The sequence below is a fragment of the Carnobacterium funditum DSM 5970 genome, from assembly GCF_000744185.1.
Taxonomy (GTDB): Bacteria; Bacillota; Bacilli; order Lactobacillales; family Carnobacteriaceae; genus Carnobacterium_A; species Carnobacterium_A funditum.
The window spans coordinates 2,145,701-2,203,371 of sequence record NZ_JQLL01000001.1; the positions used below are offsets into that span (position 1 = coordinate 2,145,701).

At 35.2% G+C, this 57,671-nt stretch carries 54 protein-coding genes and 1 pseudogene (1 of these 55 cut by a window edge); 38 read left to right on the top strand and 17 right to left on the bottom strand.

Annotation, left to right across the window (positions count from 1 at the left end; all coding sequences use genetic code 11):
* From BR44_RS10030 to BR44_RS10080, 10 genes are all read left to right on the top strand, one after another.
* Positions 1-472: the 3' portion of an ASCH domain-containing protein gene (locus BR44_RS10030; RefSeq protein WP_156954957.1), read on the top strand. 44 nt of this gene lie to the left of the window's left edge; 472 of the gene's 516 nt are visible here — the last part of the coding sequence; the start codon falls outside the window, past its left edge; it ends in the stop codon at positions 470-472.
* Positions 473-733: 261 nt separating this feature from the next.
* Entirely contained in the window at positions 734-2,005 is a 1,272-nt protein-coding gene (gene codB, locus BR44_RS10035) for a cytosine permease (RefSeq protein WP_034552411.1), read from the top strand.
* Positions 2,006-2,022: 17 nt separating this feature from the next.
* A complete protein-coding gene (gene codA / locus BR44_RS10040) occupies positions 2,023-3,294 on the top strand; it encodes a cytosine deaminase (RefSeq protein WP_034552414.1) in 1,272 nt (423 codons plus the stop codon).
* A 1,008-nt stretch (positions 3,295-4,302) separates the two neighbouring features.
* Complete coding sequence (rpiA, locus tag BR44_RS10045) at positions 4,303-4,974, top strand: ribose-5-phosphate isomerase RpiA (protein ID WP_034552416.1); 672 nt, start codon at positions 4,303-4,305, stop codon at positions 4,972-4,974.
* Between the two features lie 122 nt (positions 4,975-5,096).
* Positions 5,097-6,398 (top strand): pyrimidine-nucleoside phosphorylase, encoded by a 1,302-nt coding sequence (locus BR44_RS10050; RefSeq protein WP_034552418.1) that lies wholly within the window; start codon positions 5,097-5,099, stop codon positions 6,396-6,398.
* Between the two features lie 471 nt (positions 6,399-6,869).
* The gene (locus tag BR44_RS11960; RefSeq protein WP_245592966.1) at positions 6,870-7,172 is read left to right on the top strand and encodes an AzlC family ABC transporter permease; all 303 of its coding nucleotides are present in this window, start codon (positions 6,870-6,872) and stop codon (positions 7,170-7,172) included.
* Between the two features lie 119 nt (positions 7,173-7,291).
* Positions 7,292-7,573, top strand: coding sequence for a hypothetical protein (locus BR44_RS11965; protein ID WP_245592967.1), 282 nt, complete (start codon positions 7,292-7,294; stop codon positions 7,571-7,573).
* Positions 7,574-7,750, top strand: coding sequence for an AzlD domain-containing protein (locus tag BR44_RS11970; protein ID WP_245592968.1), 177 nt, complete (start codon positions 7,574-7,576; stop codon positions 7,748-7,750). It abuts the gene before it with no gap.
* Positions 7,751-7,975: 225 nt separating this feature from the next.
* Positions 7,976-8,512: an acyl-CoA thioesterase gene (locus tag BR44_RS10075; protein WP_034552423.1), complete on the top strand. Its 537-nt coding sequence runs from the start codon at positions 7,976-7,978 to the stop codon at positions 8,510-8,512.
* 37 nt (positions 8,513-8,549) lie between these two features.
* Entirely contained in the window at positions 8,550-9,377 is an 828-nt protein-coding gene (locus BR44_RS10080) for a GNAT family N-acetyltransferase (RefSeq protein WP_051912689.1), read from the top strand.
* Positions 9,378-9,457: 80 nt separating this feature from the next.
* On the opposite strand, the gene BR44_RS10085 is transcribed toward BR44_RS10080, so the two are convergent.
* The 5 genes from BR44_RS10085 to mvk form a co-directional block, all read right to left on the bottom strand.
* A complete protein-coding gene (locus BR44_RS10085) occupies positions 9,458-10,453 on the bottom strand; it encodes an acrylyl-CoA reductase family protein (RefSeq protein WP_034552426.1) in 996 nt (331 codons plus the stop codon).
* Between the two features lie 109 nt (positions 10,454-10,562).
* On the bottom strand, positions 10,563-11,642 hold the full coding sequence (fni, locus tag BR44_RS10090; RefSeq protein WP_034552428.1) for a type 2 isopentenyl-diphosphate Delta-isomerase: 1,080 nt from the start codon (positions 11,640-11,642) through the stop codon (positions 10,563-10,565).
* Positions 11,643-11,669: 27 nt separating this feature from the next.
* On the bottom strand, positions 11,670-12,746 hold the full coding sequence (locus tag BR44_RS10095; RefSeq protein ID WP_034552430.1) for a phosphomevalonate kinase: 1,077 nt from the start codon (positions 12,744-12,746) through the stop codon (positions 11,670-11,672).
* 34 nt (positions 12,747-12,780) lie between these two features.
* A complete protein-coding gene (mvaD, locus tag BR44_RS10100) occupies positions 12,781-13,755 on the bottom strand; it encodes a diphosphomevalonate decarboxylase (RefSeq protein ID WP_034552432.1) in 975 nt (324 codons plus the stop codon).
* A 1-nt stretch (position 13,756) separates the two neighbouring features.
* A complete protein-coding gene (gene mvk / locus BR44_RS10105; protein WP_034552435.1) occupies positions 13,757-14,689 on the bottom strand; it encodes a mevalonate kinase in 933 nt (310 codons plus the stop codon).
* Positions 14,690-15,206: 517 nt separating this feature from the next.
* Here mvk and BR44_RS11575 point away from each other — a divergent pair.
* The 4 genes and pseudogenes from BR44_RS11575 to BR44_RS11975 all read left to right on the top strand — a co-directional run.
* Complete coding sequence (locus BR44_RS11575; protein ID WP_156954959.1) at positions 15,207-15,485, top strand: hypothetical protein; 279 nt, start codon at positions 15,207-15,209, stop codon at positions 15,483-15,485.
* A 330-nt stretch (positions 15,486-15,815) separates the two neighbouring features.
* On the top strand, positions 15,816-16,739 hold the full coding sequence (coaA, locus tag BR44_RS10115; RefSeq protein ID WP_034552441.1) for a type I pantothenate kinase: 924 nt from the start codon (positions 15,816-15,818) through the stop codon (positions 16,737-16,739).
* A 131-nt stretch (positions 16,740-16,870) separates the two neighbouring features.
* Positions 16,871-18,427: a glutamine-hydrolyzing GMP synthase gene (guaA, locus tag BR44_RS10120; protein WP_245592969.1), complete on the top strand. Its 1,557-nt coding sequence runs from the start codon at positions 16,871-16,873 to the stop codon at positions 18,425-18,427.
* Between the two features lie 288 nt (positions 18,428-18,715).
* Positions 18,716-19,414, top strand: a pseudogene (locus BR44_RS11975) (IS1380 family transposase); the annotation flags it as partial.
* A 323-nt stretch (positions 19,415-19,737) separates the two neighbouring features.
* Here the strand turns inward: BR44_RS11975 and BR44_RS12230 are convergent.
* Both BR44_RS12230 and BR44_RS10135 read right to left on the bottom strand, forming a co-directional pair.
* Positions 19,738-20,160: a cytochrome b5 domain-containing protein gene (locus BR44_RS12230; RefSeq protein WP_425393563.1), complete on the bottom strand. Its 423-nt coding sequence runs from the start codon at positions 20,158-20,160 to the stop codon at positions 19,738-19,740.
* A gap of 34 nt (positions 20,161-20,194) precedes the next feature.
* Positions 20,195-21,526: a ferredoxin reductase family protein gene (locus BR44_RS10135; RefSeq protein WP_034552443.1), complete on the bottom strand. Its 1,332-nt coding sequence runs from the start codon at positions 21,524-21,526 to the stop codon at positions 20,195-20,197.
* Between the two features lie 149 nt (positions 21,527-21,675).
* Between BR44_RS10135 and BR44_RS10140 the strand changes: the two genes are divergently transcribed.
* On the top strand, positions 21,676-22,359 hold the full coding sequence (locus BR44_RS10140; protein WP_034552445.1) for a response regulator transcription factor: 684 nt from the start codon (positions 21,676-21,678) through the stop codon (positions 22,357-22,359).
* Entirely contained in the window at positions 22,356-23,696 is a 1,341-nt protein-coding gene (locus BR44_RS10145; RefSeq protein ID WP_034552447.1) for a sensor histidine kinase, read from the top strand. Before BR44_RS10140 ends, BR44_RS10145 begins: the two co-directional genes overlap by 4 nt.
* An 803-nt stretch (positions 23,697-24,499) precedes the next feature.
* Here BR44_RS10145 and BR44_RS10150 read toward each other — a convergent pair.
* Positions 24,500-25,051, bottom strand: a complete 552-nt coding sequence (locus BR44_RS10150) for a hypothetical protein (RefSeq protein ID WP_034552450.1) — start codon at positions 25,049-25,051, stop codon at positions 24,500-24,502.
* Between the two features lie 984 nt (positions 25,052-26,035).
* Here BR44_RS10150 and BR44_RS10160 point away from each other — a divergent pair.
* The 4 genes from BR44_RS10160 to BR44_RS10175 are packed head-to-tail and all read left to right on the top strand — an operon-like array spanning position 26,036 to position 28,690.
* Positions 26,036-27,034: a ring-cleaving dioxygenase gene (locus BR44_RS10160; protein WP_034552455.1), complete on the top strand. Its 999-nt coding sequence runs from the start codon at positions 26,036-26,038 to the stop codon at positions 27,032-27,034.
* Positions 27,034-27,462: a MarR family winged helix-turn-helix transcriptional regulator gene (locus tag BR44_RS10165; protein WP_034552457.1), complete on the top strand. Its 429-nt coding sequence runs from the start codon at positions 27,034-27,036 to the stop codon at positions 27,460-27,462. The genes BR44_RS10160 and BR44_RS10165 overlap by 1 nt, the downstream gene beginning before the upstream one ends.
* Positions 27,462-28,076 carry an alpha/beta hydrolase gene (locus BR44_RS10170; RefSeq protein ID WP_034552460.1) on the top strand — a complete coding sequence of 205 codons (615 nt, stop codon included), beginning with the start codon at positions 27,462-27,464 and terminating at the stop codon, positions 28,074-28,076. Before BR44_RS10165 ends, BR44_RS10170 begins: the two co-directional genes overlap by 1 nt.
* Entirely contained in the window at positions 28,073-28,690 is a 618-nt protein-coding gene (locus BR44_RS10175; protein WP_034552463.1) for a flavin reductase family protein, read from the top strand. The genes BR44_RS10170 and BR44_RS10175 overlap by 4 nt, the downstream gene beginning before the upstream one ends.
* Before the next feature lie 65 nt (positions 28,691-28,755).
* On the opposite strand, the gene BR44_RS11580 is transcribed toward BR44_RS10175, so the two are convergent.
* The 3 genes from BR44_RS11580 to ndk all read right to left on the bottom strand — a co-directional run bounded on the left by BR44_RS11580 (position 28,756) and on the right by ndk (position 30,879).
* Complete coding sequence (locus tag BR44_RS11580) at positions 28,756-28,911, bottom strand: hypothetical protein (protein WP_156954963.1); 156 nt, start codon at positions 28,909-28,911, stop codon at positions 28,756-28,758.
* 107 nt (positions 28,912-29,018) lie between these two features.
* Positions 29,019-30,269: a UV DNA damage repair endonuclease UvsE gene (gene uvsE, locus BR44_RS10180; RefSeq protein ID WP_034552465.1), complete on the bottom strand. Its 1,251-nt coding sequence runs from the start codon at positions 30,267-30,269 to the stop codon at positions 29,019-29,021.
* Between the two features lie 208 nt (positions 30,270-30,477).
* On the bottom strand, positions 30,478-30,879 hold the full coding sequence (ndk, locus tag BR44_RS10185) for a nucleoside-diphosphate kinase (protein ID WP_034552467.1): 402 nt from the start codon (positions 30,877-30,879) through the stop codon (positions 30,478-30,480).
* 177 nt (positions 30,880-31,056) lie between these two features.
* Between ndk and BR44_RS10190 the strand changes: the two genes are divergently transcribed.
* The 3 genes from BR44_RS10190 to BR44_RS10200 all read left to right on the top strand — a co-directional run bounded on the left by BR44_RS10190 (position 31,057) and on the right by BR44_RS10200 (position 33,858).
* Positions 31,057-32,394 (top strand): dihydrolipoyl dehydrogenase family protein, encoded by a 1,338-nt coding sequence (locus BR44_RS10190; RefSeq protein ID WP_034552469.1) that lies wholly within the window; start codon positions 31,057-31,059, stop codon positions 32,392-32,394.
* Between the two features lie 141 nt (positions 32,395-32,535).
* Entirely contained in the window at positions 32,536-33,222 is a 687-nt protein-coding gene (gpmA, locus tag BR44_RS10195; protein ID WP_034552471.1) for a 2,3-diphosphoglycerate-dependent phosphoglycerate mutase, read from the top strand.
* Between the two features lie 228 nt (positions 33,223-33,450).
* On the top strand, positions 33,451-33,858 hold the full coding sequence (locus BR44_RS10200) for a GtrA family protein (RefSeq protein ID WP_034553284.1): 408 nt from the start codon (positions 33,451-33,453) through the stop codon (positions 33,856-33,858).
* Between the two features lie 94 nt (positions 33,859-33,952).
* Here the strand turns inward: BR44_RS10200 and BR44_RS10205 are convergent, their stop codons facing one another.
* Positions 33,953-34,660: an MgtC/SapB family protein gene (locus tag BR44_RS10205; protein WP_034552473.1), complete on the bottom strand. Its 708-nt coding sequence runs from the start codon at positions 34,658-34,660 to the stop codon at positions 33,953-33,955.
* Between the two features lie 159 nt (positions 34,661-34,819).
* Entirely contained in the window at positions 34,820-35,248 is a 429-nt protein-coding gene (locus tag BR44_RS10210) for a GNAT family N-acetyltransferase (RefSeq protein WP_034552476.1), read from the bottom strand.
* A gap of 202 nt (positions 35,249-35,450) precedes the next feature.
* Between BR44_RS10210 and BR44_RS10215 the strand changes: the two genes are divergently transcribed.
* Positions 35,451-35,987, top strand: coding sequence for a DUF421 domain-containing protein (locus tag BR44_RS10215; protein WP_034552478.1), 537 nt, complete (start codon positions 35,451-35,453; stop codon positions 35,985-35,987).
* A gap of 46 nt (positions 35,988-36,033) precedes the next feature.
* Here the strand turns inward: BR44_RS10215 and BR44_RS10220 are convergent, their stop codons facing one another.
* Both BR44_RS10220 and BR44_RS10225 read right to left on the bottom strand, forming a co-directional pair.
* Positions 36,034-36,606, bottom strand: coding sequence for a chromate transporter (locus BR44_RS10220; protein WP_034552481.1), 573 nt, complete (start codon positions 36,604-36,606; stop codon positions 36,034-36,036).
* Between the two features lies 1 nt (position 36,607).
* A complete protein-coding gene (locus BR44_RS10225) occupies positions 36,608-37,183 on the bottom strand; it encodes a chromate transporter (protein ID WP_034552483.1) in 576 nt (191 codons plus the stop codon).
* A 230-nt stretch (positions 37,184-37,413) separates the two neighbouring features.
* On the opposite strand from BR44_RS10225, the gene BR44_RS10230 reads away from it, so the two are divergent.
* The 10 genes from BR44_RS10230 (at position 37,414) to gorA (ending at position 49,176) form a co-directional block, all read left to right on the top strand.
* Positions 37,414-38,043: a trimeric intracellular cation channel family protein gene (locus BR44_RS10230; RefSeq protein ID WP_211249876.1), complete on the top strand. Its 630-nt coding sequence runs from the start codon at positions 37,414-37,416 to the stop codon at positions 38,041-38,043.
* A gap of 242 nt (positions 38,044-38,285) precedes the next feature.
* Positions 38,286-39,149 (top strand): LicD family protein, encoded by an 864-nt coding sequence (locus tag BR44_RS10235; protein WP_034552486.1) that lies wholly within the window; start codon positions 38,286-38,288, stop codon positions 39,147-39,149.
* Positions 39,150-39,195: 46 nt separating this feature from the next.
* Positions 39,196-40,128 carry a choline/ethanolamine kinase family protein gene (locus tag BR44_RS10240; protein ID WP_051912691.1) on the top strand — a complete coding sequence of 311 codons (933 nt, stop codon included), beginning with the start codon at positions 39,196-39,198 and terminating at the stop codon, positions 40,126-40,128.
* A gap of 37 nt (positions 40,129-40,165) precedes the next feature.
* Complete coding sequence (locus tag BR44_RS10245) at positions 40,166-41,056, top strand: NTP transferase domain-containing protein (RefSeq protein ID WP_051912692.1); 891 nt, start codon at positions 40,166-40,168, stop codon at positions 41,054-41,056.
* 27 nt (positions 41,057-41,083) lie between these two features.
* Positions 41,084-42,028 (top strand): DMT family transporter, encoded by a 945-nt coding sequence (locus BR44_RS10250; protein WP_034552488.1) that lies wholly within the window; start codon positions 41,084-41,086, stop codon positions 42,026-42,028.
* Between the two features lie 136 nt (positions 42,029-42,164).
* Complete coding sequence (locus BR44_RS10255) at positions 42,165-42,626, top strand: nucleoside deaminase (protein ID WP_034552489.1); 462 nt, start codon at positions 42,165-42,167, stop codon at positions 42,624-42,626.
* Between the two features lie 277 nt (positions 42,627-42,903).
* Positions 42,904-44,949: a glycosyltransferase family 4 protein gene (locus tag BR44_RS10260; RefSeq protein WP_034552491.1), complete on the top strand. Its 2,046-nt coding sequence runs from the start codon at positions 42,904-42,906 to the stop codon at positions 44,947-44,949.
* Positions 44,939-46,243: a glycosyltransferase gene (locus BR44_RS10265; RefSeq protein ID WP_034552494.1), complete on the top strand. Its 1,305-nt coding sequence runs from the start codon at positions 44,939-44,941 to the stop codon at positions 46,241-46,243. Before BR44_RS10260 ends, BR44_RS10265 begins: the two co-directional genes overlap by 11 nt.
* A gap of 91 nt (positions 46,244-46,334) precedes the next feature.
* The gene (locus BR44_RS10270; protein ID WP_034553293.1) at positions 46,335-47,678 is read left to right on the top strand and encodes a uracil-xanthine permease family protein; all 1,344 of its coding nucleotides are present in this window, start codon (positions 46,335-46,337) and stop codon (positions 47,676-47,678) included.
* Between the two features lie 145 nt (positions 47,679-47,823).
* A complete protein-coding gene (gene gorA, locus BR44_RS10275; RefSeq protein WP_034552497.1) occupies positions 47,824-49,176 on the top strand; it encodes a glutathione-disulfide reductase in 1,353 nt (450 codons plus the stop codon).
* 78 nt (positions 49,177-49,254) lie between these two features.
* Here gorA and BR44_RS10280 read toward each other — a convergent pair whose 3' ends face one another.
* Together BR44_RS10280 and BR44_RS10285 are read right to left on the bottom strand one after the other, a co-directional pair.
* Positions 49,255-50,088 (bottom strand): endonuclease/exonuclease/phosphatase family protein, encoded by an 834-nt coding sequence (locus BR44_RS10280; protein WP_034552500.1) that lies wholly within the window; start codon positions 50,086-50,088, stop codon positions 49,255-49,257.
* A gap of 4 nt (positions 50,089-50,092) precedes the next feature.
* Positions 50,093-51,760, bottom strand: coding sequence for a PTS transporter subunit IIBC (locus tag BR44_RS10285; protein ID WP_034552503.1), 1,668 nt, complete (start codon positions 51,758-51,760; stop codon positions 50,093-50,095).
* Between the two features lie 286 nt (positions 51,761-52,046).
* Here BR44_RS10285 and BR44_RS10290 point away from each other — a divergent pair, with 286 nt between their 5' ends.
* Genes BR44_RS10290 through BR44_RS10305 form a run of 4 tightly spaced genes read left to right on the top strand, consistent with a single transcriptional unit; the run spans position 52,047 to position 57,117 of the window.
* Positions 52,047-54,326, top strand: coding sequence for a glycoside hydrolase family 65 protein (locus BR44_RS10290; RefSeq protein ID WP_034552505.1), 2,280 nt, complete (start codon positions 52,047-52,049; stop codon positions 54,324-54,326).
* 17 nt (positions 54,327-54,343) lie between these two features.
* Positions 54,344-55,015 carry a beta-phosphoglucomutase gene (gene pgmB / locus BR44_RS10295; RefSeq protein WP_034552506.1) on the top strand — a complete coding sequence of 224 codons (672 nt, stop codon included), beginning with the start codon at positions 54,344-54,346 and terminating at the stop codon, positions 55,013-55,015.
* Positions 55,002-56,033, top strand: a complete 1,032-nt coding sequence (locus BR44_RS10300; protein WP_034553295.1) for an aldose epimerase family protein — start codon at positions 55,002-55,004, stop codon at positions 56,031-56,033. The genes pgmB and BR44_RS10300 overlap by 14 nt, the downstream gene beginning before the upstream one ends.
* A 46-nt stretch (positions 56,034-56,079) precedes the next feature.
* Positions 56,080-57,117, top strand: coding sequence for a LacI family DNA-binding transcriptional regulator (locus tag BR44_RS10305; RefSeq protein WP_034552508.1), 1,038 nt, complete (start codon positions 56,080-56,082; stop codon positions 57,115-57,117).
* Positions 57,118-57,671: the final 554 nt, after the last annotated feature.

Sequence of the window (57,671 nt, forward strand, 5' to 3'; positions counted from 1 at the left end):
TAAAGGTGAAGAAATGATAAATGAGTCGGTAGAAAAATTATGGGAGAATTTTAAACTTCAAAATCCTACATTACCAGATTGTTATGAGTTGATGACTTTTGGAGATACTCAAGATAGAGCCGATCAATCTGCAGCACTAGTTTTAGAAGGCTTAAAAACTGTGAAGACGACGTTGTTATTAGAATATCAAAGAAAAGAGAAATATTTGCCTCAAGAAGGAAGCTACTCGATTATTTTAGATGTCAACAATCAAGCCATTGGAATAGTACAACTATTAAAAGTATTTATTGTGCCATTTGATGAAGTGACAGATGAGTTGGCTTATCAAGAAGGCGAAGGAGACCGGACACTATCTGGTTGGCGAGAAATATACCAAACTTATTTTCAAGAACAATGTAAAAAGCAACATTGGAATTTTTCTGTGAAAACTGAAGTGGTGTGTATTCAATTTGAGTTAGTTTATGCAGCGTAAACATCTGGTTAAAGAGTAAGAGGATTTGAAAAAAATTTAAAATAAGAAAAAGGTTTAAGTTGACAGAGCTGGCTTAAACTGATAGTATTAAAAACAATAAAATATCGGTACCTTTAAAATCAGTCCAGAGAGGCTGACAAGGTTTGCACTGTCTTTAGAGACAGTGTTGTACTGCTGTACGTATGCGCAGACTCCTTGTCGTTTTTTGACAAGGGGTCTTTTTGTATGTACAGGTACTGGTGAATAATAAGGAGGAGTACAATGGAAAACACTCAGCAAGATAAGGATTATTCAATGGCAATAGTAAAGGATGAGGATAAAAAAGGTTTTTGGTCCATGCTTTTTATTATGTTAGGCTTCACATTTTTTTCTGCTAGTATGCTAACAGGTGGAGCTCTTGGAGCCGGATTATCATTTAAAGATTTTGCTATAGCTGTATTAATCGGAAATCTTATCCTAGGTATTTACACAGGTTTTCTTGCTTTCATCAGTTCAGGTACAGGATTATCAACACATTTGCTTGCAAAATATTCTTTTGGAGAAAAAGGTTCTTACCTGGTTTCCTTTCTTTTAGGAGTCACACAAGTTGGCTGGTTTGGAGTAGGGATTGCTATGATTGCTCTTCCAGTCCATAAAGTGACAGGCATTAGCATACCTCTTTTAGTTGTTATTGCTGGGATCGCTATGACAACCTCAGCCTTTTTTGGAATGAAAACTCTTGCGATGATTAGTTTCATTTCCGTACCAGCCATCGCTTTATTAGGTGGAAAATCCGTCTTAGAGGCCATTCAATCTGCAGGTGGGATGAAAGAAATTTTAGCTCTTACACCAACCGCTCCGATAACAATGGGAACAGCTATATCACTAACAATTGGGTCATTTATTAGTGGGGGCTCAACAACAGCAGATTTCACTCGTTTTGCAAAATCTCAAAAAATCAGTGTTTTTACAACGGTCTTAGCTTTCTTTGTCGGAAACTCACTCATGTTTTTATTCGGTGCAGTTGGAGCAATGGTTACAGGTTTATCAGATATTTCAGAAGTGATGTTTTCACAAGGGTTGATTATCCCAGCCATTGCTGTATTAGGATTAAACATCTGGACAACAAATGATAATGCCATATACACAGCAAGTCTTGGTTTTTCTAATATCACAAAGCACCCTAAGAAGAAAATTGTTCTTATCTTAGGTCTTCTTGGAACTCTATCTTCTCTATTCTTGTACAACAACTTTCAAGTTTTTCTAGGGTCTCTTGGAACTTTTATTCCGCCAGTTGGAGGTATTTTAATTGCAGACTACTTCCTTTATGATAAAGAGAGATACAAGCACTTCGATACACAAAAATTTAAAAGCATAAATATTCATGCATTGCTTGCAACTGCTATGGGTTCATTAGCAGCTCTTTATGTACCCGGTATTGCAGCTATTAACGGAATTATCATAGCAATAGCGAGCTATACAGTCTTAGTTAAAGTTATGAAACCATCTCAGGTTGTATTGAAAATGGACAATTTAACAAATGAAACGATTTAAAAAAAGGAGAATAACTAGTGTTAATAAAAAATGGATTACTTTACGATCAAAAGAAACAGCAAGATATTTTAATTGAAGAAGGAATGATTACACGTATCGAAGATAGTATTGATGATAGCCAAGCTGAAGGGCACGATGTAGTGGATGCCAAAGGCAAACTTATTTCAGCTCCATTTATTGAACCACACATTCATTTAGATTCAGTTTTAACAGCGGGAGAGCCTCGTTGGAATGAAAGTGGAACATTATTTGAGGGCATCCAAACGTGGTCAGAAAGAAAACAATTTCTTACGATTGAAGACGTGAAAACCAGAGCACGTAAAGCATTAAAGATGCAAATTGCCAACGGGATTCAATTCGTACGAACGCATGTAGATGTAACCGATCCTTCGTTGACAGCACTGAAAGCACTGATTGAACTCCGTGAAGAAATGAAAGAATATGTGACAATCCAGCTTGTAGCCTTTCCACAAGAAGGAATTTTATCTTATCCTAATGGACTTGGTTTACTAGAAGAAGCATTAAAATTAGGAGCTGACGTCGTAGGTGGGATCCCACATTATGAATTTACCCGTGAATATGGTGTCGAGTCTATCAATCAAATTTTTGTACTAGCTAAAAAATATAATGTCTTAATCGATGTTCACTGTGATGAAATTGATGACGAGCAATCTCGTTTTCTTGAAGTTCTAGCTACACGAGCCTATGAATATGGTATTGGAGATAAAGTTACTGCTAGCCATACAACTGCGATGGGCTCTTATAATGATGCGTATACCTCAAAGTTATTTCATATTTTGAAACTATCCGGTATCCATTTCATCTCAAATCCACTAGTGAACATTCATCTTCAAGGACGATTTGATAGTTATCCGAAAAGAAGAGGACTAACTCGTGTGAAAGAATTACTAGCTGCTGGAATGAATGTCGCTTTTGGACATGATGATATTTTTGACCCTTGGTATCCTTTAGGAACTGGCAATATGTTACAAGTAGTGCACATGGGTCTGCATGTAGGTCAAATGATGGGGTATGATGAAATTAATGACTCGCTCAATTTGATTAGTACAAATAGTGCCAAAGCCATGCATATACAAGATAAGTACGGTATTGAAGTTGGCAAACCAGGAAATTTAATTATTTTAGATGCAGATAGTGGTTATGAAGCAGTAAGAAGACAGGCTGTTGTCTTGCATTCTATTCGTAACGGAAATAGTATTTCCCAGACTACACCAGCTGTTTCTGTTGTGGATATTGAAGGACTAGAAGAAATCACTTTTTCAAAATAAAAAGAAAACAACTAGATTAGCAATACTAAAGATAAAGCAATAGAAGCTCTACTTATTCTGATGGGTAAGAAGGTTTGCTAATGCTATAGCCAGAAATCAAAAGAATAAAACCTACAAGAAAACGACTTCAGTTTTTTTCTTGTAGGTTTTTTAAATTTTAACTTGAATGATTGATAGATTGTATCGGAATCTAGGAACAATCAATTAGGACCTTACTTTTCAGTTTCTCAATGGAGAAACTTGTTAATCACGGTACGCCCTTCTTTTAAATGGACAAGTCAGAGCGAAGAAAAAAAGAGTGGTTAACCATCTATTTTATGAATTTGCACGCTAAAATTTTGTTTCCTCACAGTGATAGAAATGCTTCTAAAAAAAATACTATGAAAAATTCAGGTTTATAATAAAAGGATAAATAGTAATAATGAGGAAGATCAGTTCAAAGAAAATAAACGGATGACATTGCATTCTAACTAAAAAAAATGGTAAAATAACATAGAAGGTTTTTCTATAAATACTATTTCTCTAATTAAAATGCCTCTTTTCAAAAACAAAGTTGGACACAGTATTTTAAAAAAAATTGAGGCAGAAAAGTGAAAAAAGTGAAAAAAAAAGAGAGTAAAAAAAGGTTTACTGTTCGTAGGAATCGATGCAACTGCCGGTTTAGCTACCCAATATGTCTGGCAACAGAATAGGCGCTTAATAGCCATCTTAATTGGAACGATGATCTTTACCGTATGTTTATCTTTAGGAATTTTATCTACAAAAAATAAAACGCATAGAAAAGAGTATAATGTTGAACTCGCTAAAAGATGATTGCTAGCGTGAGTATTTATAAGGGACTATTAGCTAGGTCATCTAGTATAGTTTCTATTGAAAGCAATTGAAAGCAATTGAAAGCAATTGAAAGCAATTGAAAGCAATAATTTTGAATAAATAAAGAGTCTACCTATTTTTCAGATTAGTTTATTTTTTTGCAGAAAGAAATGACGAAATTGAGGAGGAAATAGAATGAATGTTAAACAAATGGTTGGAGAAAAAGCTGCAGAGTATGTTAAAGACGGAATGGTTGTTGGGTTGGGGACAGGATCGACAGCTTACTATCTAGTTGAAGCACTTGGCAAAAGAGTTGAAAAAGGATTGACTATCACAGGAGTGACCACATCTACTCGTACTAAAGAGCAAGCAGAGACATTAAATATTCCGTTGGTCGACTTAAATGACGTAGCTAAAATTGATTTGACGATTGATGGTTCAGATGAAGTAAGTGAAAATTACCAAGGTATCAAAGGTGGCGGTGGAGCCTTATTATTCGAAAAGTTAGTCGCAAATAATAGCGAAAAAGTTATCTGGATTGTTGATGATAGTAAAATGGTGAAAACACTTGGCACCTTTCCTTTACCGGTTGAAATTGTAGCGTTTGGTTACAAGCAACTTTTTCGTTTGTTTGAATCAAAAAATCTTCATCCAGAATTGCGTTTGAACGAATCAAAAAAAAATTATGTAACAGACGGTGGACATTACATTATTGACTTACATTTAGAGAGCATTGAAAATCCCCATGAGTTAGCTACATGGTTAGATGGACTGACAGGCGTTGTTGAACACGGTTTATTTTTAGATATGGTCAATACAGTCATTGTAGGACATGAAAATGCTGTAGAAGTTTTAGATGTTAGGTAAGGATTATAAGGATTTGATGGTAAATTCCTGAGTGAGTTTGTCATTTTAGATTATTGAAACCGTTAACAAGGTAAAGTGTGGTAAAATAATAGAATAAAACGAATTAAAGGAGACAGACAGATATGCGGATAGTGGATTTAATCGCTAAGAAACAACATGGTAAATCATTAACAACAGAAGAAATTAACTTTATGATAGAAGGATTCACAACGGGTGAAATTCCTGATTACCAAATGAGTGCTATGGCTATGGCCATTTATTTCCAAGGAATGGATGATCATGAACGAAGTGATTTAACGATGAGTATGGTAAATTCAGGTGAAAAAATTGATTTATCTGCTATTCATGGTGTAAAAGTTGATAAGCATTCAACAGGCGGAGTGGGTGATACAACAACGTTAGTATTAGCACCGTTAGTAGCTAGTTTAGGAGTACCTATTGCGAAAATGAGTGGGCGCGGGTTAGGACATACTGGTGGAACAATTGATAAATTAGAAGCTATTCCAGGGTTTACTGTTGAATTGACACAAGAGAAATTTATTGATTTAGTAAACAAAAATAAAGTAGCAGTAGTGGGTCAATCTGGCAATTTAACCCCAGCTGATAAAAAATTATATGCTTTACGTGATGTTACAGGAACGGTGGAATCTATTCCGTTGATAGCAAGTTCAATTATGAGTAAAAAAATAGCAGCCGGAGCAGATGCGATTGTTTTAGACGTGAAAATCGGTGCTGGTGCATTTATGAAGACAGAAGAAGATGCAAGAGAATTAGCGCATGCCATGGTAAAAATCGGAAATTTAGTTGGGCGTCAAACGATGGCTGTTATTTCTGATATGAGCCAACCTTTAGGATACGCTATCGGGAATGCATTAGAGGTAAAAGAAGCTATTGAAACATTAGAAGGACATGGACCAGAAGATTTAATTGACTTGTGTTTGACATTAGGAAGCCAAATGGTTCATTTAGCAGGAATAGGAAATAACTTGGCTGAAGCAAGATTATTATTAGAAGAAAACTTAAATAATGGTAAAGCATTGGAGAAATTCAAACTTTTTGTTGCTTCACAAGGTGGAGATACTTCAGTCATTGATCACCCTGAACGCCTTCCGCAAGCGGCTTATCAGAAAGAAGTAACAGCTAGCCGTGATGGTGTTGTTTCTCAGATCAATGCAGATGAAATTGGGATAGCAGCGATGATGTTAGGAGCTGGCAGAGCAAACAAAGAAAGCAAAATTGATTTAGCCGTTGGTCTAATGTTGCGCAAGAAAGTTGGAGAAAAAGTTAAAAAAGGAGACACATTAGTCACCATTTACAGTAATCAATCAGAAACGACCCCAGTAGAAAATAAAATCCAAGAAAATATTACAATTTCAGATAAAGCTGAACCTATTCAACTGATTCATGAAGTCATTCTTGATTAGAACGTTGACTGTAATAGGATGTTAAATAAAAGACCAGTTGGTTAAACCATTTTTAAATGGTTTAACCAACTGGTCTTTTTACCTTCTATTCAACAAATAAGTACCGAAGAACTAAAACAGTAAATAAAAATAAACCTGTAAATAAAATAATGCTCATGAAAACATGAAAGTAGGCCCAAATTCCACCACTTAAAACAACTAAACGAAACGTAGACGAAACAAGATAAATTATAAAATAAAGACAACTAGTAAAAAAAACACCAAATGTAAACCGTTTTATCATGATTGGGTCTAACCCTCTTTTTAGTTTGACTGTTTTATTACACTAAGCATAGCAAAATAGATTTAACAGTACAATATAATCTGTCAGATAACAAAAAAATTTTATCGTTAAATTAAAAATAGAGGATAGAACGATGAGGTCTTATGGTATAATGCCCTTTACTATTTTTGACTTAAGGGGGATAAATAATGAGAAGAAAAGATTGGCAAGATGGATTCAAAATCATTTTTCTTGTTATGTTAGGATACATACCTTTAGGATTAGCTTGTGGCATACTATTATTTGATTCAGGTTTTAGCATTCCAGCTCTAGTGTTAATAAGTTTGGTCGTATTTGCAGGTGCCGCTCAATTCATGGCAGCTTCAATGATGGTAAGGGGTGCAACAGCATCAACATTCATCATAATGGTTTTTTTCTTGAACTTGAGACACTTATTAATGAGCTCTAGCTTAGCTAATTTTTTAATAAAAGTTCCATTCCTTTTATTTTGATTTTTAGTCATACCTTAGCAGATGAAGCATAGGCTATAAATTATAATCAATTTAAAAATCATGAGTAGTCAGAGTATCAAGCACTAGCAACAAATGTATTAGCTTACTTAACATGGCGTATGAGTACCCTCATTGGAGGATGGCTAGGTAGCACCTTAGCAATCGATACAACGATTATGAATGATGTATTAATTGCACTATTTATAGCTTTGTTAATGAATCAATTTGTCTCAAAACTTTTTATTTTTGTCGGATTAGTAGCTGGAATTTTATCCGTGGTTTTAATGGGAATTTTGCACCACAATAGTGCATTAGTCATTGCTGCCATAATAGCATCATTTTTTGGTTACCGGGTAGATAATTATAGGGATGGACGAAAAATAAAGGAGGCGGTAGAATAAATGAAATTAAATCCGTGGATGTTAATTTTTGGGATGGCCGTTGTGACTTACATACCGAGAATGCTGCCAATGCTTGTTTTAAGTAAACGAACTATTCCAGAAAAACTTGCCAAATGGATGTCATTTATCCCTGTCTCTATTTTCTCAGCTTTAATTCTTTCTGGAATGGGAACTTAAACCCTAATCCCTTATCAAGTTTAAAATTAGTACCATCTATTCTAACAGCACTTGTTGCCTATTATACTAAAAGCTTGCTATTGTCGATGATCATAGGAATTTTAAGCCTGACTTTTTTTATCTATCTTAGCTAAATTATTCTGCATGTTTCACCTAAAAGAAACATGTTATAATGAGATGCAATGGAGTCTAAAATAAATAAAACAGGTTTATTGGAGGAAAGATATGTCTGAATTTAAAAATCGTGTAACTAAAAAATGCATTGAATCAAAAGTAATCCAAACACATCGGGTATTGCCATCTGACTTGAATCATCATCAAACCTTATTTGGGGGGAATCTGATGAGTTGGATTGATAATACAGCTTCTATTTCAGCTGCTCGTCATTCACGAGGGATAACAGTGACAGCATCAGTTGATTCCCTAGATTTTTTGCATCCACTGCCAAGCAATCATTCTGTTTGCATTGAAAGCTATGTATCAGGTGTAGGGAAATCATCTATGGAGGTTTTTTGTAAAATTATGGGAGAAGATCTTATGACCGGTGAACGATATTTAGCAGCAACAAGTTTTAGTACGTTTGTTTCAATGAAAAGTGAAACAAACCCTACTGTTGTGGTTCCAATAATCGAACCAACAACTAAAGAAGAAAAATTGGTATGTAGTGGATACGAAAAGCGTCATGAAAAACGTCTTTTAAATCGTGAATTCAACGAACAATTTGCAAATGTCATTTCCTATTCAGCAGTATGGGAAGAATAAAATAGTAAGTGAAAAGATTTCATTAGGAGGCAGAATCTTGATATATAAATGTACTGAAAACCAGAGGGGCTTGATTCTCGATTTTCTAGCGGAGGACCCAATAACAAATTTATTTGTTGTTGCAGATATAGAAAAATACGGATTTGATTCTTTAGATCAAGATATTTGGGCGTATACGAATGAGCTTGAAGGAATTGAAGGAGTATTATTACGGTATAAAGATATTGCTATACCGGTTCATGGTGAAGAATTTTCTGGGTTTGATACATTCTTGCCCTTGTTACAAAGTTTAGACGAAATTAAAGTAATCAGTGGTGGGAAAATAGTAGTTGATCAATATATTGATTATTTCCCAGAATTAGAAGTGACTGAAACGGTTATCTCTGTCTGTAGAGAGTTACTAGGGCAACCGCAATCTATGACTCTTGTAGAGGAGTTAGAAAAAGCTGATATTCCAGCTTATGTTATCTGGCAAAATCAATGTTTTGAAGAACCTTCGGAATCAGAAATGGTGTTATCCGAAATGTTAGCAAGTAAAGATGTAATCATAAAAATAATTAAAAATGAACACAATCAAATTATTTCTTCAGGAAGAGTATCAGCAGAAAGTTCCCAAGCTGCAATGCTTACTCGCATAGGTACGGTGAAAACTGAAGAGGGCAAGGGATATGCTACAATAATCACAGCTTATCTTACGCAACATTGTTTAGAAAATGATAAAAAAGCTTGTTTATTTTACCATAATCCTACAGCTGGAAGCATTTATCACCGGTTAGGTTACCATGATACAACCAAAAATTGGAGTATGCTAAAAGCAAAGAAAGAAGAGACTAAAAAAAATATTTTTCAAGAACTCATTAGCTAAAGGAATAGATAGGGATTTAATTAATTTGTGTGAATGTAAAAAAGATTGAGATATTTTTTTCTCAATCTTTTTTACGTTTTTTATTTTATTTTTACTAGAGTACGACCATTCATTTCACCGGCTAAAATTTTAGAAAAAGCTGCAGGTAAGTCAGTTAAATTAATTTGTTGATCAACCATATTAGCCAAACCATCAGGCTTCATATCTGTTGCAAGTCTTTGCCATAGCTGTTTTCTTAACTCGGCAGGGCATTCAACAGAATCTATCCCAATTAATTTTACGCCACGTAAGATAAAAGGTAAAACAGTTGCTGCAAAATTTAGTCCCCCTGCATTGCCACTTAATGCAATAGCACCACTATAGTTCAATTGAGCTAATAAAGTGGCTAATTGAGGCCCACCAACTGGGTCAATAATGGCTGACCAACGTGGTTTGGCTAATGGTTTTGGCTTTGGTAACTGAATATCAGCGACAGATAAAACGGATTTTGCACCCAGTTCATGTAAATAATTCGCTGATTTTTCTTTTTTACGAGAAACAGCGGCGACAGAATAACCAAGTTTAGTCAGCATAGAAATAGCCATACTTCCTAAACCACCAGTAGCTCCAGTAACTAAGACATCTCCTTGTCCAAGACAAAGACCCGCAGATTCTAATGCGTCAATAGACTGAGCAGCTGTGAAACCAGCAGTTCCGATAATCATCGCTTCTTTTAAGGTCAATCCATCTGGCAAAGGAATAACCCAATCACTTGGAACTCGAGCATACTCACTATATCCGCCATCATGTGCGACTCCTAATTTATAGCTTGTGACAATAACAGGATCGCCTATTTTAAATTCCGGCACAGCTGATTCAACGACTATTCCGCTTAAATCGATACCTAAAGTAAGGGGATACTGTCTTACAACGCCGCTACCCATTTTTGCTGCCAATGCATCTTTATAATTGACACCGGAATAATGAACTTCAATTAGAACATCTCCTGCAGGTAAATCTTCTTTATTAATCATTTGAATATCAGAAACAATCGTGTTGTTTTCTTCTTTTGCAATAAAAGCTGGAAAAGATTTCATAGATTAAACCTCATTTCATTTATTTAGATACTTACATGTTACAGGACTTCCAGTGGAAATCCAAATAAAAAAAGCAAAAAACTTGATACAAAGAATCAAAATGATTGTATCAAGTTTTTTGATTCTTTGTTGTCGAACGAACAGCAAAGCGAGTGTAATCTATCCCACGTGCCAAACACCAGTCTTTTGCTTCTCCAGTGATAATTAGATCACTTTGTTGTAAATCAGAAATACTATTTTTTCCTAACATAGTCATAATAGACTTTAGGTTATCTTTCCAGTCATTGATTTGGTTGATTGTCCCCCCAACACCCTCTTTAATGACCATATTTAAGATCAATGAAGAGATACCAACCGCTTTAGATCCTAGAGAAAGAGCCTTTATGATATCTAACGGATGACGAATTCCACCTGAAGCCAGAATGTTGGCTTTTGCCAAGTAATCTTGTGCTTCAAGTAATGAGATAACAGAGGATTGACCCCAATTTTCTAAGTAATCAATTTTATTTGTTGTACGACGGTAATTTTCAATTTGAGCAAAATTTGTTCCGCCTTTACCACTGATATCAATCGTTTTCACACCAGTGGACAAAATTAATTCGATGGTTTCACGACTCATACCAAAGCCGACTTCTTTAGCAATAATTGGAACATCTAAAGCAGAAGAGATGGCAGACAACTGGTCTAACCAATTAGAAAAATCACGGTCGCCCTCAGGCATAATCAATTCTTGTGGAGCATTAATATGGATTTGTAAGGCATCGGCATTTAATAAGTCTACAGCTTTTTTTGCATTCTCAACTGATTGACCGGTTCCTAGATTAGCAAATACAAGACCAGATGGGTTAGCTTCTCTTATAATCGTGAAGCTATCTTTAACAGTAGGATCTTTTAAAGCTGCACTGACTGAACCTGTAGACATAGCAATTCCGGTTTCGTGGGCAACGGTAGCTAGCTTTTTATTGATTTTTTTTGTCCAATCACTGCCACCGGTCATGGCATTGATGTAAAAAGGGAAATCTAGTTGGAATGTTGCAAAAGAGGTTGAAAGATCAACTTCTTCAACAGACATTTGAGGGAAAGAATGATGAACATAATGGAGTGCATCAAAATCTGATTTAGCGGATTCTTGAAAAAAATTCATTGCTAACGAAACATGTTCATTTTTTCGGTTATTTGCAGGTTTCATGAGGATCATCCTTTCTTTTTTCACTAGTTATTTATTGTTGTAAACGTGTAATGGCAAATTGGTGATGCCTTCTTCCTCCCAAGCGGTCATCAATGGCAATAGACCTTCTTTGCGATTAAATAACACAATGCCACAATCGCCTCCACCTGCACCAGAAGATTTTGCCGCCCCGTGGTACAATTCGGCAACAGTGCATAATCGAGTTAAGGCAGGCGTTTCAATGACTACACCAGTGTCTTTACTCATTTTGATCAATAGTTCACGATTTGTTCTGATTTGTTCTTGGATAAGGCCAATGTTATTATTTTGGAATCCTTGAACCATTAGATTAACACACTGTTTACTTTCTTTTAAAAACTGTTCATATGCGTTTTGATCTCGGCTTCTTTGATTAGTCACTTCATCGACTAAATCTGAAGTAGAAGCGGGAGAACCTGTCCAACCAATGACTAAACGTAGGTCACGAGGAGGGGTTAAAGGTGTAATAGAAAGCAGTGGCCAATCTTTATCAATTAACTCTTTGATAGAAGACTTTCGCTCGTTTTGTTGGGCTGTAACCCACTCACGATCAAAAGTAGTGAAAGCTATCCAACCTCCATAAACACTTGCAGCCACATCGCCACAAGAACCGTTACTTTTAACAGAAAGATGAGCTAATGCTGCAAGTTTAAAAACCAATTCGTCTGTATCTTCTAATTCATAAAATTGACACAACGCTTTAACGGTAGCAACGGTTACAGCTGCACTCGAACCCAGTCCGTACTTTCGACCGTTGGAACTATCCAACTCGCTATCAATAGTCAAACTAAATAAAGAAAGTTCTTTATTTAGTTCTTTAGCATATTTTTCTGTTACTGTGATAGCGGCTAAAATATAATGAAAAGGATTTTCTCGTTTATCTAATACCAATTGGTCATGATGTCTTCTCCACAAAATAGGGAGGTTTCCATATTGAAAGGACGTAATACTGCCAACGTTTTTTGTTTGTTCAAGTGAGACAGTAATAAATTGATCAACTGCTACGATGATAGCTGGATGACCAGGTTCGACCACTGCATATTCACCCGCAATATAAAGCTTACCAGGTGCTGAAACTTCTATCATTTAGTCTTCCTCCTTTGAAAGTTAATACTCATCATTACTCTGATAGAATTTTAAGTCCTTCACCAGGCTTAGCAACAATTAATTGATTAGGGTTAAAAAAATCTGCAAATCTTTTTTTTATTTTCTCACTATCTGTTAAGCGACAAAGAACTTTCACATTAGGACCAGCATCCATTGTAAAGTAACAAGGCATACCCTCTTGACGTAACTGACGGACTAACTGCATCGCAACCACACTATCTGGTTCCCAATAAGAAAGAGGAGGGTTAGCGCCTAACATCGTCCCATGCATTTTCATGCCATTACTTTCGGTTATTTCGCCCATTTTTTGGAAATCACGTGAGCGGATGGCTTCTTTTATTTCACTTAAATCTTTGGTTGTACTCTCTAACCATCCTGAATAAAAAGGAGAGGTTTCTACTGTACTTTTCATTCCTTCGCGACTAGATAGTTCTTTTTGTCTGCTATTAACAACAACGACTAGCATTCCAATATCCCAATCAGCGTCATCAATTGGAACTGCATACGAGTCAGCTGAAGAAGTGCCCATCTGCCACTCAACAAATCCTCCATAAATACTGCGGGTAGCTGATCCAGACCCTCTACGTGCATACAGAGATAATTCGCGATTAGTTAAATGGAGACCACTCGCTAAGTTAGCAGCTCCAGCTAAAGCAGCCATACCGGATGCTGAAGAAGCTAAACCAGCGGCTGTAGGGACAAAATTAGTACTTTTAATCAACGCAGGAGAATGGATGCCGGCAGTTTCTCTAAATAAATCTAAAAATTGACTAACTTTTTTTGTGGCTATTTCATTTTGCAAGACATCATTTAAGTAGAAAGTATCTTTTTGACAAGCATCATCAAATACAACCGAAGTATCTGTGTAAAAAGCATCCAACGTCAGAGAAAGGCTGCTGCTAGCTGGCAAAATAAGCTTTTCATCACGTTTTCCCCAATATTTTATTAAAGCAATATTCGTATGTGCTCGAACTTTTTTTTCAGTCATCTCACTCGTCCTTTCTCATGTTATAAATCCATGTATGGTTAGCTCCTGCTTGTAACAAAGCTTTGGATAACTGAATAGCATTATCTTCATTTTTGGCTAAGGCAATCATACAACCACCACGTCCACCGCCTGTTAATTTTGCACCTATAGCTCCTGAATCTAGTGCAGTATGAACAAGGTGGTTTAATTCTTGATTGCTGATGCCTAAAGAGTCGAGTTGTTCATGAGCTTGGGTCATAAACGTTCCTAATTCAATTGGTTGGTCTTGTTCAATAGCCCATTTAGCTTGATTAGCTAATAGCCCTAATTTTTTTATAGCTAAATCTGTTTCTCTGGGAGCAGATTGATACAATTCTGCAATGTTTTCGACAGCTTCTTTTGTTTGACTGGTAATACCAGTATCGGCTACGACTAAGTAAGCTGTGACTCTAAGTGGGAAAAACTGAAAATCTTGCCCCTTAATGTAATAAAGAGGGGATTGACCACTAGTCATGGCAGCATCCAAACCGCTCGGATTATTATGTGCGATTGTTTCAGAGATATTCGTTAGTTGTAGCAATACTGAATTAGATAATGACTCGTCAAAGTAATGAAACAAGGCACGTATTGTCGCGACAGCAACTGCGGCACTAGATCCCATTCCTCTTTCAGCAGGGATTGTACTCGTGATAGTAATATCAAAGTTTTCGAGGGGTTTATTTAACTTTTTAACCGTTTCAACAATCACAGTCACCAAATTTAATAAGCGCTCAGGAGCTGTAGATAGCGGTCCTTTATAAAAAAAACAATCTAACGTAACCGGTCCATTCGTCGTTTCAATCGTCGTTTCAATCGCTGTAGCAAGAAACGGGATCGCTATAGCAGGTTCACCATAAACTACAGAATGTTCTCCCATTAAAATAATTTTTCCGTTCGATATACCAGTTGCTCTCATAAGACACCTCCTTTTCTGATATTTTTTTAGTTTTTTCATTTTTATCGATAAGTTCGCTAATTTTTCAATAATCTATGGTGCAGTATCCTATAGAGGCATACCTTGTATACCATAACGAACAGCTAACTTATGTAATGAACCACAGATGATTCCAATTAATAAAATCCTGGAAATATGGATAAGACTTTCATCCACATAAGCCAATAATAAAATAAATGAGATGAATAGTCCAAGAACAGCTTCGTGAGATACTTTAGTTCACACAAAATGAGAAATTGCGTTAGCGTAATTGGAATAATAAAGTCAAAAGGATAATACTTAACAAAGCTAAACGTTCATTTTTACCAATTAAAGATAAAAATAGAGCGTCAACAATAAATAATAGAGCAGCATAAGGCTGGACAATAGCAGCAAAATTTGCCTAGCAAGTAGCAAGTAGCAAGTAGCAATCAAAAGTAATCTAGGGCTAGAGATAGCCGTTCTGATTAAGGAACCAGCCGCCATTTTTTTGGTAGTCATGACAGATAGGCCTCTGTTCTTCAAGAAAAGAGCATGCTCAATCATTGGATTAGATAAAACACTACCTGGCAAACCAACTAATGCAGTTGGCATAGCAGTCTTTAAATTTAAGGTTATAATAGTTGAAACGAAAAAAGTTGAAATAATGATAAGCTGTGTCCCTATTAAAACTAGTGCTAACGACACAGGGAAAAGAACCGGCGTTTCATTCGTTCCGGGAATAAATTCAATAAAAGGACACAACAAAAAGACTAATCAGGAAGCAAGAACCATTTGAGCTAATAAAAAAGCAACCACTGTTTTGAACTTTGAGAATAAAATGGCTAAAACTAAACTGCGTATAGCTGTGATATCTCCCCAGATTTCAATCAGTTTTTTTCTCCTACTCGGTTAAACCTCCAATTGATACTAATAAATGAATCTTTTGAAAAATAAAAAGAATAAGACTCCTAACAATCTCATATTACACTAAATAAGTTTGCATTGACTAGTTAAGATTCCTTAAAGATAACATGTTCAATAAAAAGGATTTAAGAGATTGCTATAATTAGTACAGATTATTTGTTATAATCATACAGAAGTTTAAAAGAACTTGGAGGTCCACTGCATGAAAGAATCAGCAACATTTCATATTATCGAACGGGATGAATGGAAAGAATTAAATAAGAATACTGCTGCGCCATTGAGTCATCAAGAATTAGCAGAGTTAACGGGTCTAAATGACCGCATTTCTTTATTAGATGTCGAAGAAGTTTATGTACCAATCATCCAATTACTGGATGTCTATATTCGTCAATATGAGCATTTACAAGCAAAAAAGAACGATTTTTTAGGGCAAAAGATTGTAAAAAAACCTTATATTATTGGGATAGCAGGAAGTGTTGCAGTTGGAAAGAGTACCGTTGCACGCTTGCTACAGACGTTGCTTTCTCGTGTATATAAAAATAAAACCGTCGACATGATTACTACAGATGGGTTCCTTTATCCCAATGAACGATTACGAAAAGACAATATACTAAATCGCAAAGGCTTTCCTGAAAGCTATGATATGGCTCGATTGATCACCTTTTTAGGGGATGTGAAAAACGGAAAAGAAAATGTTTTTTCTCCGGTTTATTCACATCAAATATACGATATCATTGAAAATAAGTTTCATGTATTAAATCAACCGGATATTCTAATAGTAGAAGGCATCAACATACTTCAATTGCCAGCGAATGAGCAAATTTACATCAGTGATTTTTTTGATTTCTCTATCTATGTTGATGCTGAGCCTGCACAGATTGAAAAATGGTATTTAGAGCGATTTGGTACATTAATGGATACTGCATTTACAGATCCAAGCAACTATTATTACCCTTATGCTCAAGGTGATCGAGAAGATGCGTTTGTAATGGCTCGAGGCATCTGGGAAAAAGTGAATTTAAAAAATTTAACTGAATTTATTATGCCAACCCGAAATCGGGCAGATTTAATCTTGCATAAAAGTGGAAATCATTTTATTGACCGTTTATTACTTCGGAAATATTAAAAAAAGTCAGAAAAGCGTTTTCGACATATTGATTTGTCTACTCAGAGTCGATACAATGAAGCGTAACAGAGAATTATACTTAAAATAGATAACGAACTGTAAAAAAAAGAAAAATAGATGGGGTGAACTGCGTGGCAATAACGACTGATTTAACAAATGTTGAAAAGATTGTAGTGCTTGATTTTGGAAGTCAATACAATCAATTAATTACACGTCGTATTAGAGAATTCGGTGTGTTTTCTGAACTGATTTCTCACAAAGTAACAGCAAAAGAGCTAAGCAATATGAATGCAAAAGGCATTATTTTCTCAGGTGGACCGATGAGTGTATACGATGACGGTGCTTATTCTGTTGATCCTGCTATCTTTGAACTGGGAATTCCTATCTTAGGCATTTGTTATGGCATGCAGCTGATGACAACTGCACTAGGTGGAAAAGTAGAAGCCAGTTCAAATCGTGAATATGGAAAAGCTGGTATTCAAATAACGAATGCTCAGGCCCCTTTATTTAAAGGTTTAGCAAAAGAAGAGACCGTTTGGATGAGTCATGGCGATTTAGTCACTCAAGTTCCGACAGGTTTTGAAGTTGCAGCAACGAGTCCACATTGCCCAATTGCATCGATGGTTGATTCGAAAAGGAATTTTCATGCGGTTCAATTCCATCCAGAAGTACGTCACACGGAACAAGGAAATGCAATGCTAAAAAACTTTGCTTTTTCTGTTTGTGATTGCAAAGGAACGTGGAGCATCAGTAACTTTATCGATATTGAAATTGCAAAAATTCGTGAAACAGTTGGGACTAAAAATGTCTTATTAGCCTTATCTGGCGGAGTAGACTCAAGTGTTGTAGGAGTCTTATTGCAAAAAGCTATTGGAGAGCAATTGACGTGTATTTTTGTTGATCACGGCCTATTGCGTAAAAATGAAGGCGATCAAGTTATGGATAGTTTAGAAGGTAAATTTGGTTTAAATGTCATCAGAGTAGACGCTAAAAAACGCTTCATGGATAAACTAATTGGTGTTAGTGACCCAGAACAAAAACGTAAAATTATCGGAAATGAATTTATTTATGTTTTTGATGATGAAGCAACAAAACTAAAAGGGATTGAATTCTTAGCGCAAGGCACCCTTTATACGGATGTGATTGAAAGTGGAACAGATACAGCTCAAACCATCAAATCACACCATAACGTTGGCGGACTTCCTGAAGACATGCAATTCAAATTAATTGAACCATTGAACACGTTATTTAAAGATGAAGTACGTGAATTAGGAATTGAATTAGGTATGCCAGAAAGCTTAGTATGGCGTCAACCATTCCCAGGTCCTGGATTAGGTATTCGTGTACTTGGCGAACTAACTGAAGAAAAAATAGAAATCGTACGTGAAAGTGATGCTATTCTACGTGAAGAAATCGCATTAGCTGGACTTGATCGTGACGTGTGGCAATACTTTACCGTTTTACCTGGTATCCGTAGTGTTGGTGTGATGGGCGACGGACGGACGTATGATTACACTGTTGGTGTTCGTGCGGTTACTTCAATCGACGGTATGACAAGTGATTTTGCTCGTATCCCATGGGATGTCTTGCAAAAAATATCTGTCCGTATCGTAAACGAAGTTGCTCACGTTAACCGTATCGTGTACGACATAACGAGCAAACCACCTTCTACTATCGAGTGGGAATGAAAATAGAAAACCTGTTAGACGTTGGTAATTCAACGTTCTAACAGGTTTTTTTATTGCACTGGACTTAAATGGGACGTAATTTGTAAATCGTTTAATTGTTTGGCCATATCTTGTTTTTTTATAGATAACTATATCCTGAATAATTCATACTTTTTATGAAATGCTCTAGAAAAACTGTTCTAATGCTAGTTTTCGTTAATTTTCGCAGCACCCTTTGGGAGAGCAAAAAGAACCTGAATCTGCTAGGGTTAAAGCGACTAAACATAACCAAAGAAAGGGGTTCTCTTTATGGAAACTTTGCATAAAAATCGTTTGCCTTTCAATTCAAACATTACGGTATTTCACTCTGGTGGTAATTTATCCTCAGATTCTGGGTTGATATTAGTTAAGGAGTTCATGCACAACATTAATTTTTCTAACTTTTTGAAACAAAACCTCACTATTAATGAGAATTGACTTTACTATAATCATGCTAATCATTCAATCATTGAACAAATCATTTTCCAATTAATTGCTGGATATCAAACGGATTCTTCGGCTGACGTTTTATCAAAAGATCCCATTTTTCAGAACTTATTAGCTAAAGAGCAGCTTGCTTCACAACCGTTTATTTCTCGTTTATAGGATTGGTTAAGTCAGAAAAATATTTCTCGATTATAAGAAGTCAATCAAATCCTGATGGATAAAGCACATACTGCGCGTAATACAACTGAAATGATTTTCGATCTAGACTCAACACATTCGGATACCTTTGGCAATCAGGAAACATCGGGGTATAACGCCCATTACCAAACGAATGGCTATCATCCGCTTGTTGCTTTTGAAGGTCTGACCGGTGACTTTTTGAAAGCAGAACTTCGTTCTTGTAACGTTTACACAGTCAATGGTGTTGCAGATTTTGTCCGGCCACTTTTTGACCATTATCAAGAAATCGTACCTGTAAGCTCTATTCTAGTACGTGCAGATAGTGGTTTTGTAACTCCTGAATGATATAAGCTGTGTGAAGAATATCAAAAATTTTATGCTGTTCAAACGTTTAAAAAAAAAGCTAATTTCAAAGGGTCAGTGTGTCTAAAATTCTTGATTTCCCGACAAAAAAATTGATGACTTGGAAATTTGAAGTAAAATAAGTGAATCTAACAAACGAATGACCTGAAAGAAGTGGAAAATACACGAATTATTATTTTTTGAAGAAGTATGAATCAATCAGGACTGATAGTATTAATAAAAGTAGCCACCGACCAATTCATATCACAGAATTGACCAACGGCTACTTTTATTATCATGCAGTTTCATGAATGCTTGTTAGATCATTCAACCAATGTTCCAACAATCAGCAGACCATTTAACACGGAGCTGCCGTGCGGAGAACTGTTGATGGCGGTTGTGCAGTCGGTACCCGCTTGTACGCCATAATGATTTCCGTTCTGCCATTTATCCACATGGGTGACATCGTAGACGTTGCCGTCAACGGTGACATAGGCATCATTCCCGTTCTTTCCATCATATTGCGATAATTCATCAAGGGTAAAGTTTTTTGTATTCGATTGGGTACCAGAAGATGAAGCAATGTCGGATGAAGGTGTAGCTTCCGAGGATGAAACAACTGAACTGGCAGCACTACTGGTAGAAGCCTTCTCAATAGTAGTTTTCTGAGTCGTCCCGCATCCCACGAAAAGTAAGGATGCACCTAGTAAGAAGATAATCATTTTTAATTTATTGTTATTTTTCATTTTTGGTTCTCCTTTTTTTGATTCTTATCATTTTTTATAATCCAAATGATTCGAAGTGAATTTTTTGTTTTGAAACATTTTTGGAAACTAGCGCTGATTCAATGGTATGCATAAACTTTTTGGGACCGCAGAGAACAAACTCGCTAGTCGAACAGGGAACTTTAGTCGCTTCGAAAATAGTTTCCGTTTTTTCTGCATTCAAGTAACCGTTCTTGGTTGAATAAAAAGGAACGAATATGAAATTGGGCATATCTTTCTGGAAAGAAGCTAGTTCCGCTGCATAGGCAAGTTCATTCTCGTTGCGCAAACTCCAGATGAGTACTGTTTTATTTTTGAATTTTTTTTGGCGAAGGCTTTCCAAGATGCTCAACATAGGTGTAACACCAACACCTCCAGCAATCAGCACTAAGCTTTTTTCCGTTTTTTGGATGTCTTCCAGTGGCTGCCATAACCCACCATAAGGACCTTCGACGGTCACTTTCGTTCCAACCTTGATATGTTGGATGATATGCGTGTAATCCCCGGAATTTTTGATGGATACGGAAAGAACATGCGGATTTTCGGGTGCGGAAGTCAGAGAAAAAGGGTGTTCTTCAAAAGTGTATTTTTCATCCTTGACCCTTAAATAGATGAACTGTCCGGCGTTGTAATCAAAAATCTGTCCGTTTTCGGCTTCCAGCGTCAAGCTGACAAGCTGGTCAGTTTCATTCACTGCACTGGTTATGGTATAAATATTTTTATTTAATAGAAAACGTCTGATTAGCTTATGGTACACATAGAAGCTCAAAGATACGATGAAATAAAGGGCGTACATCATAGTCAACGTCATATCGGCCCGAACAACATAGGCGATGGTGATGACATGTACAGATAGTGAGATAATGGCAACAATAGTAAAATTATGCAGAAATTTCATAGTTCCGTATTTAGCGAATGCGAAATTTCCCAATGTATCCAACACTACGTTTATTATTTTGATTCTTCGTAGCCAGCCAGTCATGAAAAGCACAGATAAGACGGTCAACAGTAAGAATAGCATGATGGCAAAATCTCCAAAGACAGTCGAAAATTCGAACTCTCCCCAAGCAAGACTGGCCCATTCTTTATGCAACATGCCAAGCGCCAAAGCGACGATGGCCATGATGCCGTGGAAACGATGGAATTTATCCAGACTAAAATGTTTTTCGATGAATTTAGGTCTTGCGGCCGTTATCAGTTCAGACAACAACCAAGTGTAGCTGATGATTCCAATAAAAGCGGGTGCTGCGATACTGAAGTTTAGACCCTTTAGCGAGATGAAGGCAATGGGCAAGGGGCTCAAGAAATAAACAGCGAGAATCATAATTTGGATTACTTTTCTTTTCATAAGTATTTCCTCCGTTTTTCTTATTTATATTCAGTATAGATAAGAAAGTTTAGGGCAGCATGAAGGTTAGCTGAAAGTTAGCTGAAGATGACATTTCCGTTCAATCAGGAAGTTAAAACGTGATATAATAAAATAAAGAGGTGGACACAATGAACGGGAAACAAACGCGTGTTTTGGTGGTGGATGACGAACAGAACATCCGTGATTTTTTAACGATGGGCTTGGAAGACGAAGGGTACAGTGTCGAAACCGCAAAAGATGGCTTGTCAGCATTGACGAAAATGCATCAAAATCCTTGCGACATCGTCATTTTGGATGTTATGATGCCAGGCATGGATGGCTACGAATGTTGTCGCATGCTGAAGCAGAAATACGAGGTCGTCGTTATTATGCTGACCGCGAAGGGCCAAGCGGAAGATACCGTAAAAGGGCTGAAAATCGGGGCGGACGATTATCTGGCCAAACCCTTCAGTTTTATGGAGTTGCTGATGCGGATGGAGGTCCGCTTGAATAGTCGCTTTCCGCAAAAGAACTCAGTTATCTGCAAAGGTCCCTTTTCCGTCGATGATGGCCGCCATGAGATTATGTTTAAAGATAAAAAACTCGATTTGACACCCACGGAGTATAAACTAATGTGTTTGCTGTTTGATAACGTGAACATCGTCATCTCAAAAGAAACAATCATGAATCAAGTCTGGGGTTATGATTATTTCAGCAGTTCGAATGTAGTAGAGGTGTATGTCCGCAACTTAAGAGAAAAACTGCAGGATACAGAGCACTGTTACATAAAAACTGAGCGCGGATTCGGTTATAAATTGGATGTGGAAGGATGAAAATGAAAAACTTGAGCAAGCAACTGTTCCAGAGGAGTATGCTGCTGTTGCTGTTGTTTTTGGTGATTATTGGTTTTTTGCAGACGAGCTTAATCTATCTCTATAGGGAAAATCAGAGGAAATCGGAAGTGACCAGCTACTTGCATGCCCTACAGCAAACCAAAAATCTGTTCGGTGAAGGAGAGCCGTTGGCTGAAAAGGCGACAGAGCTTGCCGAGGATATGATTTCAGATGCGAACATCATTTTTTATGCAAGCTCCGGGGAAAAGCAAATGATTCACATCAATCGAGTATTTTTAAAGGACAAACAGACCGCGACGTACACTGAACCTGTTTATTATGAAGGGAAAGCAATCGGGACGATTGAAGTCATCTATTCCATCCATGAGTCGTTGGAGTTGATGTTTACGCAGTTGATTATTTATGTAATTGCCAGCATTATTATCCTTTTGCTAGCCTGGCTAGTCTATAAACGTATGTTGCGGAAAACGTTGGATCCCTTGGATCGCGTCATTGCATCGGTTTCTGAAGTTGTCGTCAGCAATTTGGATGAGCCCATTGTTATCGCTGATGCTCAAGCGGATATAGCCAAACTAGTTGATTCGACTAATGAGTTGAAAGCAAGGTTACATGATTCTTTTCAAACTATTGAAGAGAATCAGCGTAAGTTACAACAATTCGTTTCCGATGCTTCACATGAACTAAAGACGCCGCTAACGACAATCCGAGGCTATTCAGAAATTCTGTTGCGAGGTAAACTGGATAACCCCGAGAGGATACGCTATTCTCTAGAAAGTATGCTTGATCAGACGAAACGCTTGACGAATATTGTGAACGAACTGCTGGAATTATCAAAGTTGGATCGAAAGGTAGAGATGGGTAAAACCGAATTGAACCTGAATGATGTTCTAGAAGAACTTTTTCCCTTGTTGAAGATGATTCAAGAAGGCCGGGAAATCAAACTGAGGTTAGGCGAGGTACCGAATGTTTTGATGAACCGCAACAAAATAGAACAGGTCATTTTAAATATCGTCCAGAATGCTATTTTCCATTCCGATAAAAAGACTCCGATTCTGATGCGTACCTACTATGAAAATGAAAAAGTTATCATGGCGATTACTGATTACGGGGAGGGTATTGCCGAGGAACATCTGCCGCTCATCTTTGACCGGTTTTACCGCATCGATACTGATCGCTCACGCGAAATTGGAGGGACTGGTTTAGGCTTGGCCATCTGTCAAGATATCATGCATGCACATAACGGAGAAATCAAACTACAAAGTATTCTAGGAAAAGAAACGACATTCTTTATCCTGTTCCCGAGGATGAATGATTGACCAATTTTGTGAAGTAGGCAGTGTACTTTATTCCACAGTGCGAATCAACTATAAAAAAACGGGGCTGCCTTATTTGATACAGCCCTGTGTTCTATTTGTAAGATTGATTGGGTTCAGGGTCAATTTTATGTGAATACTTAATTTGGTTTCCATAATTTCTTAATTGGCTGGTAAATATTAACGATTTATTATCAAACATGTGGTCTTTATCCAGAATTTCACCAGTATCGGAATCAACTGTAAGGCCTTCGGTGCTAAAAGAAGTGTGGTTCAAATTACTTAAATAATGGTATCTGACCAATAGCCATAACGATCAAAGCGTCAATAGCATGATGTCGATGGACATCATCTTTAACCAACACTAGAAAAATTAATATTTAAACCTAAATCTGAATGATTCATACTTCTTCAAAAAATAATAATTTGTGTATTTTTTACTTCGTTCAGGTTATTCGTTTGTTAGATTCTCTTATTTTACTTCAAATTTCCAAATCACTAATTTATTGGTTTAGAGCTTCTTCACCACGTACGACATTAGAAATTTTAGTGGTGACTGTTCCTGCTACAGAACTAGAGTCATTATCGTAATATATAACATCCCACGCTGCAGATTCTCCAATAGGAACAGGGTACTTCTCTATTTTGGTATGCTAGCCTTTTTTATTGATTCTGCCTCACTAGAAACTTCTTCAGTAGTAGCAGAATTAGCATTGATACTTTTTACGGTAACGTCTGAAGATTTCCCATATGCGACTAAAAAGAGACTTGAAATCCTAATAAAATCATATATTTAAATTTATTCATTATTCTGTATCCTCCATTTTAATGAAATCTGTTGCATCTGAAATAATATGATCTTCATCATCTTTAATTATGATAGTCGGGTGAGTAGTTCCATCATAAAAATCTGAGTTTAAGTATAATTGTCTACTAAAACTATCCATAATAAGAGTGAAGAAGCCATTTGTTATTTCACTCATTTCAGATTTATCTGAGTTACTAATGACCAATTCGATAGTGTTATCATCAGTCATTAACGATGAAACAATTTTAGGAGAATCTTCGCTATCTACATTATTACCAACTTCTCGTTCATCCAAAGATTCTATGTATTCTTTAAACTGACGCTTGTTAAGATTTATTTTTTCCCAATCAATTTCTTCTACACTTCCAATTTTAGCAAACTCATCAGTCGTTGATTGATCTAATTTATCTAATCCATCTTCTTTGGGGGTAATGGATTCGCTTTCTACTACCTCCGGGTAAGAATCATTATTACTAGTTTCTTCAGTACCACAAGCTCCTAAAATAAAGATGCACGCAATGGTGAGTGCTGACATTTTGAATACATTCAATTTATACTCCTCCTTAGATAGCGCAATTTTTTTATAGAATCTTACTTTCCGTAATAAATTTAGCATGTTATAATTCAATTTACAAAGATAATAATCTTATAATTGCTCTCTCATTAATTATTAGTACTTTTTTTCCCCGCAAACTGTACTTGATTTATAGCGCTCCATAATAGTAGAATAATTTAAATTAACCGTTAAAAAAATGAAGCTGTAGTTCCATCCTAAATCTAGTTGTTGATTTTCATATAAAATAATAGAGTTTTTTTGTTTTAGTGTATGAAATAATTCGCGAAAACTCATTTTTTTAATTCTTCTTCGAAAATCTTCAATAATTAGTTTTTGTTTTTAAACAATAATAAGTACCCTACAATAGCAGAGGATAACAGGTTCTATTTTTATTTAGCCTTATCCAAAACCTATTAAAGGCACTAGAACTTGTAAAAATACTAGAATCTGTAGAACAAGTACCTATTAATGAAAAATTGACGATACCATTAAATCTATTTTTTTGGTGTTGCTGGAGTGCTGCCTGCAATAAATGACAGAGTACATTCTCTCCACCCGTTTGATTTTGGTGGGAATGTAGATAATAAGAATTTTTATAGATAGAAAAACAGAGATAAACCCTAATTCGTTTTCATTTGGAATAGGGATTATTTTTTTTATTAGTTTGCTTTAAAGGGGAGGCACATAGCCTATTTAAGATTCTATAATTATAGCTAAATAGATTGGCTTTAAGTTATTGAAGCCTCCTTATAAGATAGAATGAAATCCGTACGGTTGACATTATTACGAATTCGTAATAATATGTAGTTACTTTGAATGAACGCTTAAAATCGACAAGTTAGTTAAATAAATTCCAAAGTAAGGGATGAATGTTTAAAAAGACGATAAATTTGACTATCTGATTCTTTAATCGTTAGGAAGCTGTAAAAGAAGTACGATGAATCGAACAATAAGAAATAAATAGGGGGCAACTTAATCATGAATGAATTAAAACCATTTAAAGGAATACACCACGTAACTGCGATAACAAGTAGTGCAGAAAAGATATACAAATTTTTTACCTATAATTTAGGTTTGCGTTTAGTAAAGAAGAATGTGAATCAAGATGATCTTTCAACTTATCATTTATTTTTCGCCGATGATCGTGGCAATCCAGGAACGGATATGACGTTTTTTGATTTTAGTGGAATTGCTGCTCATCAACAAGGAACAAATGATATTTCGAGAACTAGTTTTAGAGTAGCTAGTGATGATGCACTTAGTTATTGGGAAAAAAGACTAACGCACTATGAAATTAAACATGACCAAATGATTGAGCAATTTGGTAAGCAAGTTCTCTATTTTGAAGATTTTGATAAGCAGCAATATGCTATTTTTTCAGATGAAAAAAATGTTGGGATAGCATCCGGAGAGCCTTGGCATAAAGGACCTGTACCAGATGAATACGCAATTACTGGGTTAGGCCCCATTTTTTTGAGAGTCCAATCTGAAGAAATGATGGATCAAGCTTTAGTTCAAGTTATGAAGATGCGAAAAATAGCACGTGAAGATAATTTTACGCTTTATGAAATGGGTGAAGGTGGTAACGGAGCTTCAGTTATTGTGGAAAAAGAGGATACTTTAGAAAGTGCAAGACAAGGTTATGGCGGCGTTCATCATGTTGCTTTTAGAGTTGAAGATAAAGAACAGCTTGATGCTTGGGTAAGACATTTCAAACAATTAGGTCTCCAAAATTCAGGTCTTGTTGATCGTTTTTATTTTAAAGCTGTCTATACTCGCTTGTATCCTAACATATTGTTTGAATTATCAACAGAAGGACCGGGATTTATTGATGATGAAGAAGCCTATGAAGTACTTGGTGAAACATTGACTCTTCCACCACACTTAAGAGATAAGCGAGAATACGTTGAATCTCAACTGCCAGACTTTGATACAGTAAGAAGTACAAAAAAATTTAAAAAGGAGTACTTTGAATAATGAGGGATGAACTTAAAAGTTTAATTATTCTATTTAAAGCTTACAATAGTATTGAAAAAAACGTAAAACAGTCACTTGCTAATACAGAAATCAATGTTAATGAATTTACCGCTATGGAAGCTTTATATGTGAAGGGATCGCTCACGACAAAAGAACTAATTAATACCGTGCTCATTCCCAATAGCAGTATGACTTATGTGCTAGAAATACTAAGCAAGAAAAAATACCTTACAAAAGAAAAGAACAAAAACGATAAAAGAATTCAAATTATTGCGCTGACAGAACTTGGAACAAAGGTATTTGAAGAGATATACGAAAAACATTTTTCTTACATGCGTTCTATCTTCAATGTCTTAAATAAAGACGAAGAGCTACAGCTGCAATCCTTGTTGAAAAAATTGGGTAAACAAGCAGAGGAGGTTGTATGATGCAAGAGACAATAAGCAAAGGTAGTAATAATCATGTGATTATTACCCTTCATGGAACTGGCGGTCATGCGACAAGTTTGTTTGAAATTGCGCATATCCTCGACCCTGAGGCAACGAAAATTGGTTTCCAAGGAGAAGTCAACGAAAAAGGGATGAGTCGCTATTTTGGACGCTATCCAGATGGCAATTTTGATCTTGTAAGTTTGGCTAACGCAACGCAAAATCTCTATGATTCAATTTATGAAGTGATTGGAAAATACAACTTGAAAAATCATAGAATAACACTATCAGGTTATTCTAACGGAGCCAACCTAATCAAAAATCTGTTAAAGGAATTTACGGATTTGCCGGTTGCGAACGTTCTTTTATTTCATCCTTCACCAATCACTCCAGCTAAGGAATTTCAAAAGCAAGGAGGCCTTAACGTTTTAATGACAGCTGGAAAGAATGATTCTTACATCACAGACAATCAATTCAAAGAAATTGAAAAGAAGATGTTAACTGCCTCAATAAAAGTAGCAACTTTCACCCATAACCAAGGACATCAACTAACCCAAGAAGAAGGAGAGTATGCTAAAAACTTTCTTTCAGAAAAAAGGGAGGATATTCAATGACTAAATTAAAAATAGATTTTGACACAATCGATGAAAAGAGCCGAATGAAGTTGGTTAAAGGCAGTATTATTCCACGCCCGATAGCTTGGATTACTAGTCTGAATGAAAATGGGAGTGTTAACTTAGCACCTTTTAGTTATTTTAATGTGGTATCGCCAACGCTAGTAGTCGTATCTTTTCAAAGGAACGGAGACAAACAAAAAGATACTTTTGTAAATATCTTTAGAGAAAAAGAAGCTGTTATCCACATTGTCGATGAATCATTAATTGATGCAATGGATAAGTCATCTACACCATTAGAGAGAAATAAAAGCGAAGTGGAATTAACAAATTTAACGCTAAGTTCAAGTATGAAAATTAAAACACCAGGAATAGAAGAAGCACTCATTCGTTTCGAAGTAGTCCTAGAAGAATCGATTACGCTTAAAAATTATCAGAAAGACGATGAGGAAGCAGATTTAGTTATTCTTCGAGTTATTGGTTCTATTGTGGATGAAAAAGTCTACGATTCGAAGCAAGGCTACGTGTTGTCTGATGTCTTACGTCCAATAGCTCGCTTAGGTGGAACAGACTATGCTAGTATTAAAACTATCCCTTTCAAGCGCCAATTTTGATTTAAAGGGAAAAATAATGAATAAGAAACACTCTGATTTGAATAAAATCAGAGTGTTTTTTGTAATTAAGTAGCATTTCCAGGGTCATTTATTTCAGTCATTAGTTTGTCATCAAAAAGCGCAAAGGCTGTCTTTATAACTGATTCTATGGCTTCTTTATTTGGATCGCTTTTAGAAGAACAGGCCACAACAAAAACAAGAAGGAAACCAAATAAAATCATTAAGGACAGATAATTCTTTGCATTTTTTTCGGAAATAAATCCTCCTATTGAAACCGATAATAATAGTTTTCGGTTGAAAAATAATAGTTTTATTTAATAAGCCAGTCTTAAAAATAAAAATAATAACTAGTTATTAAGTAATCATTGTTGTATTTAATAGCCAGTTTTAAAAGCATCCCCTTTATAGCATTGATGGAATAGGTTCCTTTTTTAAAGGATTCAATATAGGAAGCATATTTTTTTCGTTCTTTTTCTGTAGCGACGTTCTTAAAATACCCCCAGACATGCGAGGCAGCATTAATCGTTGTTCCTTCAGTTGGTTCTGTTGCTAAGGCTTGGTCGATTAAGGCATAGAATTCTATTAGGGGGTAAGAAACTTTATCTTTTAAAAGCATTCTAATTTCTTCGTATACGTTCGGATTATGTTCAAGGATATTGTATTTGTATTTAGCCCATTCCTTTTCTAAATCAGAGATTTTCTTGTCATTTGAAGTTAAGTTAACTGCTTTAACAGCAGATAAGTTTTTGTCTTTTACTTCCAACATGATATCTACATCAGGAATACTCTTCAGGAACTCATTAAAGATTTCTAAATCAATTGTTTTAGAATGGCTGCCAGCTCTTTTTAATTTAGCTCCTTGCGAGTAGTGGATTTTTTGAACCCCATCTTCAGCAGTCCAAGTTTTATTTGCTAGCAAGATATAATAGCGGTCATCTTTAGCAACATCAAATGGCAAAACTTGGTTGTGCAAATTATCGTAAACAACAGGAATATGGTTCGTTAGTCCAATAGCTAAAACGTCGCCTATATTGTAAGACTTATCATCATTTTCAATAATCAAACGATCTTTTATACCTTGACTTAAAAGGTGATAATTTTTTTCGAATCTTGTAATAGCTGCTTCTTTATCTCCGTATACTCCACCAATATGAAGAATAATTTTACTGGATTTAGCTGTTTCTAGTGCACTTAAAAAACGAGTATGATACGTAAGATCTTCGACAGCTCTTTTTACAACCTCTTCATTTGGTGAATTTAGGACAGTATATTGTCCAGGATGCATAGAAACTCTCACATTATGAGCTTTTAATTTTTCAGCGATCAAGTGGAATTCTCTTTTGAAGATATCATCCCAGTTAAGATCGTTAATCGGACTTGAGCCAAAAGGAATGATATCTGAACTAATTCTAAAATGGGTAATTCCCATACTAATATTGTAATCAATAATTCGATCTAACGTATCTAAGTTGTGTTTAATCAGTATAAGTAAATGGTCGGGTGTGGCTGTTTTAAGAGTACACGTTTTAAAGGTCGTATTGTATACACCAAGAGTTAAGCATGCGTAACCAATTTTCATAGAAGGCTCCTTTTATTGACAGTTTATTTTAATCTATATTGTATCATAACCGAGCTATAGAATAAGAAATGAAAGAGGATTGAATTTAAAAGATAGATATAAAAAAGGGGATTTTAGTTGGGAGAAATGAGATGACTCCCTAAATCATTTTAATCGAATAGAGTAAAAAACTGCCGAGTTTTTTAAACTCAGCAGTTTTTTTATGCATTTATTCGAACCAAATCGCATACTCTCTTTCAGCACTTTCTTTTGAATCTGATGAGTGAACGGTGTTTTCTGACAAACTAAGACCGTAAAGAGCACGGATAGTGTTGTCTCCAGAGTCTGCTGGATTAGTTGTCCCGTTTAGTGCTCGAACTCGACTAATAGCATTTTCTCCTTCTATTACAAGTACAACTATGGGACTTCTTGTCAAATAAGCAACCAATCTTTCAAAAAAAGGTTTGCCTTTGTGCTCAGCATAATGTGCTTCTGTTGTCTCTTTAGAAGCAGTCATTAAGTTCATATCACTAATCTTTAAATCATTTCTTTCATATTCTGATAAGATTTTCCCAATCAAATTTCGTTCTACCGCATCCGGTTTTATCAAGACTACTGTTTTTTCATACATATTGAAAACCCTCCCAAACCTATATTAATAAGATTCTAACATGTTTAAGCTTTTTTGTGTAGGAGATACTAATCGTTTATGGAAAAAAATGCACAATGGTTTTCATAGCACCAAGGGTAGTTGGTAGCAAATTTGGTTAGTCTATGGTAAAACGTAACTAAAGAGGAGGTTTTATAAATGGAAAAAATATTTGATGTAATTGTTATCGGCAGTGGCGTTGGAGGTATGGCAGCAGCAAACGGCTTAGCAGCTGGGAAAAAAGTAGCCATTGTAGAAAACGACTTATGGGGAGGAACGTGTCCTAACCGAGGATGTGACCCTAAGAAAGTATTGTATTCAGTAGTTGAAGCTAAAGATGCAGTCACTCAATTGGCGGGCAAAGGTTTTTCTGTTCTTCCTCAAGTGGATTGGCCTGAGTTAATGTCGTTTAAAGAAAGCATTATAAATCCAATGTCAAAAGGATCTAAAGACAGCTTACAAAGAGCTGGAATCGAAACCATTATAGGAAAAGCTAAATTTATCAACAAAAATACAATTCAAGTAAATGAAGATACTTTAACAGCTGAAAAATTCATTGTTGCGACTGGTGCTAGGCCTTCGATATTACCAATCGAAGGAAAAGAACATTTGCTAACAAGTGCAGATTTTTTATCCTTATCTGATATGCCTAAAACAGTAACGTTTATCGGTGGAGGTTATGTCGCTTTTGAATTAGCAACGATTGCAAATGCAGCTGGAGCAGAGGTTCATATCGTGCATCATAATGATAGACCCCTAAAAGCTTTTGACTCAGAACTGGTTAAAGATATCGTTCATCAACTGGAATCAAAAGGCATAACATTTCATTTCAATATGGATACTAAAAAAATTGAAAAAACCAACGATGCTTTTATTTTAACAGCTGAAAATAAAGACCCTTTATTAACTGATTTAGTATTTTGTGCGACAGGACGAGGCCCTAACATTGAAGAATTAGATCTCGAAAAAGCGGGAGTTGCCTATGATAAAAAGGGCATTCAAATCAATGATTATCTTCAAACAAGCAATAAAGATATTTTTGCTTGTGGAGATGTGTTGTCAAAAAGTAAGGAGAAATTAACACCTGTAGCGAGCTTTGAAGGGGCTTATTTAGCACAATATTTGGCTAAAGAAACAACTGAAAGAATAAAGTATCCTTGTATTCCTACTGTAATCTATTCGAGTCCTAAATTAGCTCAGACAGGGATAACTGCACAACAAGCAGCTGAACAAGAGAATAAGTACAAAGTATCTACAATTGATGCAACTTCTTGGTTTAGCTATCATCGGGTAAATGAACCCATTTCAAAAATAAAAATTATCACAAATCTGGAGACAGGATTATTAGTTGGAGCAACTTGTTTAAATGAAAAAGCTGATGAGTTGATAAATTTTATGAGTCTTTTGATTAATCAAAGCATGACAGCAGAAGAGACCGCGCAGCTGATAATGGCTTATCCATCGATTGCTAGTGATCTAGGTTCCCTATATAAATAAACGTCAGTCCAACTAGTATACTGCAAAATTGTTACAAGGTATCAACTTTAATTGATAGCAAACCAATCGTTTCGTCTGCAATCAATAGATACCGAGCTGTACAATAATAAGTGAAAGAATCAAGTGGGAGCGGGGATCAATATGACAAGGATTGTATTTGTTCGTCATGGACAAAGTGAATGGAATGCATTAAATAAGTTTACTGGGTGGGTTGACGTTGGTTTAAGTGATGCGGGACTAAAAGAAGCTCATGAAGCAGGGAAAAAAATAAAAGAAGCTGGAATTGAATTTGACAGAGCATTTACATCTGTTTTAAAAAGAGCGATTAAAACGTGCCACATTGTGTTAGAGGAATCCGATCAACTTTGGGTGCCAGAAGTTAAAACATGGCGCTTGAATGAACGCCACTATGGAGCTTTGCAAGGACTGAATAAAAAAGCGACAGCTGATAAATATGGCGTCGAACAAGTTCAATTGTGGCGACGCTCGTATGATACTTTACCACCTTTATTAAAACCAGATGACCCTAATTCAGCACTAAATGATCGACGTTACTCAAATTTACAAAAACGAGTTGTCCCAATGGGAGAAAACTTAGAAACGACATTGGAAAGAGTTATTCCGTTCTGGGAAGATCATATTGCGCCAGCTGTATTAGAAGGAAAGACGGTTTTGGTAGCCGCTCATGGCAACTCTTTACGTGCGCTAGCTAAATACATTGAAGAAATTTCTGACGAAGACATTATGGAATTAGAAATTCCAACTGGCCAACCGCTAGTTTATGAATTAAACAGTGAATTAGCCGTTATCAGAAAATATTACCTTTAGGAAAGAATAAGAATAAAAGGTCCATCCTTTTATTCTTATTCTTTCGTTTTTTTGAGATTTTACGGAAATGTTAAAAAGTAGAATAGACGATTATATTTTAAAAGGTTATACTAATACCAACGTGGAATGAAAAAGCTGAAAGATTACATTATTTTTAGTAACTAGTTAGAAATGGTTAAAGTCGTAAATTTCAAGTCGTAAAAGATGAAAGTGGTGCAAGTTAATTATATGTCAACATTAAAAAAACTTTATGAAAAAAATGAAGAAATCATTCGCTATTTGGTTTTTGGAGGATTAACAACACTAGTTAATTTTGTCGTGTTCTTTGCATTTGATACGGTATTTGATGTTCAGTACTTGATTGCTAATGCTATATCTATTGGAGCATCCATTATTTTTGCTTTTTTTACGAATAAAAAATATGTGTTTAAATCTGAGACAGTGACTAGTTGTGCTTGGGTAAAAGAATTTTTTTTATTTTGTAGTTTCCGATTAATTTCAGCCGGATTTGATATGGTAAGTATGTTTATTTTAATTGGTTTACTTCAATGGGATTCTAATATCTCTAAGTTAGTTACTCAGTTAATTGTTGTGTTTTTAAATTATTTTTTCAGTAAGTGGTTTATTTTCAAATAAGCAGATTGCATTAGTTACTAGGAACGAATCTTTGTTTCAAATAAAAAAAGTGAACTCAAAAAGAGGTTGGAAATATTCCAATCTCTTTTTGAGTTTAAAAATCTTTAATTGTACGAATTCCGATGACTGAATCCAATTCAGATAAGTCTCCCACAATTCTTGTAGAACCTAATTTATCAGGGATACTCAATGTATAAACAATAAGATAAACAGCTTTATCTTCTTTATAGGAATCAACTAAGTAATCCATATCCATTACGAGAATTTTTTGCCGATCAAAATAGTCTTGAATGGCTTTCTTCGTTTCTTTTCTTTTGTAATAACTGATTTCAAGAGTTTTATAATCTTGTACACGAAAAACTTTTCTGATAGCCATTAAAACTAATAAAATAATAAGACAACCAGAGAAAGCGATGAAGTAATAGCCCATCCCAACAGCGATTCCCAGACTAGCAGTTGCCCAGATAGAAGCAGCAGTTGTTAATCCAGTTACACTTCGTTTAGTCACAATAATTGTACCAGCACCCAAGAAACCAATGCCGCTAACAATTTGAGCAGGTAAACGTGTAATGTCAGTATTTAAAACTTGAAATAAATTAGGACTTTCCATTGCTAGTTTAATGGTTGTGTAAGTGGCTTGAATCTGAACTAAAGAAAAAAGAGTGGCTCCAACACAGACTAAAATATGAGTTCGTAAACCAGCATTGTGCCCTTTTATCTCTCGTTCATATCCAATGACACCTCCAAATAAGATAGCAGCAAGTAATCGACCGGTAATTTCTAAATAGTCTAATTCAAACATGGTTAGACACCGACCTTTCAAATTTGAATAAAAAAAGGGAATGTGAAACTTTTTTAATTGATTGATAGGCTTATTCTAGAACGTTTGATAGTTTTCAAAAAGTAAAAAATATTAAAATGTTGATAGAAAAGAGTGCCAAAGAAAAAATCATCTAATAGGTTAAAGATTTTTTTCTAAAAGAACACAAGGAACGTTATTTTCGTAGAATTCATCGGACACGATTCTATAATCCAATTCTTCATAAAATGAAGTAGCCGTTTGCTCAGAATGAATGGATGCTTTTTTACAACCTTTTTCACGCCCGATTTCTTCTAGTGCGTGGATAATAGAGCGACTTAATTTTTGCCCACGATATTCTTTTAATGTCGCAATGCGGCCAATTCGAATGGTTTCACTATCTGGTAGCTCGTATCTTCCTGTGGATACAGGTTTTTCGTGGTCATACATGACGGCATAATCAATGTTCGAGTCGTCCAAATTATCAAATTCTTCAGAAAGTTCCATCTGCCTTTCTAGTACAAAAACAGACATCCGGACGTAAAAAGCACCGGCTTTATTCCAAATGTCATTACCAATATAAAGTTTCATGTAGTTTATTCCTCCTTGTATCATGTAAGTCAATATTAGTCTGACAAAATTATGAAAAGATGTCAATTGATATGAAGGTCTGTAGAAATAGTTAAGGTCTAGTGAATCAGTTCTCTTAATGATTATTCTTGTATTTAACGATTTTACAAAGTATAGTGAATATGAAAAAAAGGATGTATTTATTTAAAGGGAGGATGTAATCATGTCTATTTATTTTAGTGATTGGGGCACGGTTTTTAAAATTCTTGTTGTTGGGACTATAGCTTATTTGTTATTAATAATTGTTTTACGGATATTTGGAAAAAGGACTTTAGCCAAAATGAACGCTTTCGACTTTGTTGTTACAGTAGCCTTTGGTTCTATCTTGGCTACAATATTAACTAGTCGAGATTTGACTTTATTCGATGGAACATTAGCTTTTACACTATTAGTGGTATTGCAGTTTATTCTGACAAAACTGACAATCTATTTTAAACTAGCCAATAAAATAGTGAAATCCAAACCAACATTATTATTTTATAAGGATGAATTTGATGTTAATGCTATGCAAAAAGAAAGAGTCTCAAAAGAAGAAATTTTACAAGCTGTTCGTTCAGCTGGATTTGCTTCACTAAAGGATATATTGGGAGTTGTGTTAGAAACGACAGGTGAATTTTCTGTCCTTAGAGGAGATTCAGATTACCCAGAAAGTAGTACGCTGGAGAACATAGACAAAAGTTGTTTTTTATCAGTAAAATAACTAAAGCAGCTTTTTTATCTCATGGATTAAAAAGCTGCTTTAGTTGTCAAGCAAATGGAGTGAAAAAGTGAAGCATGATTCCTATAACTCCTGCAAATAACATAATATAAATAGGATTTAATTTGAATGTTCTTAAAATAAATAAGCTTAGTATGAATATTCCAACTGAAACCCAACTTAAGTCAATTAATTGAACAGGAAAGCTATCTTTATTAAAAAAAGCCGTTAATAAAATAGATAATCCAGCAGAAGCAATTAAAGCGACAACAGCGGGTCTTAAACCTTTGATAACTCCTTGTACCAGGCTTATTCCTTTGTACTTATAGTATAACGTAGCTAAGGTTAATACTATGATAGCAGAAGGTGTTACACATCCTAGTGTAGCAACGATGGCTCCTGGTAGACCGGCAACTTTTGTTCCAACAAAAGTTGAAGTGTTAATGGCAATTGGGCCAGGAGTCATTTGTGAAATCGTTAAAATATCAATGAATTCTGTTGGTGTTAGCCATGGATGAACTTCAAGTACTTGTTCTTGAATAAGCGGTAACGCAGCATAACCGCCACCGAAACTAAATAACCCAACTTGGAAAAAACTCCAGTATAATTGTAAATAAAGCAAGTTAATCCCCCTCCTTTTTCTTTAGAAGATTAACTCGATACGTAGTGTATGCTCCAATTGTTCCAGATATAAATAGAATCATAACAATATTAACATCAAAAATAGCTGTTGCAATAAAAGCTAAGATCATCACGATAATAGGCAATACCTTTTTATCAACTACAATAGACATTCCCATGTTGATTACAACGTCAACAATTACTGCAGCTACTCCGGCTTGCATACCAAACAACAAAGCATTTATAACGGCATTTTCTCGAAAAGCGATATAAAAATAAGAAATAGCTGTTATGATAAATAAAGGCGGCAAGACAGTTCCTAAAGTAGTTAAAAGTGCTCCTGGAATGCCAGCCATTCTATATCCTACAATAATAGACGCATTTACAGCGATAGGCCCTGGAGCAGACTGACCGATAGCAACTAGATCCAACATTTCTTCTTCCTCAATCCATTTTAAGTCCTTAACAAATCGTTTTTGCATTAAAGGGACAATGACATACCCGCCTCCAAATGTAAAAGCACTTAATGTAAAGGTAGAAAAAAATAAAGTCCAATAAAATTTCTTATCTTTCTTCAATAAAACTCTCCCCCAGTTGATGTTCACTTATTTTCTTGTTTTCAGTATACCTTAAAAATTTGCCGATTAAGAAAAATTTGCTGTTTTAAAATAAAATTCCTTTTTAATCAGTACCTGTTGGTTACACATAAGGTTTCTAACTTGCAAAAAAAAAGCGGGTGCTTAATAATAGAAAAGCATATGAGTAAACCAATCAACTAAATTGAAAACTTAGCGAGGGTATGCACCAAATGAGTAAAATGGAGAGTGAAAATGTGGGAACGTGGGAAGTGTTTTTAATTGTTGGCACTATTTCATTCTCGCTTCAAGGCAGTTTAATTGCTATGGAGAAAAAGTATGATTTATTTGGCGTTTATTTATTTGGCATTTTAACTGCTTTTGGCGGTGGAGCCGTTCGAAATACATTAATCGATGCTCCTGATTATGAATTGTGGCAACAAGGGTCGCTTTTTTATAGTGCGATGATTGCTATCACATTGATTTTACTGTTCCCTAAACCTTTTCTCGCAAGCAGAAAATTATGGGAAAACTTTTTAGATAGTCTTGGTTTGATTGCTTTTTCAATTCATGGTGCAACAGTTGCCGTGAAATTAGGTTTGCCAGTGAGTGCCGTGGTGGTATCTGCTTTGTTAACAGCTACTGGTGGTGGAATCATTCGAGACTTGCTTTCGCAAAGACAGCCAATCGTATTAGGAGAAGTGGTTTACAGGTTGTGGGTGTGTCTGATTGGGTTGATTATTGGGATGGGATGGACGACGGAAACCTGGCATTTGTATCTGTTGTTTATTGTTTTTACGCTATTGCGAGTGTTGTCTTTTCTTTATGACTGGAAAGTTCCAGTCCGTAGATATTCCGAATAAGTTGGATTTCCAACGGGATTTTTCATAAGATGCAGATTCTTTAGAAGAATACTATAAATAAAATCAAAAAAAGCGGGCCTCTTTTGTGTATTTTTAAGTTCTTACTTTAAGTAACGACTGTGTTAGAATTTGCAAAAAAAAAAATATAGAATAATAAGAAGAAAACCCATCATCAGTTAAATGAAAATAGATAGTGTGAAAAATGATACAGCAAGTAAATCATCCACTAAGGCGGGATTTTAATGCAAAAGAACGAACTCAAATTTCCTGGATTAAATGTGCGAATAGAAGAGGCCCAAAGAGTACAATTAGAAATATTATTAGAGTTTGATCGGTTATGTAAAAAACACGCAATACACTATCAACTTTTCTCAGGGACTTTAATTGGAGCTATCAGGCACAAGGGCTTTATTCCTTGGGATGATGATATAGACGTATGCATGTTAAGAGAAGAATACAAGCGATTTCTAGCTGTCAGTGCAAAAGAATTAAGCGAAAATTTTTTTTTGCAAAACTATCAGACAGATGAAAAATTTCAAACTCAGTATACAAAAATCAGAAAAAACAAAACACGTTATGTTGAAAACCTTGTTCAAGATGTAAAGATGCACCATGGATTTTTTATAGACGTATTTCCATATGATCAGGTGAGACCCGATAGTTTAAAAGGTGAAATACAAAGAATAGCGATAGATCAATTAAAGATCATAAATTACTGTAGAGTTATGAGAGTAAACAATAGTGAAAAAAAAACGGGTTTAAGAATAGCTAAAAAGGCGGCCTATTATTTTTTGAAAGTTATACCTAAAAATAAAATAGATCGACTCATTACACGACTTGCGTGTCTTTTTAACGAAAAGGATGAAGAATACGTAGGGGAATTGAGTATTTCTACTGGTAAAAAAATGTACGACTCTTTTGTCTTAAAGGAAGAATTTTTTTACGATTCAATTGACTGGGATTTCGAAGGGCACAAGTTTCCAGTACCTAGAGCATACGATGAGATTCTAAGAAAAAATTATGGCAATTACATGGATTTGCCTCCCTTAAAAGAACAAGAACCCCATCATGGAATTGTTGAAATAAATTTTAATACAGAAAAATAAAAAGGAAGTGCGAGAATTTTTTGCACTATGAGAAGGGAATAAAAAAATGGGCAATCAAAATAAGGCACTAAAAGAAAAAGTTTTAGATTCAACCGTTGTTTCTGTGATTGTTTCTGTGATGAACATTGAATCAAATGATATAAAGAACATAACATACTTGAAAAAAGGGATGACAAACGATTCCTTTAAGTTTGAAGTTAAAGATAAAAGTTACATCATTCGTGTACCTGGAGCAGGCACGGATAAGTTAATCAATAGAGCAAATGAATACGATGTATATGAAGTGCTAAAAGGAAAAAACATAAGCGATAAGATTATCTACATTTCAAATGAAAGCGGAATCAAGATAACGGAATTTTGGGAAACAGCAAGAGTGAGTGACCCTTTTGATAAAAATGATATTCAACTGTGCATGGAAAAATTAAGAGAATTTCATAACAGTGATTTAGAAGTTTCTCATTTTTTTAATCCTTTTAAAGAAATTGAATTTTATGAAAGCTTATGGAAGGGCAAGCCATCGATGTTTAAAGATTACATTGAAGTGAAGGATCACGTTATGTCTTTGGAAAAACTAATTGATCAACTGCCTAAAAAGCTTGTCTTGGCTCATGTAGATTCTGTTTCAGATAACTTCTTATTTGTAGAAGATGAAGTATTTGTCATTGATTGGGAGTACGCTGCAATGCAAGATCCACACTTTGATGTAGCCATGTTTGCAATCTATTCTTTATATGATAGAGAACAAACGGACTTTCTAATTGATAAATATTTTGCTGACGAGTGCACAAATGAAACACGAATGAAGATTTATTGTTACATGACAATAGGTGGATTGCTTTGGAGTAATTGGTGTGAATACAAGAGTGCATTAGGAGTAGATTTTGGAGAGTATGCATTAAAACAATACGATTATGCGAAAGACTATTATTCCATTATTGTAAAAGAACTTCTTCCAAAGACAAAACTTAACTTTGGATAAGCGCCCATGTAAGATAGAAAATAAGGGGATAATTGAGATGAAGGTAAAAGATAAAACAGTACTTGAAGTTGAGAATGCGATTATTATGGCTGCGGGGCTGTCTTCTCGATTTGCACCAATTTCTTATGAATATCCAAAGTCATTAGTAAAAGTTAAAGGCCAAATTTTGATAGAAAGACAAATACTACAATTAAAAGAAGTTGGAATTAATGACATTACAGTTGTTGTAGGGTATAAAAAAGAATTGTTTCAATACTTAGTAGATAAATTCCAAGTTAAGTTAGTTGAAAATTCTGATTACAACACTCGTAATAATCACTCAACGCTCTATGCAGTAAGAGAAAAACTTGGTAATACGTTTATCTGTTCAGCAGACAATTATTTTACGCAAAATGTATTTGAACCTTATGTTAAAAGAGCCTACTATTCATCTGTTTATGAAGAGGGAGCAACGGGTGAATGGTGCATAAAAACGGATGGAAATGGGTTGATAACGGATTTGAAAATAGGTGGCGGGAACAGTTGGGTGATGCTGGGGCACGTATTTTTTTCTAGTGAGTTTTCAAAGAAATTTGTGGAGATTCTAGAAGACGTTTATGATAATCCAGAAACAGCTAATTTGTTGTGGGAAAGCATTTATCTTAATCATATTAAAGAGTTAAATCTTTATATTCGTCAATACTCAAAAGAAACTATATTTGAATTTGATACCTTAGATGAATTGAGAACGTTTGACCAACAATACATCACGTCAACAGGTTCAATGATATTAAAAGATATTTGTGAACAGTCAAATTGCAAAGAAAGGGACATCACTCGTATCACTCCAATAAAAAAGGACGGAGAAACCGTTGGCTTTTTTTGTTTCATTAGAGAAGAAAAATATACCTATATTTATAAAACGAAAGAATTAGCAACGTATAAATAGTGATAAAAACGTATAGGAGAATGATCTATGGCTTATGGCTTATTAGCAGGTTTTTTTTGGGGATTAGACACAGTTATACTAGGGATTGCTTTAGTCATGTCACCATTTTTATCAACGGAACAAGCAATTTTATTAGCACCGTTTATCAGCACATTTATCCATGATTTTTGTTCTTCGCTATGGATGCTTTTTTATATGGGCATCAAAAAAGAGTCGAAAAAAATTTTTGCTGCTTTAAAAACAAGAAGTGGTAAAGTAATTATTTTGGCAGCTTTACTTGGCGGCCCTATTGGAATGACAGGCTACGTTTTATCCATAAATTATATTGGTGCTGCCTATACCGCTATTATATCTGCTCTGTTTCCAGGAGTGGGAGCGCTATTGTCTTATATCTTTTTAAAAGAAAAAATGAAAGGATATCAAATAGCTGGATTAACTATCAGTATTTTAGGTGTTATTGCGTTAGGCTATACGCCTGGCGGTAGTGAAGCCAATCATATGATTATAGGAATTTTATTTGCTTTAATGTGCGTCATTGGCTGGGCATCAGAAGCGGTTATTATAGCCTACGGATTAAAAAATCAAGAAATTAGCGATCACCTTGCTCTTCAGATAAGACAGCTAACGTCTGCTGTCTTTTATGGAGCTATTATTATTCCGTTTGTTAGAGGATGGTCATTTACATTATCCCTGATACCTACAAAGACAGCAGCGATTATTTTGTTAGCTGCGTTATTTGGTACAACTTCTTATTTGTTTTATTACAAGGCCATTAATAAAATAGGAGCCTCTAAGGCGATGGCTTTAAATATCACTTATTGTGCATGGTCGATTGTATTTGGAGCGATTTTATTGAATGAAGAAGTTTCTTTAAAAAGTATTATTTTGGCATTGGTTATTGTTGGCGGTTCTATTACTGCAGCAACAGATGTGGAAGAAATGGTTAGCTTAAAAAAAGAATCAATTAGTTAAACTGAAACTTATCTCAAGGAAGGCTTAATGGTTGGAAAAGTGTTTTTTGATTGAGTGAATAAAACTCAATACAGTTAAATTAGTAATAAACAAATCATACTAATCGATTAATAAAGTGAAAGAAAGGAATGACGTAATGGATAAATTTATGGACAGAGCAGTTACATTAGCAAAGAAAAATGTTCGAAGTGGAGGGACACCTTTTGGGGCCGTACTAGTAAAAAATGGTGAGATTATTTCTGAAGGAGTCAATGAATTGCACCACACATATGATAGCAGTGGACATGCAGAAATGTTGGCTATACGTAAAGCACAAACAGCACTTAAGACACTTGATTTATCAGATTATATAATGTATGCCAGCGGTGAACCCTGTCCGATGTGCTTATCAGTGATGTATTTATCAGGGATAAAAAAAGGGTACTATTGTGCATCAATTGAAGAAACAGCAGAAATTGGTTTGGGTGTCTCTAAAGTTATATACGAGGATTTAAAAAAAGATAAATCAGAACGAAAACTGTTGATGAAACAAATACCTTTAGCAGTAGGGCAAGAAAACCCAATGGATATATGGGTAGATAGGAAAACTAAAGAGTGAACAACGTCTGAAATTAAAAAAACTTAATGCACTGCAAAGTGATTGGTTGTAGTTCATTAAGTTTATTTTTTTGTGTAAGATGAAATAATCCGTTTAGTCAGAAGCAACTTTAATAAACAAAGGCAGTTCTTTAAAATAGTCCGTTAACTCTTACTATGTTATAATTTTGGTTACTAGTTTGTTTTAAAATTTTTTTTTAAAAACAAATGAACTATGAAAAAAATGATGGTTAAATAAAATAAAATGAATACAATTTTCTTTAGAAAGGTGGTCTATCATGAATAAATTTACTGAATTGAGAAACGATTATTTTGATAAAGATAATCTACGTTCCTTTCCTTCACTTTTTTTAGAAAAGTATGAAGAAAAGAACGTTGTTTGGGAAAAAAAAGAAAAAATAGTCTTGAATCAGTTTAAAGATATCTTGCAGCTCGCTACAAAGAAGGAGATAAATGAGACCGAAATTATCGGAACACTCTCTTATTTGGGCCAAGATGCTTACTTAGATCGGTATATAGTAAATATCATTATAAAAAACCATCTACTCCTTACTAAAGAAGGTTTCGATAAAGAAGTAACCTCGTCTTTATCGCAAAAAAATAAAAATGATTCAATAGTGTATGCGTTAATAGATACCTGTATTGAATGTGATAGAAATATATTGAGTAAAGAGATAGTAATGGACCTACTAACAGTTCACCAAAAAAAATTAGATGTATTTTCGATAGCCATAGACTACCTCTATCATTTCAAAGTAGACGGATTTGAACAGGATATTTATGAATGGTTAAAAGAAGACTACCCAATAAATATCAAGATGCAACTCATAGATTTATTGGTGGAACTTTATTCATTAGAAAAGCTGAATCATGCTACTATTAAAAATCTAATTCCTTTTCAAGAAAACAAAAAATTATTTACCGACTATATGGCGATTCTTAATAAGGAACAGTTAGTTAAGCATAATGGATTAACGATTTTGCAATCGATGTTTTATGGAGATTTTGAAAACAGCGGTAAAGGAAATAATGGTGGAATGGCTGTTTTTTTGAAAAATTTAGGAAATGAATTATCTAAATCAGAAGAAGTTTCGTTAGTTGTAACACTAACAATCACAAATGAATGGTCTCATAATCAGTCACTCATGAATTTTTACTCAGACAACCATTTATTTTTAAGAGCCCCTATCTATATGGATGCAGCAAATAAAGACCCCTTTTTAAAAAAAGAACGTTTTATAAAAAGAGCAATCGATAGGTTTCTAAAAAAAATAGAAATTGAACCAGATGTTTTTCATGTTCGTTATTTAGATAATGCATCTAAGGCAATAGCACTTTTAAGTAAAGAATTAGAGAAAAAGTTTGTTTTTACATTGACACCAGATCCTCATCGTAACATGGCCAATAATGATGGAACGTTAAAAGTATTTAGTTTTAATGAGTATGTTCAAAAATTAAATAAAATTATGATAGGCGACGAATTAATTTTTGAAAGTGATCAAATAATAGGAATAGGCAATCACACAGTAAAAAAAGAATTAGAGCTGTACTTCCCACAGTTGCTAAAAGAGCATAAGAAAGAGACGTTTTGGATGATTAGTGAAGGGATACAAGCTGACTGGGATCTTAAAAAAACTGATGGACAATTAAAGCAGCATCAAGAGTTAAAACAGATTAAATTTAAAGAAGAATTCTTTGATAGACCGATTATTTTAAATGTAGGAAGATTAGAGCAACAAAAAGCTCAAGATGAATTGCTAAAAGCATGGGGAAATTCGAGTATTTCGGATGTGTATAATCTATTGGTAATAGGTGGAGATGTAGAAAACCCAAATACAGATGAAAAGAAAATGATGCATTCTTTTGAAGAGTACCTTTCTATACATGATCATCTAAAAGATAACTTTCAACATATAGGTGCGCTACCAAACGAAACGATAAGAATGATTGAAAAAAAGATCATGGAACTTCAAAAACAGTATCCGCAAATTTATCTTTGTTCTAGTAAAAAAGAAGAATTTGGGATAGCGATTTTAGAAGCCCTATCACAGAAGTTCTTAGTATTAGGACCTGAAAGAGGGGGCGTGAAAAGTTATTTGGAAGATGATACCAACGGATTCTTAATTGACACATCTAATTGGGAAACGATTTCTGAAGAAACAGAAAAAATTATCCAGCGCTTAAAAAATAAGCAGGTAGTATTTGAAAAAATTCAAGATGCTGGACAAAAAACAGTTAGAGACCGTTTTTCTATGGAAGAAATTTCTAAAGAATTCTTATTGTTTTATTTATCTTTAAAAAGGAGCAAAGTGAATGAACGCTAATCATATATTTTTAATTAGTCCACCATTTTATTCTCATTTTACTCCGCTCTTAGTCCTTGCAAAGAGTTTCAAGAAGCTCGGGAAAGAAGTTACTTTTGGATGCAGCAATGAGTTTAAAGAACAAGTAGAGCAAGGCAACTTAACTTTCTATGAAATTGACATTAGTAAAAATAAAAATGTAGGGAAAGCTAAAATAACCAACCAACCTGATTCAGAAAAAGACCGACTGGATGAATTTTTTGAAGCAACAAGAAAAGGAGCTGTCGAAACGCTCATTACACAATCTAAGCACAGAGAAAAAGACATGCTTTACAAACCAGAAGAACTCATTTCTAAAATAGAAAAAATAGATAAATCTTTAGCTGTCGATTTATATGTTGTAGATATCCTTTCTTATGGTGTTACGCTTGGGTTGTATTCTTTAAATCTTCCTTTTGTAACATTTTGTCCACCACATCCACGAACCATTCCGATGGAGAATGAGAATTATGGTGTTCCCAAGAATTGGCCTTCTGCAATACCTGTTGAAAACAAGCAACTGGAAGAATTAAAACAAGTCTCGAAAAAAACACAAAATGAATTTACAAGTATTTTTAATAAAATGATAGAAGAAAGTACGAGTAATTGTAAAAAAATAGAAAATGCTTTCAGTTTGGTTTCAGAAAAAGCGATTCTTTATAATTACTTTGATTTTGATTCTATTGAAGACAAACAACAGTTACCAAATAGGATTTTTATGGGCAATTGTTTTGAAGGAAAATCATTGGATAAAGAATGGCTAGAAAAAATAAAAGGAACAAATAGTAAAATTTTAATCACATTGGGTACTTTCCTATCCAATCGAGTCGATGTACTTGAAAAGCTTATAGTAGGATGTGAAAAATACAATCCTGGGTCTCTTTTGATTGTTTCAGCTGGAGACAACGCCGAAAAATTAAAACAATATCGCTCTTCTTCTGTAATCATTGAAGCATTTATTCCTCAAAAAGCCTTAATGCCTTATATGGATAACGTTATTTTTCACGGAGGCTGTAATACTTTTACAGAGGCAATGTATTATGGTAAACCGATGATTATTTTGCCTTTTTCAAGTGATCAGTTTAATATCGCCTATGATTGTGAAAAAAAAGAATTAGCTGAAATACTAAATCCTAATACATTCGAAGAAAAAGAATTACTAACAGCCCTTGAAAAAATAAACAATCAGTCAAAAAGAAAGTTAACGCATTGGAGTGATATTTCTAAAAAAAGAGGACCCGATTATGCTGTTAAACAGCTATTAGATAGCCATTAAAAATAAAAATGTTAGATTTATTTAATCGAATTAATCGTTAAAAACGCATTATTAGTATAAATTAGGAGCTGATTTAGTGAATTTTTTTTCTATGAATAGAAATGAACCAGTTAATAGAAGTAAGTATGATGTAGATGGTGTTCCTCCCTTAAGAGAAGCTGTTCCACTAGGATTACAGCACATTTTCGCTATGTTTCTAAGTAATATAGCTGTTCCAATAATCGTAGCAAGAGTAGTTGGGATTTCAGGAAAAGATTTAACTGTATTAGTACAAAGTGCCATGATTATGGCTGGAGTAGCTACTCTGATACAATGTTATCCAATATGGAGAGTTGGAGCCAAACTTCCTATTGTAATGGGAAGTAGTTTTGGTTTTTTACCGACCAATATTTCCATAGCTAGCGGATATGGAATTTCTGGATTATTAGGAGCGACATTTGTTGGTGGGCTCTTTTGTGCAGGGTTGGGTTTCTTTATCAAACCGTTGAGACGTTTTTTTCCAAAAGTTGTAACAGGAACCGTTGTACTGACAATTGGCTTATCTTTACTGCCAACAGGTATAACAGCGATGGCTGGCGGAAGTGGTTCTGAAACATTTGGCTCAGCGAAAAATTGGTTGGTTTCATTATTTGTCATGTTTTTGGTGTTGCTTTTAAATCAATACGGAAAAGGAATGACTAAAACCTCGTCTATTTTAATTGCTATTATTATAGGTTACCTGTTAGCGCTCGTGTTAAATATGGTTGAATTTGGAGCTGTCAGAGAAGCCTCTTGGTTTTCATTACCTCAGCCTTTTTATTTCCCATTGGTGTTTAAATGGGGGGCAATAGCACCCATGTTAATTATGTTCATCGTTACAGCTGTAGAAACCGTTGGAGATGTTACAGCGATAACAATGGGAGGGTCAGATAGAGAACCAACGAATAAAGAATTGTCTGGAGCTATTTTAGCAAACGGAATTACCTCTTCTTTAGCGTCCATGTTTAACTCTTTACCGAATACATCTTTTAGCCAGAATGTTGGAATGATTTCCTTTACTAAAATGATGAGCCGTTATATCGTTGCTGTTGGCTCTTTCTTTTTAATTGCAGCTGGATTAATTCCTAAATTTGGTGCGACGCTCTCTAGTTTGCCTCAATCTGTTATCGGGGGAGCGTCCATTATTATCTTTTCTCAAATTACTTTGACAGGAATCGGAATATTAACATCAGAACCTTTAACGGATCGTTCAAAAGTGATTATTGGTCTTTCATTAGTATTTGGATTGGGATTAACCCAAGTCCCTGAAGCAATGGTAAGCTTGCCAGATTTCTTAGCAACGTTGTTCGGAGAATCGGCTATTGTGATTGCTTGTATCGTCGCATTAGTATTGAATATTATTATCCCGGCAGAAGAAAAAGACTCTGGAAAATTAAATGAAGAAAAGGCAGAATGATTTTGAAAGATGAAAAAATAAGTTTCGCAAACTTTCTTTGCAACGATAAATGAAAATTTATGAAACCTTATGAAACCTTCTTCTTTCTTTTTATCAGTAAACTACCTATACTTGAATGAGTATAAGAAAGAAAGTGGGAGATAAAATGGTTGAAAAGTATGATTATATTGCTATCGGTGGCGGAAGCGGTGGAATAGCTTCTATCAATCGTGCAGGAATGCACGGGGCTAAAGGTGCATTAATCGAAGGAAATGCTATCGGCGGAACATGTGTAAATGTAGGGTGTGTCCCTAAAAAAATCATGTGGCATGGAGCTCAAATGATGGATGAAATGAATTTGTATGCTTCCGGCTATGGTATTGATATTCCTTCGAAAAAATTAAACTTTGCTAAATTAGTCAAAAATAGAGAATCTTTTATCCAAAGACTACATGGGAGTTACAAAAATGGTTTAAATAATAATTGTGTTGATTTAATAAACGGCTATGCTAAATTTGTTGACAACAAAACGGTTGAAGTAAATGGGAAACAGTATACTGCAGACCATATAGTGATTGCGACAGGTGGAAGACCGGAATTGCCAGATATTCCAGGTGCTGAATATGGATTAGATTCAGATGGCTTTTTTGAACTAACAGAATTACCAGAACGAACGGCCGTAGTAGGTGGCGGTTACATTGCTGTGGAATTAGCAGGTGTATTGCATGGATTAGGATCCAATACGCATTTATTTGTTCGCCAACATGCACCTTTACGAAACTTTGATTCGATTATAGTTGAAGGATTATTAGACACAATGGCGCATGAAGGTGCCACTCTGCATACGTATGCTACACCTGAAAAGGTTGAAAAGAATGAGGATGGCAGTCTGACTCTTTACTTAGAGGACGGAACAACGCATGAAACAGATGCCCTTATTTGGGCGATAGGACGTCAACCAAATACAAGGAATTTGAATTTAGCAGCAACAGATGTGATAGTAAATGATGGTGGATACATTACAGTTGATGAATTTCAAAATACAACAGCAGAAGGTATCTATGCTATTGGAGATGTGACAGGTCATATTGAGTTGACTCCCGTGGCTATTGCAGCTGGGCGGCATTTATCCGAACGATTGTTTAATCATAAACCATTAGAGTATTTGGATTATGATAATGTTCCAACAGTTGTTTTTAGTCACCCTCCAATTGGAACGGTGGGCATGACAGAAGAGCAAGCAATTGACAAGTTTGGTGCAGCACAAATAAAAGTATACGAAACACGTTTTACTGCTATGCACAGTTCGATTACTGAAAATAGACAAAAAACGTATATGAAATTAGTCTGTTGTGGACTAGAAGAAAAAGTTGTCGGGCTTCATGGGATGGGTTCAGGAATGGATGAAATGCTGCAAGGTTTCGCTGTCGCTATCAAGATGGGAGCAACTAAAGCAGACTTTGATGCTACTGTAGCGATTCACCCAACTGGTGCTGAAGAATTTGTTACAATGAAATAAGTAGCTACGATAACAATAAATAAGGTTAACTAAAAAAACTCCACTCTTAAACCATAGCGGTTTAAGAGTGGAGTTTTTTTAATGAATAACTAGTGGTTCTTTGACCAATTCTACGCTAACACCGTAATGATCTGAGATAACTGGGTAGTTTAGCCCATTAAAAATAACTTTAGACTGTTTAATAGAAACAACTTTATTTGTAAAAATAAAATCTAACCTTAGCTTTTCTTTATTTTTAGACCAGCCGTCTATATTACTTTCGACAGTATGCCCTATATCTCGTTCAGTTGCCAATACAAAAGTATCAAACCATTCTTTGTTTACTAAATCATAGCCTTCATTAGATGACTGTGAAGGATTATTGAAATCTCCCATTAAATAGATCGAACCAGATAATGGTTTAAAAAAGGCAGAACACACAGCCCATTGTTCCTTAAAGGTATCTTCTTTATCATTCCACCAACCCAAATGAAGATTAAAATACCAACTGTCCTCGATTTGTATACCAATAACAGAGCGGGTTTTATGATTATCGTAAGCGATACTTTTTGAAGCATGGAACGCTTTAATTTGTTGAATAGGATGAAGGCTCAAAAAAGCTAAGCCTTCATCATAAATGTCGTATCCGATATGGGAAGGTAACCAAGTCCAAGAATACCGTAAGCCCGCTTGTTCTAATTTTTGTTGTACTTGGAAAGCAAAGTTATTTTGTTTGATTTGAATAGAAGGATCAGCAGCTTGATAAGTAAAGAAATCTGATAAATCTATTGTAGGTTCGCTAATAGACTGATTGACTTCTTGGAAAGCTATAATATCGAATTGATTGAATAGAATCGTTTCAACAAGTGTAGCCAACTTATCCTGCGGCTGTTCTTCTAACCAACTATGTGTATTTAATGTTAATAGTTTCAATAAATTACACTCCTAATGCATCTTGAATGTCTGATTTTAAAACATCAGCTTTTGGTCCATAAACAGCTTGTACTCCTTGGCCTTTTTTAATTAGACCTAAAGCTCCAACTTTTTTCCAGGCTGCTTCATCACCAACCATATCAGCATCTTTTACGCTAACACGAAGACGAGTCATACATGCATCGACATCAGTGATATTTAATGGTCCACCTAATAAGGCAATAATATCATTTACTTGTCTACTCATTGCAGGGACAGCTTTTCCAGAACTATCTGAAACAGTATCTGTTTCTTCTTCAAGAATAGAGGCTTCATCAATGTAATTTCCTAGACGTCCAGGGGTAGCGAATTTGAAACGACCAATCATATAATAAGAAATAAAATAGGCTATAGCGAAGAAAGCAATACTGCTTAATAGGAAATTAATGACATCCCATAGTAATCCTGCATTTATAGACATTGGAATACGAGTTAAAAACTCTAAATTTCCAAAGGAATGAACACGTAATGGAATCAAATCAGCTAATGCAAACGAGAAACCTTGAATAACAGCATAAACAACATAAAGTAATGGCGCAGCGAACATAAACATAAATTCAAGAGGCTCAGTTACACCGGTTAAGAAAACGGCGATAGCTGCAGAAAAGAAAATAGATTTGTATTTTTTGCGTTTTTCCACATCTGTTCTACGATACATAGCATAGGCAACACCTAAAAGTGTTCCACTTGCACCGATCATTTGTCCAACTTTGAAACGAGCAGGGGTAATACTTGTCAACAAAGCTTGATATCCAGCTGTATCACCAGATTGTTTTAAATTGACTAAATCACTAACCCAAGCTAACCACAGTGGATCTTGTCCAAAAACTTGAGTACCTACATTTGCTCCGGTTAATATGCTATAGGTTCCTCCAAGAGCAGTGTAATTGATTGGAATTGTTAACATGTGATGCAATCCAAATGGTAGCAATAAACGCTCTAAGGTACCGTAAACAAACGGCGCTAGTACTGGAGCTGTATCAGCTGAAGTAGCAATCCATTGGCCAAAATTATTGATACCCGTTTGAATGATTGGCCAAAAAATAGCTAAAATAAGAGAAACAACAACAGACCATAAAATAACTACGAATGGTACAAAGCGTTTTCCGTTAAAGAAAGAAAGAGCTTCAGGCAATTTACGATAATTATAATATTTATTGAATATAATTGCTCCTACAAAACCAGAAATAATTCCGACAAATACGCCCATATTTAAAGCTGGTGCTCCAAGAACAGAAGTGAAATAACCGTTTACTAAAATTTCTGAACCAAATAAAGTTTTAGTCGTTGCACCTTCCGTTAATAACATTTCAGAAGAAACTCCGAAGATAGAACCGGTTGTTACGTTAATTAATATAAAAGCTAAAATAGCAGCAAAAGCTCCGCCAGCACGTTCTTTAGCCCAAGATCCTCCGATTGCCGCAGCAAATAGAATATGTAGATTTCCTATTACGCCCCAACCTAAACTTTCCATTACACTACCGATAACAGATAACAATTGAATGTCTCCGCCGAACATGACAATCATTTTACCGATACTAATCATTAAACCAGCTGCAGGCATGACAGCGATGACGACCATTAAAGCTTTTCCCAGTTTTTGCCAAAAATCAAATGAAAATGTTTTCTTCATTTCTTATTCCAACTCCCTATAGTTTATTGTTTGAATACGCAAACGCTTGCTCTTAGTATAATTAGATGCCAAGTAAAATGCAAGCGATTCCTTTAAAGAAAAACGAGAAAAAAGCTGTTACCGTTAACAAGAATAAGAAATAGCTTTTTCTTCTATATAACAATAAATACAACTAGATGAAAATATAATAAAAAATGAATTTGACAACGCAAACGTTTGCGTTTAAGATTACAGTATAAAATTGAATAGCTGGGAACAATGTGCGGCTTGAGGAGGAAGTAAAAAGATGAAACGATTATTTGAATTAGATGAATGGAAAGTACAAACAAACCTATTGGATAAAAAAGACCGACGCTTACAAGAGAGTTTAATGAGTATAGGAAATGGATATATGGGGATGCGAGGTAATTTTGAAGAACATTATTCAGGAGATCATCACCAAGGAAGCTATCTTGCAGGTGTTTGGTACCCAGATAAAACGCGTGTTGGGTGGTGGAAAAATGGGTATCCTGAATACTTTGGTAAAGTGATTAATTCAATGAACTTTATTAAGCTAAATCTTTATATAGATGGAGAACAAGTAGATTTATATAAAGATTCAATATCTGAATTTAACATGTCGTTGGATATGCAAAAAGGGATCTTATCTCGTAGCTACATAGTGAAAAAAATGGACAAGCAAATTCACGTTGAAGTTGAACGGTTTGTAAGTTTAGCTCAAAAAGAACTATGTGCCATTCGTATGAAAGTTACTAGTTTAACAGGAGATGCGACCATTCGTTTTGTCCCTACGCTAGATAGTAATGTAACGAATGAAGATTCAAATTACGAAGAAAAATTTTGGTTACCAGTTTCTGCTACAGAAGACAGCCTAACAGTAGAAACTAAACCAAATAATTTTGGGATAGAGCAATATACGGTAGCTGCTACAATGCTGAACCGTGTTGAAAATGTTGAACATACTCAAACTAGTTTAAGTGACATGTCTGTTGTCCAAGAATTCACTGGGCAGCTGAAAGCTGGAGAATCAGCAACGATTGAAAAACTGATTACTTTAACAACTTCTCGTGACAGCTCAAAAGCAGAAGTTTCTTATAGAAGCAAAGAAATAAGTGAAGCAGTTGCACCGTTTTCGTTTGCACAATTGCGTCAGGAGCATATGGATCTTTGGCAAGACCGTTGGGATAAAGCTGACGTAATTATTGGTGGAGATAGCGCAGCGCAACAAGGCATTCGTTATAATCTATTCCAACTTTTTGCAACGTACTATGGGGAAGATGACCGTTTAAATATTGGTCCTAAAGGTTTCACGGGTGAAAAATACGGAGGAGCGACTTATTGGGACACAGAAGCCTACGCGATCCCATTATATTTGGCTTTGACAGATCAAAAAGTTTCGAAAAATCTATTAAATTACCGACACAACCAATTGCCACAAGCTGAGCACAATGCACGTCAGCAAGGGTTAAAAGGTGCGCTATATCCAATGGTGACTTTTACTGGCGTAGAATGCCATAATGAATGGGAAATTACTTTTGAAGAAATTCATCGTAATGGATCAATGGCTTATGCCATCTATAATTACACCAATTATACTGGCGATGAAAGTTATCTATTGGATAAAGGCTTAGATGTTTTAGTTGGTATTAGTCGTTTCTGGGCTGATCGAGTTCATTACAATCAAGACAAAGACCAATACATGATGCATGGTGTAACAGGTCCAAATGAATATGAAAACAATGTGAACAACAATTGGTACACGAATAAAATGGCTGTTTGGACACTGGAATATACACTATCCTCATTAGAAAAATCTGAAAACAAAAAAATAGCATTAAATGTAGAGGTAAAAGAAATTGAAAAATGGCAAACCATTATTGAAAAAATGTATTTCCCATACGATGAAAAAAGAGGAATCTTTGTTCAACATGATACATTCTTAGATAAAGAGTTACGTCCTGTTTCAGAATTGAACCCGACAGAGTTGCCTTTAAGTCAAAATTGGTCGTGGGATAAAATTTTACGTTCTCCTTATATTAAACAAGCGGATGTGCTCCAAGGAATCTATTTCTTTAAAGAAGATTTTACAGAAGAAGAAAAACGTCGAAACTTTGATTTTTATGAACCGTTGACTGTTCACGAATCGAGCCTTTCTCCAAGTATTCATGCTATTTTAGCAGCTGATTTGCAAAAAACAGACAAAGCAGTTGAATTGTATAGCCGGACAGCTCGTTTAGATTTGGATAATTACAACAACGACACACAAGATGGATTGCATATTACTTCAATGACAGGTAGCTGGCTCACTATTGTTGAAGGGTTTGCTGGAATGCGTACTGCAAATGAAACACTGTCGTTTGCACCTATATTGCCTGATAATTGGACAAATTATGAATTCCACATCAATTATCGTGGCCGTCTATTAAAAATTACAGTAGATGCAAATGGCTTAACCCTTACTCTAATTAAAGGCGCAGCCATTGAAGTGATATTATATGATCAACTGATTATGCTAACAGATGAATACAACGGTTTAATAAAAACAACAAAAGTTGGAACAATATAAAATAAGGGGGCAAAAAGATGAAAGCTGTATTATTTGATTTAGACGGAATTATAACGGACACGGCAGGTTATCATTTTTTAGCTTGGAAAGCCATGGCTAAAAAACTAGGAATTGAAATCAATAACGAATTTAATGAACAACTAAAAGGGATTAGCCGGATAGAATCATTAGAGCTCATCTTAAAGAAAGGAGAGTTGGAAAATAAATTTAGCATGGCTGAAAAAGAAGAATTAGCTACTAATAAGAATGAAGAATATAAAAAAATGATTGAACAAATGAGCTCAGTTGATATTCTACCGGGTATTGAGTTAGTGTTGAATGAGCTGAAAAGTAAAAATATCTTACTAGGTTTAGCATCTGCTAGTCAAAATGGACCATTTATCTTAAAAAAGCTTGGTTTAATAGATTTATTTGATACGATTGTAAACCCAGCTGAATTGTCTGCTGGAAAACCTGCTCCTGAAATTTTTCAAAAAGCTGCTGAACAATTAGATTTACCAGTTAAAGAGTGTGTCGGAATTGAAGATGCTGCTGCAGGTGTTGAATCAATCAACAATGCTAGTATGGTCTCGATAGCAGTTGGAGACAGAGCGGTGTTAAGTGCTGCAGATAAAGTGGTGGCCTCAACAAACCAATTAACTGCAGATTTAATAAAAAAGGTTTGGATTGATTGCAGTGAAACTAACTAAGCGTCATTATGGGTGGGTAGAGGAAAAAGAAGTTATCGAATATCAACTGGTTAATGATCAAGGAGCTATTTTCCAGTGCTTGAACTATGGTGCAGTCGTTAACGCTATTCTAGTTCCAGATCATGATGGATGCTTGGAGAATGTAGTACTAGGTTTTGATAAACTATCTGATTATATGGCTCATCCTGCCTATTTTGGAGCGTTAGTTGGACGTGTAGCCGGACGAATCCGAAAGGGCCAATGGTTAAATCATCAATTGACACTAAATGAAAAAGACAATCATATTCATGGTGGGGAAAATAATTTTAGCCAAGTAGTTTGGCAAACTAAAATAGTAGAAGATAGGACTGATACACTAGGAATTCAGTTTACCTATCATAGTCTAGCGGGTGAGAATGGCTATCCTGGTAATTTAGCAGTAACCGTTACTTATTTATGGACGAATGAAAATACTTGGGTTATGAATGTAGAAGCCAAGACTGACGAACAAACTTTATTTAACCCCACGAACCACACTTATTTTAATTTAAGTGGAGATACCAAACGAACAATAGCAGGACATCAACTCCAAATTTTTAGCGATGTCTATGCGGAAACAAGTAAAGACAAATGTCCTACTGGTCAATTATTACCGGTCATAAAAACGGTGTACGACTTTAGAGAACCCGTTCTAATGCGTACAGCTATAGAAAAGCATCCGAATGGCTATGATACAGCATTCAAGTTATCAAAAGGTATAGTAAACTTGAATGAACAAGAGAGCGGTCGAAGATTGGAAATACAAACTACACGAGAAGCCGTTATTGTTTTCTCTACTACTGGAATGGATGAAGATTATTTTATTAATGGTAAAAAAATGTGCAGTCATCTAGGGATAGCATTAGAGACCCAAGAACTACCTGATGCGGTCCATCACAAACACTTTCAATCCATTGTTTTAGAGCCTAACAAACCCCATATTTCTCAAACAATTTATCGTTTTCCTGTTCAAAGAAACTTGTCAGTCCACAAATTATAACCTATGATAAGAGAAAGCAATGATCAACAATAAGGAAGTGGATTTTTTGGCCATTACAATCAAAGATGTTGCAAAAAAAGCAGGTGTAGCGACCTCGACTGTTTCACGTACAATTCAAGATCATTCAAGTATCAGTGAGAAAACTAAAAAGAAGGTTCGTTCAGTAATGAAAGAGCTAGGTTATCAACCAAATTTAGCGGCGCGAGGCCTAGTGAATAAAAACATGAGGACTATCGGTGTTATTTTGCCTGTTTCTGATGGGTCAGTCTTTAAAAACCCTTTTTTTCTAGAAATGATTCGTGGGATTAGTAAAGCTTGTAATGAAAAAAAATATATGGTGGCATTGGCTTCAGGAACAACAGAAGAAGAATTACTTGAAAGTATTCAAACGATGGCTAAAGGTGGTCGAGCAGATGGTTTTATTGTCCTTTACTCTAAAAAAAAGGATAGAGTAATTGATTATTTACACCGAGAAAAATTATTCTACGCTATGATTGGCAAGCCATATGAGTATGAAAATGAGATTGTGTATGTTGACAATGATAATCAATTAGCCGGCAAAGATGCAACAGATTATTTATTGGCTTTAAAACATGAAAAAATAGCTTATATAGATAAAAAATTCGACCAAATGATGTCTAAAGAACGACTGGCTGGGTATAAACAAGCTCTAATGCTAGCAAAAATTGAAATGAATCCAAAATATATCATACAAGGACAAACAAAAAATAACGGTCTAGAAGAACAAGTTAGAAAGCTGTTTTCTTCAGAAAACCCTCCAACAGCTATTGTTGCGGGGGATGATCTGATTGCAATGGAATTGATTTATTTGCTTAAAGAAATCAACTTGAGTATACCTGAAGATGTATCCATCATCAGTTTTAATAATTCTATTTTTACAGAGATGGTGCAACCAACGCTGACATCGATTGATTTACATGTTACTTATTTAAGTGAGCAAGTTGTAGAAAAACTGGTAGATTTTATCGAAGGCAAACAAACGTTGGCTATAAAAGTTATTCTGCCACATGAAATTATTGAACGAAAGTCATGCAATTGGCAAACGGGAGAGGCTAGGACATAACGTTCCAGCTTCTTTAACAGATCAAGATTTTTATTGTAGAACGTGTCCCAAAAAGCAAACTCGACGTCCAATTCATGAAGAATGCTCTAAACATGTTATGAGACACTCCTATTTTTTACTTAGAATAGGAGTGTCTCATTTTTTTTTGCGATTAGCCAATTCTATTTGTAAATGTTAACGTAACGGAATAATTCTCTTGACTTTTTTTAATAGCGACACTATTTTCCATTGCAAAGTTAGAAAAAGTCGCCTAATGCTTCCTTATGGCGAGCGTAAACAAGACTGAATCTTTGAATTTTATCTTCGTCTAACCGATTATATCCTTTTATTTAATGTTATTCCAGTGCACTCTTGCCCTTTTTATAGGGTTATTCCATCTGTTTGTTATAAAGTAGAGAAATAAGAAAGGAGAAATTAGGATTTTCAATAAAAAAGAAATTGCTGAATAAAAAAACAAAACAAGTAGTTATACACAACTTGTTGATAACTTTGTGCACAACTTGTTAATAAGTAGGGATGGATTTTATGAAACTAGCTATCACAGCCGATTCAAA

Coding starts and splice junctions, on each gene's coding strand:
- BR44_RS11965 (WP_245592967.1), top strand. CDS start 7,292: ATGAGTACCCTCATTGGAGGATGGCTAGGTAGCACCTTAGCAATCGAT.
- mvaD (WP_034552432.1), bottom strand. CDS start 13,755: ATGACTGAAAAAAAAGTTCGAGCACATACGAATATTGCTTTAATAAAA.
- BR44_RS10050 (WP_034552418.1), top strand. CDS start 5,097: ATGCGGATAGTGGATTTAATCGCTAAGAAACAACATGGTAAATCATTA.
- BR44_RS11575 (WP_156954959.1), top strand. CDS start 15,207: ATGACAGATAGGCCTCTGTTCTTCAAGAAAAGAGCATGCTCAATCATT.
- BR44_RS10215 (WP_034552478.1), top strand. CDS start 35,451: ATGTCTATTTATTTTAGTGATTGGGGCACGGTTTTTAAAATTCTTGTT.
- BR44_RS11970 (WP_245592968.1), top strand. CDS start 7,574: ATGAAATTAAATCCGTGGATGTTAATTTTTGGGATGGCCGTTGTGACT.
- BR44_RS11960 (WP_245592966.1), top strand. CDS start 6,870: ATGAGAAGAAAAGATTGGCAAGATGGATTCAAAATCATTTTTCTTGTT.
- BR44_RS11580 (WP_156954963.1), bottom strand. CDS start 28,911: ATGATTTTATTTGGTTTCCTTCTTGTTTTTGTTGTGGCCTGTTCTTCT.
- BR44_RS10230 (WP_211249876.1), top strand. CDS start 37,414: ATGAGTAAAATGGAGAGTGAAAATGTGGGAACGTGGGAAGTGTTTTTA.
- gorA (WP_034552497.1), top strand. CDS start 47,824: ATGGTTGAAAAGTATGATTATATTGCTATCGGTGGCGGAAGCGGTGGA.
- BR44_RS10205 (WP_034552473.1), bottom strand. CDS start 34,660: ATGTTTGAATTAGACTATTTAGAAATTACCGGTCGATTACTTGCTGCT.
- BR44_RS10285 (WP_034552503.1), bottom strand. CDS start 51,760: ATGAAGAAAACATTTTCATTTGATTTTTGGCAAAAACTGGGAAAAGCT.
- BR44_RS10165 (WP_034552457.1), top strand. CDS start 27,034: ATGAGGGATGAACTTAAAAGTTTAATTATTCTATTTAAAGCTTACAAT.
- BR44_RS10245 (WP_051912692.1), top strand. CDS start 40,166: ATGAAGGTAAAAGATAAAACAGTACTTGAAGTTGAGAATGCGATTATT.
- BR44_RS10235 (WP_034552486.1), top strand. CDS start 38,286: ATGCAAAAGAACGAACTCAAATTTCCTGGATTAAATGTGCGAATAGAA.
- BR44_RS10095 (WP_034552430.1), bottom strand. CDS start 12,746: ATGATAGAAGTTTCAGCACCTGGTAAGCTTTATATTGCGGGTGAATAT.
- BR44_RS10255 (WP_034552489.1), top strand. CDS start 42,165: ATGGATAAATTTATGGACAGAGCAGTTACATTAGCAAAGAAAAATGTT.
- BR44_RS10200 (WP_034553284.1), top strand. CDS start 33,451: ATGTCAACATTAAAAAAACTTTATGAAAAAAATGAAGAAATCATTCGC.
- BR44_RS12230 (WP_425393563.1), bottom strand. CDS start 20,160: ATGAAAAATAACAATAAATTAAAAATGATTATCTTCTTACTAGGTGCA.
- BR44_RS10250 (WP_034552488.1), top strand. CDS start 41,084: ATGGCTTATGGCTTATTAGCAGGTTTTTTTTGGGGATTAGACACAGTT.
- BR44_RS10085 (WP_034552426.1), bottom strand. CDS start 10,453: ATGAAATCTTTTCCAGCTTTTATTGCAAAAGAAGAAAACAACACGATT.
- fni (WP_034552428.1), bottom strand. CDS start 11,642: ATGAAACCTGCAAATAACCGAAAAAATGAACATGTTTCGTTAGCAATG.
- gpmA (WP_034552471.1), top strand. CDS start 32,536: ATGACAAGGATTGTATTTGTTCGTCATGGACAAAGTGAATGGAATGCA.
- mvk (WP_034552435.1), bottom strand. CDS start 14,689: ATGAGAGCAACTGGTATATCGAACGGAAAAATTATTTTAATGGGAGAA.
- pgmB (WP_034552506.1), top strand. CDS start 54,344: ATGAAAGCTGTATTATTTGATTTAGACGGAATTATAACGGACACGGCA.
- BR44_RS10140 (WP_034552445.1), top strand. CDS start 21,676: ATGAACGGGAAACAAACGCGTGTTTTGGTGGTGGATGACGAACAGAAC.
- rpiA (WP_034552416.1), top strand. CDS start 4,303: ATGAATGTTAAACAAATGGTTGGAGAAAAAGCTGCAGAGTATGTTAAA.
- BR44_RS10270 (WP_034553293.1), top strand. CDS start 46,335: ATGAATAGAAATGAACCAGTTAATAGAAGTAAGTATGATGTAGATGGT.
- coaA (WP_034552441.1), top strand. CDS start 15,816: ATGAAAGAATCAGCAACATTTCATATTATCGAACGGGATGAATGGAAA.
- BR44_RS10210 (WP_034552476.1), bottom strand. CDS start 35,248: ATGAAACTTTATATTGGTAATGACATTTGGAATAAAGCCGGTGCTTTT.
- BR44_RS10260 (WP_034552491.1), top strand. CDS start 42,904: ATGAATAAATTTACTGAATTGAGAAACGATTATTTTGATAAAGATAAT.
- BR44_RS10240 (WP_051912691.1), top strand. CDS start 39,196: ATGGGCAATCAAAATAAGGCACTAAAAGAAAAAGTTTTAGATTCAACC.
- codB (WP_034552411.1), top strand. CDS start 734: ATGGAAAACACTCAGCAAGATAAGGATTATTCAATGGCAATAGTAAAG.
- ndk (WP_034552467.1), bottom strand. CDS start 30,879: ATGTATGAAAAAACAGTAGTCTTGATAAAACCGGATGCGGTAGAACGA.
- BR44_RS10175 (WP_034552463.1), top strand. CDS start 28,073: ATGACTAAATTAAAAATAGATTTTGACACAATCGATGAAAAGAGCCGA.
- BR44_RS10135 (WP_034552443.1), bottom strand. CDS start 21,526: ATGAAAAGAAAAGTAATCCAAATTATGATTCTCGCTGTTTATTTCTTG.
- BR44_RS10265 (WP_034552494.1), top strand. CDS start 44,939: ATGAACGCTAATCATATATTTTTAATTAGTCCACCATTTTATTCTCAT.
- BR44_RS10190 (WP_034552469.1), top strand. CDS start 31,057: ATGGAAAAAATATTTGATGTAATTGTTATCGGCAGTGGCGTTGGAGGT.
- uvsE (WP_034552465.1), bottom strand. CDS start 30,269: ATGAAAATTGGTTACGCATGCTTAACTCTTGGTGTATACAATACGACC.
- BR44_RS10075 (WP_034552423.1), top strand. CDS start 7,976: ATGTCTGAATTTAAAAATCGTGTAACTAAAAAATGCATTGAATCAAAA.
- BR44_RS10170 (WP_034552460.1), top strand. CDS start 27,462: ATGCAAGAGACAATAAGCAAAGGTAGTAATAATCATGTGATTATTACC.
- BR44_RS10290 (WP_034552505.1), top strand. CDS start 52,047: ATGAAACGATTATTTGAATTAGATGAATGGAAAGTACAAACAAACCTA.
- BR44_RS10145 (WP_034552447.1), top strand. CDS start 22,356: ATGAAAATGAAAAACTTGAGCAAGCAACTGTTCCAGAGGAGTATGCTG.
- BR44_RS10160 (WP_034552455.1), top strand. CDS start 26,036: ATGAATGAATTAAAACCATTTAAAGGAATACACCACGTAACTGCGATA.